We start from the raw sequence: 51878 nt of genomic DNA on the forward strand, positions 1-51878 counted from the left end.
GGTTGTGGTGACTGACTTCGCAATCACCACCGCACCCGGAGGCCTCACCCATGATCAAGCCGACACACCGTCACCAACGTATTGGCCAAGTACAACTAGTGGCGTGACTCGGCACGTCGGCGGCGCATCCACGGTCAGCAGGGTGCCTCGCGGCACCGCCCCCACGACCCCGTACAACCAGTACGAGGACGTGGGGGCGGCACCACGATGCACCCGTCTGACCGCGGATGCACCGGCAACGTGCCGAGCCACACCACTAGAGGTTGCCGCGTCGCTCCTGTTCGCGCTCGATCGCCTCGAAAAGTGCCTTGAAGTTGCCCTTGCCGAAGCCCAGGGAGCCGTGGCGCTCGATCAGTTCGTAGAAGACGGTCGGGCGGTCGCCGATCGGCTTCGTGAAGATCTGCAGCAGGTAGCCGTCCTCGTCGCGGTCGACGAGGATGCGGTGCTCCTTCAGCGTCTCGATGGGGACGCGGACCTCGCCGATGCGCGCACGCAGCGCCGGGTCGTCGTAGTAGGAGTCCGGCGTTTCGAGGAACTCGACGCCCGCGTCGCGCATGGCCGTGACGGTGGTGATGATGTCGTTGGTCGCCAGCGCGATGTGCTGGACGCCCGCGCCCTCGTAGAACTCGAGGTACTCGTCGATCTGCGACTTCTTCTTCGCGATCGCCGGCTCGTTCAGCGGGAACTTGACGCGGTGGTTGCCGTTGGAGACGACCTTCGACATCAGGGCGGAGTAGTCCGTGGCGATGTCGTCGCCGATGAACTCCGCCATGTTCACGAAGCCCATGACGCGGTTGTACCACTCGACCCAGTAGTCCATCTTGCCGAGCTCGACGTTGCCGACGCAGTGGTCGACGGCCTGGAAGAGGCGCTTCGGGGCGCCTTCCGGGCGCTTCACGGACGAGCTGCGCGCCACGTAACCGGGCAGGTAGGGGCCGGTGTACTTGGAGCGGTCGACGAGCGTGTGGCGGGTTTCGCCGTACGTCGCGATCGCGGCGAGACGGACGGTGCCGTGCTCGTCGGTGATGTCGTGCGGCTCCTCCAGCACGGTGGCGCCCTGCTCGCGGGCGTGCTTGATGCACTGGTCGACGTCGCCGACCTCCAGTGCCAGGTCGATCACGCCGTCGCCGTGGCGGCGGTGGTGGTCCAGGAGCTCGGAGCCGGGCGTGACGCCGCCGTGGATCACGAAGCGGGCCGAGCCCGACTTCAGCACGAACGACTTGTGGGTGCGCTGGCCGGTCTCGGGGCCCGCGTAGGCCACGAGCTCCATGCCGAACGCCACCTGGTAGAGCCACGCGGTCTGCGTGGCGTTGCCCGCGACGAACACCACAGCGTCCATGGAGCGCACGGGGAAGGGGTCCTTGGTCGCGTCGTAGTCGACCAACCCCACGAGCTGCCGGAGCTGGTCGTAGCTCACGTCGTCAAGCTGCTGCGTCATGCCCATCAGCATGAGTCGACCTGACAGGGTGAGCAACAGTCAGCGAATTCATAGGACAATTTGTATAGTGATCTATGCCTTTGGATCAGCAGAGTGAGCACTCTGACCAGCCTGTGGACGAACTCGACGCGAAGCTGCTGTTGCTCTTGACGGACGAACCCCGGCTGGGCGTCCTCGAATGCTCCCGCCGGCTGGGCGTCGCACGGGGAACCGTGCAGGCCCGGCTGGACAGGCTGGTCGAGCGAGGAGTGCTCACCGGATTCCCGCCGGCGCTCGACCTCGGCGCGATGGGATACGGGCTGACGGCGTTCGCGACGGTGGAGATCGCACAGGGACGCCGGGCCGAGGTGTGCGAAGGGCTGGCTGCGATCAGCGAGGTGTGCGAGGTGCATGCGACGACGGGACAAGGCGATCTGTTTGTGCGAATGGTCGCGAGATCGAATGCGGACCTGCAGCGCGTGGTAGATCACATCGTCGACGTCCCTCACGTCCGGAGGCTGTCGACCTCCATTGCGTTGTCGACGCCGGTGCCTCCACGTGTGCGGCCTTTGCTGGAACGCGTGAAAGGGCGGCCACCGAAGTGACCGCCCTTTCGCAGGTTTATGGCGTGACTACGACTGGTAAGGAACCGCCGAGATCAACGTGACCTTCTGCTGCTTGCCGTTCGGCAGCTCGTAGGACACGGTCTCGCCGTCCTTGGCGCCGTTCAGGGCCTTGCCGAGCGGCGAAAGCGGGGAGTAGACCTCCATCTCGCCGTGCGCGCCCTCTTCGCGGGTGGCGAGGAGGAAAGTCTCCGTCTCGTCGTCACCCTCGTAGCGGATCGTGAGCACTGTGCCCGGTGCCGCGACACCCTTGGTGGTGGGGGCCTCGCCGACCTTCGCGGCCTGGAGCAGCTCGTGCAGCTGGCGGATGCGCGCCTCCTGCTTGCCCTGCTCCTCGCGAGCCGCGTGATAGCCACCGTTCTCACGGAGGTCACCCTCCTCGCGGCGGGCGTTGATCTCGGCAGCCATGACCGGGCGGTACGCGATGAGTTCGTCCAGCTCAGCCTTGAGCCGGTCGTAGGCCTCCTGGGTCAGCCAGGTCACCTGGGTGTCGCTCACGGTCACCAACTCCTCGTCTTGCTCCGGCGCACGCGTGTGCCCCAGATAGTTCCCGGGCCGTGGGCCCGGAACGGAAAAACACGGCCCGCGCCGGGGCCGTGCTTGAGCGGCAATAGTAACACGTAGACAACGTTCAGCGACGGCGATTTGTTCCCCATCTCGCCGTTTAAACCGCAGATCACCCGCTTGGCCGCTAGCTCGTGGACAAGTAGGCGGGAACCTGGTAGGAGCACCCGAACACTTCGCCGGTGACCGGCGGCTTCGAGGTGCGGAGAACGGTTGTCTCGACGACGACGTCATTTCCCGGCGGAACCAGAACCTCACGTCTGCCTGCTTCGTCCCCGTCCTTGGACCGGGCCCGAATGATGCAGACAGCCGCACGCTCCGGTTGATCTCGGGAAACCTCGAAGCTGACCTTCACCTGGTCGTCGCCGAGGAGGATGAACGCGGTCTGCTTCGCCTCGATCGGCTTTGTGCCGAGATTTCGGTAACCGACGAAGGCGATGACGGCACCTACCGCGACGGCTACGGCGAGTAATGCCCATCGGGCCCACATGGCCAGCGGTTTGCGCCCCCGCTTGCTGTAGCGCCCCTCGGGGAGCACGCGTTGTGCCACTTCTCCGCGCCCTCCTCGGCCTCTGGGGAACAATGGTGCCCGGCGTTCAGTTGATGAGTGTCGCAGGACCATTCACACAGGAGGACCACGGGGGTCATGGCCGACAAGCTGCGCCTTATGGCAGTGCACGCACATCCCGACGACGAGTCGAGCAAGGGCGCGGCCTCGATGGCTCGCTACATCGCCGAAGGGCACGACGTGATGGTCGTGACCTGCACTGACGGCGGTGCGGGCAGCATCCTCAACCCGGCCATGGACAGGCCGGACGTGCTCGAGAACATCATCGAGGTTCGCCGGGAGGAGATGGCCCGCGCGGCCAAGATCCTCCGCATCCAGCACCGCTGGCTGGGCTTCAAGGACTCGGGCCTTCCCGAGGGCGACCCGCTGCCGCCACTGCCCGATGGGTGCTTCGCCCTCGTGCCGCTGGAGGAATCGGTGCCGTCCCTGGTGGAGGCCATCCGCGACTTCCGCCCGCACGTCGTGGTGACCTACGACGAGAACGGCGGCTACCCGCACCCGGACCACATCCGCACGCACGAGATCTCGATGGCCGCCCTGGACGTGGCCGCCGACCCGGCCTACCAGCCCGAACTGGGCGAGGCATGGGAGACGCGGAAGGTCTACTACGGACACGGCTTCTCGCGCGCCAAGATCCTCGCGTTCCACGAGGCGATGGAGGCTCGCGGCATGGAGTCGCCGTACACCGAGTGGCTCGCGAACTGGAGCACCGACCGTCCGGACGTGATGGACCGCGTGACCACCCAGGTCGAGTGCGCGGACTACTTCGACGTCCGCGACGAGGCGCTGAAGGCCCACGCCACCCAGATCGACCCGACCAGCCGCTGGTTCGGCATCCCGATGGAGCTGCAGCGCGAGATCTGGCCGACCGAGGAGTACGAGCTCGTCCGCTCCCTGGTCGACTCGACGCTGCCGGAGAACGACCTGTTCGCCGGAGTTAAGGTCTAGGGGTGCTCTCCCCAGACTTCTCCGTCGGCAGCACGGTGGCGTTGGTCGCCGTGCAGCCGTCGAAAACGAACGACGACGACAAGGGCGGCCAGGGCGAGGACTTCGGCAAGTCCTCCCCGGTCGGCCTTGTCCTGCTGATCGTCTTCTTCATCGCGGTGTTCTTCCTCGTCAAGTCGATGAACAAGCACATCAAGGGTTTGCCGGCATCGTTCGACGAGCCGGCCGAGGCGTCTGAGGACGCACCGGCCGAGCCTTCTTCGCAGCCTTCTTCTTCTCAGCCTTCTTCTTCGGAGCCCTCTTCTTCGAAGAAGAAGGCTCCGAAGAAGAAGGACTGACCTCGCGTACCGCTGCCCTCGCGTACCGCTGCCCTCGCGTACCGCTGCCCTCGCGTACCGCTGCCCTCTGCCCTCCCGTGCCCCCGGCGGTGAAACGACTCGCCGGATTGTCATGATCGCGAGTTGTCCACAGGTTGTAGCTCGCTGACCTGCTGGGATGTTGGAGCGCGGTAGGTTGTGGATAGGCGGGAACGCAAATCGCGTTTCCTTCGTTCCGCAGGAGGAGGAAGCGCGGGGGCGAGGGTCAGGACAGGCCGGGGTGAGCCCGGCCAGGCCAGATCAGATGAAGAAGACGAGCAGTGTCACGGCAGCCGAGCCGTGGGCCACTGCCGAGCCAGGCGAGCCGGACACGTCCGGCCCGAGGTCAGCCGGGCACGTCCGGCCCGAGGTCAGGTCAGCCGGGCACGTCCGGCCCGAGGTCAGGTCAGCCGCGTCGAGACCACGAAGTCGTGGACCTCCTCGAAGGCCGGCGGTTCCAACGGCAGATCGCTGGTCTCCCGCGCCTGCCGCAGCTCCTCGTGCCAGTGCGCGAGGTCCGCCTCCAGCCGTTCGGGAGCGGGCCTGTCCGGCACCCCGGCCAGCGCCCGGTGCTCGCCGAGGATCTTGGCCTCGATGAGACCCGGCAGGTAGTCCGGGCCGTCGAGCTCCTCGAGCAAAGTCGGCAGGTGCGCGTTCACCTCACCGGTGCGCAGCAGGTGCACGCCGGTCAGCAGCGCGCGGAACGTGTAGAGCAGCGGCTTGATCTCCGCGGTCTTCTCGAACAGCCGCCACTGGGTGGCGGCGAACCCGCGGTAGTGGTGCCCGTGCCGTGAGGTCAGGCACCCCGCGGCCAGGGCGGCGAGCTTGCGGTGCGCCTCCGTGGTGTGCACGACCAACGGCGAGAGCAGCTGCTCCAGCACGTAGCCGTTCGGGCGGGTCAGGAGCCGGCAGAACTTCTGCACGTCGTGCGTGACCAGGTCGATCTCGACGCCGTCACGCACCCACATCCGTTCCTTGGTCTCCGGACCGTGCCGCAACCCGAGGACCTCGGCGAGCGGCAGCACGTGCACGCCGCGCAGGTCCACGTCCGAGTCGCGCGACGGGAAGCCGTACAGGTGTGCGCCGGACACGGTCGCGAACAGCAGGTTGTGCGACTGCTCGGCGACCACCGCACTCAGGTCGGGTACCTCGTAGCTCACAACATCCTCCTGCGCACCGACACCAGCCAGTCCTCGACCCTTGCCCGATCAGGGTCCTCGGGCAGTGGGCCTTCAGCGTGCGTGATCTCGTCACCGAGCCGATGCGCCCACGCGACCGCGTCGTCCCAGGCCATCGAGCCGTCGCGGATCTTCAGCAACGAGCGGTCCGCCGTGATGTCGTAACGGCCCGTGCGCAGCAGGTTCAACCCCACCAGCCGCAACCGCACGACGTGCATGAGCTGCTTCGGCTTGAGGTTCCGGCCCGCGCGCGACAGCTGCATCTCCGTCGCGCGCGTGAAAGCTCGCACGGCGTACCGGGAGAGGAACGCGGGCAACAGGTCCCGCAGCTCCTCTCCCAACGGTGTGCTGATCTCGACCAGCGGGCTCACCAGCGTTTCGAGCACCGTCGGGTTCGACTTGAGGCCCAGCCTGCAGAAGTGCTCGACCTCCCAGCTGAGCTGCTCTGGATCTGGTCCCTCGACCGAAGTCGGGGGTTTCTCCAGGCGCCAGAACGCTTCCGTGGGCGCGACGAACACCCCGCGTCTGTCCACATCAGACTCCGCGCTCGCGAGCCCGTAGGCGTGCGAGCCGATCACCGCTTCGAGGATCACAGTCGTGGGTCCACCGGTTCCGACTCCAGCGCGAGCACGCCGAAGACGCACTCGTGCACCCGCCACAGGGGTTCGCCGCGCACGAGGCGTTCCAAGGCCTCGATGCCCAGCGCGTACTCACGCAGGGCGAGTCCGCGCTTGCGGCCGAGCGAACGCTTGCGCAGCCGCGAGAGGTTCTCGGGCGACGTGTAGTCCGGGCCGTAGATGATCCGCAGGTACTCGCGCCCGCGCACCTTCACGCCCGGCTGCACGCGTCCGCCGAGGTTCGCCAGCGGCTTCACGACCATGCCCTCACCGCCGTCCGCGGTCAGTTCCTCCCACCACTTCACGCCGGCGGCCACCTGCGAAGGGTCGTTCACGTCGACCACGAGGTGCCGGGTCCGCTGGAACAACGGTCCTTCGAGCTTGCCCAGCGTCTCCAGGTGCCACAGGTGCGAACGGTCGTGGAACGTCCGGCCCTCCGCCGCGAGCAGCTGGAACGGTGCGATCCGCACGCCCTCCAACCCGTCGGTGGGCCAGCAGTACTGCTCGTACGCCGCGCTGTAGGCAGCGGCGTTCGAGGCGCGCTGTGTCGTGCGCGCCAACAGTTCCGTTACGTCGACACCGCGTGCCGCCGCCGCTGCCAGTGCGTCGACCGCGACCGGAAGCGCGCCGTTCGCCGCCGCGCCGACCGCCGCGTACTGCTCGCGGATCAGGCCGGAAGCCTTGGCGTTCCATGGCATCAGCTCGGCGTCGATCAGCAGCCAGTCCGTGGCGAACTCGTCGAACAACGGCTTGGCCGCTTCGCGCACGCCGTCCAGCAGTTCGGTGCCCAGCGCGCCGTCGAAGAACGCACGGCCGGTGCGCGTGTAGATCGCGCCACCTTCCTTGCGTACCAGCAACACCGCCCGGGAGCCCATGTGCTTCTCCTCGCAGATCACCTGCCCGGCCTGGGCGGCCCGGTACTCCGCGAAGGCGTCCTCCGGGTGCTCCAGCACGTCGTCGCGCTGTGAGGTCGCGGTGGGCGCCATCGTCGGCGGCAGGTACATCAGGTCGTGCGGGTCGATCGCGAACCGGCTCATGACCTCCAACGCCGAAGCGGACTGCTCCGCGCGGATCGTCACGGCACCGATCAGCGACGTGTCGATCCGGCGCAGGCCGGTGACGTCGGTGAGCGCCAGCACGTCCGGCGCGCGTTCGACGGCCTTCGGCGGGAACGGCGCGTCGTTCTCGTACCAGGTCTGATGTGCCTTGACGGAGACGAGCTCCTTCTCCGGGTAGCGCAACGCGGTCAGCTTGCCGCCGAACACCACGCCCGTTTCGAGGCACATGGTGTTGTTGATCCACTCGGCCTCGGGCGTCAGGACGTGCCCGTACAACACCATCGCCGAGCCGCGGTAGTCGTTCGCCCACGGCAGGCGCACCGGCAGTCCGTGCGCGTCGGTCTCACCCGTCGTGTCGCCGTACAGGGCGAAACTACGGACCTTCGCGGACGCACGGCCGTGGTAACGCTCGGGCAGTCCGGCGTGCGCGACGACGAGGTTCCCGCCGTCCAGCACGTAATGCGCGACCAGGCTGTCGCAGAACTTCGTCGCGGCCAGGCGGAACTCCTCCGGCTCGTGCGCGAACTGCTCCAACGACTTCTCCAGCCCGTGCCGGACCGTCACCTTGTGGCCGCGCATCGCCCGCACGAGCTTTTCCTCGTGGTTTCCGCGCACGCTGATGGCGTGCTCGTTGGAGACCATGCCCATCACGAGACGCAGCACGCCCGGAGTGTCCGGGCCGCGATCCACGAGGTCGCCGACGAACACGGCCTTGCGCCCGCCCGGCGGAACGGCGTCGACCGCTCGATCCTCGTCGTCACGCACCAGGGTGTAGCCGAGTTCGCTGAGCAGCTCCTCCAGCTCCGCGCGGCAGCCATGCACGTCACCGAACACGTCGAACGGGCCGGTCTCGTGCTTGAGGTCGTTGAGCAGGCGCTCGTACGCGATCGTCGAGTTGTCCACATCGGACTCGGAGCGCAGCACATGGACGCGCTTGAACCCCTCCTTGCCGAGGAACTTCAGCGAGCGGCGCAACGCCGACCGGTGCCGCTTCACGACGTGCGCGCCGAAATCGCGGTCGGGGCGCTGCGCGTTGCGCGCCAAGCACACCTCGGTCGGCGTGTCGAGCACGATCGCGACCGGCAGCACGTTCGCCTTGCGCGCCACCGCGACCAGCTGGGCGCGGTCCTGCGGCTGCACGTTGGTCGCGTCGACCACGGTGACGCGCCCGGCCTCCAGCCGCTTGCCCGCCACATAGTGCAGCACGTCGAACGCGGACGCGGACGCCGACTGGTCGTTCTCGTCGTCGGCCACGAGCCCGCGGAAGTAGTCGCTCGACAACACCTGCGTGGGCAGGAAGTGCTTGCGCGCGAACGTGGACTTGCCGGAACCGGAGGCGCCGACGAGCACCACCAGACACAGGTCAGGGATCTTCAGTTCCATCAGTTCACGTCTCCCGAGCTGAACACGGCCATCTGGGTCGGCGCGCCGCGTTCGGCGTCCTCCGGCCCGATCGGCACGAAGCGCACTGCGTAGCCACGGCGTTCCGCGACGTCGTTCGCCCATTCCTGGAACTCTGCCCGGGTCCATTCGAAACGGTGGTCGGAGTGCCGCATCTGGCCTTCCGGCAACGTTTCGAACAGCACGTTGTACTCGACGTTCGGCGTCGTCACCAGCACGGTCGCCGGGCGTGCCACGGTGAAGACCGAGTGCTCCAGCGCGGGCAGGCGCGACGGGTCGACGTGCTCGACGACCTCCATCAGCACCGCCGCGTCGTAGCCGGCCAGTTCGGGGTCCGCGTACGTCAAAGCCGACTGCCGCAACGTGATCCGCTCGCGCTGCCGATCGCCCATGCGATCCAGATGCAGCTTGCGCGCGGCCTCCTGCAACGCCTTCGCGGACACGTCGACACCGTGGATCTCGGTGAACTCGGGCTCGTTGACGAGCGCGCGCAGCAGCGCCCCGCCACCGCAGCCGAGGTCGAGCACGCGCTTGGCCCTGGCCTCCTTCAGTGCCTTGACCACCGCCTCCTTGCGCTGTGCGGCAAGGGAGATCTTCGGCTCGGCCAGCGCGTTGTCCAGCTCCTCCGGCTCGACCTCGTCGACGTCCGCGAGGCGTTCCAGGGCCGAGGTGATCAACGGTCGCTTGCGCGCCAGGTACCGGGTGGTGATCAGCTCCTTGTCCGGGTGGGCCGCCAGCCAGCCGTCACCGGCCTTGAGCAGCTTGTCGACCTCGTCGGCCGCGACCCAGTAGTGCTTGCCGCCGTCGAGCACGGGCAGCAGCACGTAGAGGTGCTTCAGCGCGTCGCTGAGCCTGACGGTGCCGGTCAGCGTCACGTCGCCGAAGCGCGAGTCGCCGTGCCCGGTCGTCTCGACGGCCCAGCCGAGTGGCGTGAACAGCCGCGCCGCGAGCCGGTGTGGCAGCGCGGGAATGCGGATGACCAGCGGGATCGGCGTCGCGGCGAGTTCGGGGTAGCTCTCGCTGCGGCCGTTCATGGCCGTGCGGAACACGCTGCCGAGCGCGACCGTGAGCAACGACCCGGCCGCGTACGGCCTGTCGTTGACGTACTGGGTGAGCGTGCTGCCGGGACCTCGGACGAGCGCGATGGGGTCGACCTCCAGCAGGAGGGCGACCGTGCATTCCTCGTTCGTCGCCTTCGGGTAGAAGACGTGCGCGACGCCCGAGCTCGTCGTGAAGGACTGAGCCCGGTCGGGATGCTTGTGCAGCAGGTGGCCCAGGTCGGTCGCCGGCTGGTGCGTCGTGGTCATGGTGAGCAACACGAGCCTGAGTCTGATCGAGATTCGGCCTCTGCGCTGCTCATTTAGTGTGGTTCGCATGACTAACCGGCTTGCGGACGCGACCAGCCCTTACCTGCTGCAGCACGCGGACAACCCGGTCGACTGGTGGCCTTGGACCGAGGAGGCGTTCGACGAGGCACGACGGCGCAACGTGCCGGTGCTGCTGTCCGTCGGTTATGCGGCCTGTCACTGGTGCCACGTGATGGCGCACGAGTCGTTCGAGGACGCCGAGATTGCTTCGTTCCTGAACACGAACTTCGTGCCGGTGAAGGTGGATCGCGAGGAACGACCGGACGTCGACGCCGTGTACATGGAGGTCACGCAGGCCATGACCGGCCACGGCGGGTGGCCGATGACAGTGTTCCTGACGCCGGACGCGCGGCCGTTCCACGCCGGCACCTACTACCCGCCTGCTCCCCGTCCTGGCATGCCGTCGTTCCGGCAGCTCATCGAGGCCGTCTCGGCGACCTGGGCGGCGCAGCCCGGCGAGATCCTGGAGTCGGCTTCCGCTGTGGTGGAAGAGATCTCACGCCACGCCTCGCCCTTGCCTCCGTCTACTGTGGACGCAAATGTACTTGCTGGCGCGGTGGTGTCGCTGCTCGGCGAGTTCGACCGGCGCAACGGAGGGTTCGGTGGCGCGCCGAAGTTCCCGCCGTCGATGGCGCTGGAGTTCCTGGTGCGCCACCACGAACGCACCGGTTCGGTCGAGGCCGTGTCGATGGCGACCGCGACGGCCGACGCGATGGCCAACGGTGGGCTCTACGACCAGCTCGGCGGCGGGTTCGCGCGCTACAGCGTCGACGCCTCGTGGGTGGTGCCGCACTTCGAGAAGATGTTGTACGACAACGCTTTGCTGCTCCGCTTCTACACGCACCTGACTCGGGTGACGGGTTCCGCGCGCTACGAGCGGGTCGCCAGGGACACGGCTTCGTTCCTGCTGAGGGACCTGCGGACGGCTGAAGGTGGGTTCGCGGCTTCGCTGGACGCGGACACTGCCGGTGTCGAAGGCCTGACGTACGTGTGGTCGTTCGAGGAGCTTGGTTCGGCGGCCGCTGCCTTCGGCGTGACCGCCGAACCGAACTTCGAGGACGGCAAGTCCACGTTGCGGTTCGTGTCGGAGCCGGGGGAGGAGGTGCGGGCCGCGCTGCTGGCGAAGCGCGCTCTGCGGCCACAGCCCGGCCGTGACGACAAGGTGATCGCCTCCTGGAACGGCATGGCGATCGCCGCGCTGGCCGAGGCGGGCGCGTTCTTCGGTGAGCAGTCGTGGATCTCGGCGGCTTCGGAGGCGGCGTCGCTGCTGGCCTCGGTGCACCTGGTCGAGGGCAGGCTGCTGCGGACCTCGCGTGACGGCGTCGCCGGGCCGTCGTTCGGCGTGCTGGAGGACTACGGCTGTCTCGCCGACGGCCTGCTGGCGTTGCACCAGGTCACCGGCTCGATCCGGTGGCTCGATCTCGCGTGCGGCCTGCTGGACACCGCTCTCGCGCGGTTCGCCGTGCCGGACTCCCCCGGCGCCTACTACGACACCGCTGACGATGCCGAGGCGTTGGTCAGGCGTCCTGCGGACTCGACCGACAACGCGTCGCCCTCCGGTGCGTCGTCGCTGGCCTCAGCCTTGCTGACGGCTTCCCTGCTGTGCGGCGCAGATCGTTCTTCGCGCTACTTCACCGCGGCTTCGGAGGCGGTGACGCGGGCCGGTCTGCTGGCCGCGCGTGCACCTCGGTTCGCCGGCCACTGGCTCACCGTCGCCGAGGCGCTGGTCGCAGGCCCGTTGCAGGTGGCGGTGGTGGGTGCCGACGACATGCGCCGTGCGTCGCTGTGGGCGGCGGCGGTCGCCCATGTGCCCGGAGGCAGCGTCGTTGTGGCCGGAGAGCCGGCGTCCGTGCCGTTGCTCGAAGACCGTCCGCTGGTCGACGAAGGTCCTGCGGCGTACGTGTGCCGCGGCTACGTGTGCGACCGGCCCGTCGTGTCGGTAGATGCCCTGGTCACTTCGCTGACGGCGAACACTCCCTGACCGATTGCAGGCGTAACGTCGGTTACAACGTAATCATGTAATCAGGGTGGTTGTAATGGGACGTGGATGGCGAGGAAGAGGCGGGTGGCAGCAGGCTGACCTGCCCTCGGCCGACGACGCGGCGGCGTGGTTCGCGGGCAGGCTCCCGGACGGCTGGTTCACCGGCGCCGCGGAGGTGATCGTCGACCGCGAGGAGATCACGGTCATCGGCACGCTCACGCCGTTGGAGGGCGAGTTCGACGACGCCTCACGCTCCGCGGCCGAGTCGGGCCGCATCTCGCGCTGGCGCGAGGAGACACGCGACGAACGCATCGAGATCGCCCGCCAGGCCGAGCACCGCTACGGCCGCAAGGTCGCCTGGGGTGCCTCTCTGGGCAGCACGCGCGAACTGTTCACGCACTTGGCCGTGCCGGTCATGACGCGCCTGCGTCAGCCAGAACGCCAGGTGCTCGACACGCTGGTCGCCGCCGGCGTGGCCCGCTCACGCGCAGACGCGTTGGCATGGGCCGTGCGCCTGGTAGGCGAGCACGCGGACACGTGGCTCGGCGAACTGCGCGATGCCATGTCGAAGGTGGACGATCTCCGTTCGCAGGGGCCGGATCTGGCCTAGCGTCCTGCGCGTGGATCTGACGTCGGTCGCGGCAGCGGTCGTCCGGGGCGGGCCGGGCGCGTTCGAGACGTTCGTCAACGAGGCCCAGGGTCGTTCGCCCGACGAGATGTCGGCGGCGGCACTGGGTCTTTCTTCGTTTCGCCGGCTCTGCAAGGAAGGCCCTCGACACCTCGCTGCCGCTGGGCCATCGCGTCAACGCTCTGTGCAAATGCCTGGAGCACTACAGCCCAGTCGGCTACGAGGCGTCGTTCAGCTTCCTCAGGTTCGTGGCGGGCCATCGTCCGGCAGATGGCGGTCGCGGTCGACAACTCCTGACACCCTTACGGCGCAACAACTTCCGCAGGAGTGTCAGACCCGTTCGCTATTGTTGATTTTGGGGGTACCCGGCCCGCGTCGTGTGTGTGGTGTGTTCCCGTTGGTTCGTGCGTCCCTCGCCGGAGCCCGATGACGCACCCGAGTGCGACCGTGGTGACGCCGGCGACGGAGACGAGAGAGAGTTCCTGCGCGCCCAGCAGCACGGAGGTCGCCAGGCCGGACACCGGCATCAGGCCGATGAGCACGCCCGCGCGGTCGGAGCCCAAGCGGTTCACGGCGAAGTACCAGAGCCCGAAGGCCAGCGCGGTCACCACCACGGCCAGCAGCGCGAGCGAGAAGCCCTGCCGGGCGTTCGGCATCTGCCAGCCGCCGAAGAACGTGCCTAGCACGGCGCCGATCACCGTCGCCAAGATGCACGTCCAGGTTGCTACGCCGAGTACACCGAGGCGCCGTACGACTCCCACGGCGAACAAGGTGAAGCAGACCTCCCCGGCCATTGTGATCAATGCCAGCGCAAGGCCTGGGCCGTGCCACGAGCCGCCGCCGGACAACAGCACGATGCCTGCCGCCACCACCACGGCGCCCACCACGGCGGATGCGGTTCGTTGACGCGAGAGCAGCGCCAGTGCGATGGGTGCGCCGCCCATGACGGCGGCGACGAAGCCCGGTTCCGCGTACTGCTGGGCGGCGATGAGCACGGCGTTGAACCCGAGCATGCCCGTGACGACCACCCCGAGCAACGGTGGGATGTCGCGCCACGAAGGCATCGGCAAACGGCGTGCCACCAGCAGCAACACGGCCGCGCCGAGGGCGTAGCGCATGGCCTGACCGGTCAGGACCGGGTAGCCCTCCAGCATGCCGGTGATCGGCACCGACGCGCCGACGATCGTTGCCGCTGTCGCTCCCGCGGCCACCCCGAGTTTCATGCCTCAGAGCCTTGCGCCGAACTGGTCCAGGTTTAAGCTCCACTTCGATGACCACGAACTGGACCACTTTTCGCGAGCTGTTGTTGCCGGAGCACCAGCGGCGTCGCGGGGTGGAAGCGGAACTGCGCCGGGCTGTCCGGGACGGGCGGCTCCTGCCCGGCACGCGGCTGCCGTCGAGCCGCGACCTGGCGGCGCAGCTCGGGGTGGCGCGCGGCACGGTGACGTCGGCGTACACGCAGCTCGTCGCGGAGGGGTATCTCACGACGCGGCGCGGGTCGGGGACGACGGTCGCGAGCCTCGGGCCGGCCGGTGCGTGCGGCGTGCCCGAGCCGCCGCAGCGGTGGCGGTACAACCTGCGGCCCGGCCTGCCCGCGCTGGGCGCGTTCCCGCGCGCCGACTGGGTGGCGGCTCATCGGGCGGCTCTCGCCGAACTTCCCGACGACGACCTCGCCTATCCCGACCCCGCCGGTTTTCTGGGACTGCGCAAGGAGATCGTCGACTACCTCTCCCGCGTCCGGGCGGTGGTCGCGAAGGACGCGGTGATCACCAACGGCGCGGCGGACGGCCTGCAGCTCACCGCCCGGATCGTGAACGGCAGCATCGCGATCGAGGAACCCAGTCACTTCGGCGGCGAGAACATGCTGCGTTCGCACGGTCTCGTCACCGTGCCGGTTCCGGTGGACGACAAGGGTATCCGGGTCGACCTTCTGTCCAAAACGGACTGCAAAGCGGTGCTGGTCACTGCGGCGCACCAGTTTCCGCTGGGTATGGTGCTGCACCCGGAACGGCGGCGGGCGCTCGTCGAGTGGGCTCGCGAGCGGGACGCGTTGATCATCGAGGACGACTACGACGCCGAGCATCGGTACGACCGGCCGGCCTTGGGGGCGTTGCAGGCCCTCGCGCCCGAACATGTGGTGTACCAAGGCACGACGAGCAAGGTGCTGGCGCCCGCGTTGCGCCTCGGATGGCTTGTGGTGCCGGAACGTCTGCGCGAAGGCATCGTGCAACGCAAGCAGTACAACGACATGGGCACCGGCACGATCCCGCAGGCCGCGCTCGCGCACCTGTTGCGGACGGGCGGCTATGACCGGCATCTGCGCCGTACGCGCGCGCTCTACCGGAAGAGGCGGGACGCGCTGCTGGAGGCCGTGGCGGAGCATCTGCCCGCATGGCAGCCCATCGGCGTCGCGGCAGGGTTGCACGTCGTGCTGCGCATGCCCGACGGGACGGACGACCTCGCGTTGAAGAGCAGGCTTGCGGAGCGTGGCGTGCACGTCTGGGCGTTGGCGCAGTACACGCGCACGCCCATGTGGCCCGGTCTGGTGCTCGGTTACGCGGCGCTCACCCCTGACCGTCTGCGGGAGGCGGTCAGGGAAATCGCCGACGTCGCGGTCGCCTAGAGGATGTGCTCTCGCTTTGCGCTCACGTCGGCGTCAGCGCCGAGGATGTGTTCGCGATCTCCGGTGGCGGGACCGGCGAAGGAGGTGACGGCGACGGCCGCGAAGAGCAGCGCGGCAGCGATGAATGCACGCATAGTGCGGTAAACCCCCAGGTAGAACGGTTGTCCGGGTCAGCCTAGCCCGAGCCTCCAGAAATTGTCAGTGCTCGGGTGCACCATTGAACCGTGCTCCTTTCCGAAGTGGTCGACACGTCAGCCGCGGTGGCGGCGACCCGGTCACGCCTGGCCAAGGTCAAGGCGTTGTCCGCGTTGCTGCGCGCGGCGACGGCGGACGTGGTGGTCGCGGTGGTGTCGTTCCTCATAGGCACGCCGCGGCAGGGTCGCATCGGTGCGGGCTGGCGGACGGTCGTCGACCTGTCCGTGCCGCCCGCGGCCCGCGCCGAACTGACGATCGCCGAGGTCGACGCCGCGTTGGCGGAGGTGGCGGCGACGTCCGGCAAGGGTTCGGCGCAGCGCCGGGCCGGCCTGCTGACGGCGCTGTTCGCGCGGTCGACGGAGGCGGAGCAGGACTTCTTACGCCGCTTGCTCACCGGCGAGCTCCGCCAGGGCGCGCTGGAGGGCGTGATGCTGGACGCGATCGCCTCGGCCGCGGACGTGCCGGGCGAGACGGTGCGGCGGGCGTTCATGCTGTCCGGCCGGTTACCCGAGACCGCGGTGGCCGCGCTGGAGGGCGGCGCGCCCGTGCTGGAGGCGTTCCGGCTGGAGGTCGGGCGCCCCCTGCGGCCCATGCTGGCCTCGCCGGCGGAGTCGCTGGATGAGGCACTGGCCGAGCTCGGCAGCTGCGTGGTGGAGCACAAGCTCGACGGCGCGCGCATCCAGGTGCACCGCTCCGGCGACGAGGTCCACGTCTACACGCGCACGTTGCGCGAGATCACCAAGACGGTGCCGGAGCTGGTCGAACTCGTGCGCGGCCTGCCGTGCACGTCGGTGGTGCTCGACGGCGAGACGCTGGCGCTGACCGACGAGGGCAGACCCCGCCCGTTCCAGGAGACGATGAGCAGGTTCGGCGCGCAGGACGAACGTGAGCTGCTGCTGCACCCGTACTTCTTCGACTGCCTGCACCTCGACGGCAAGGACCTGCTCGACGAGCCGCTGCGCGATCGCCTGGCCGCACTGCGGCAGGTGGCGGGCGAGCACGTCATCCTGGGCGTGCTGGACCCATCGCCGGAAGAAGCGGCGAACGTCGTCACGGCAGCGCTCTCCGCAGGCCACGAGGGCGTGATGGTCAAGTCGCTGGCCTCGCCCTACGCGGCAGGCCGCCGTGGCAGCGCCTGGCAGAAGGTGAAGCCGGTGCACACGCTCGACCTGGTCGTGCTCGGCGTCGAGTGGGGCAGCGGCCGCCGCCGCGGCTGGCTGTCGAACCTGCACCTGGGCGCCCGCGACCCGGACGGCGGCCCGCCGGTGATGGTCGGCAAGACCTTCAAGGGCCTCACCGACGAGCTGCTGAGGTGGCAGACGAAAGCTCTGCGGGAGATCGCCACCGAGCAGAACGACTGGGTCGTCATGGTCCGCCCGGAACTGGTGATCGAGATCGAACTGGACGGCGTGCAGGTCTCGCCGCGCTACCCCGGCGGCGTGGCGCTGCGGTTCGCCCGCGTCGTCCGCTACCGCCCGGACAAGGACCCGTCGGAAGCGACCACGATCGAGGAGGTGAGGGCGCTCCTGCCCACCGCACAACCGAATCCCGAGGCCTGACCGCCGCCAGCGTGGTGGCATGGGGAGAACGAGGAGTTCAGCCGCGTCTACGAGTGGCTGCTCCGCATCACCGGCTCCGAGCACCCCGGCCTCCAGCGCGTGCTCACCGAGGAGTGGCCGGTCAGCGTGCTCGCGCTCGCGCGGTGCTGGTTCGAAAATCGAGTGCGGCCGTCAACGCCCGGCAATAGCGTCAAGCCAGTGACCGACGCTTCCGCACTGCTCAGCGCATTCGACACCCAGGCCCGCTCCGCCGAGTGGGAGGCGTATCCCGACGCCGTGCAGGACTCGGAGGTGTTCCGGGTCGCCTGGGACCACCGCCGCGGCTTCGTCGCGGGCCCGCCCGACCTCCACCTCGTCGGCGCCGAGCTGGACGCGGCGATCGCACGCCAGCGCGACTTCTTCGCCGCACGCGGACAGGCCTTCGAGTGGAAGACCTGGGGCCACGACAGGCCCGCTGACCTGCCGGAACGGCTGGAGGCGGCGGGGTTCGTCTCCGAGGGTCGCGAGACCGTGCTCATCGGGCTCGCCGAGGAGATGGCGGGGCCGGTCCGCCTCGAAGACGGCATCCTCCTGCGCGAGACCAAGGAGGAAGCCGACCTGCATCGGCTCGCCGCCACGGCCACGGAGGTGTTCGGCAGGAACAGCACCTGGCTCGCCGACTACCTGCTGGAGAAGCAGGACGACCCGAACACGGTCGTCGTGGTCGCCGAGGCGGACGGCCAGGTCGTGTCGTCGGCACGGCTGGAGATCGTGCCGGGCACGGAGTTCGGCGGACTCTGGGGCGGCGGCACGCTCGCCGCCTGGCGGGGCAAGGGCATCTACCGCGCGCTCGTGGCACACCGTGCGCGCGTCGCGATCGAACGAGGTCTGAAGTACTTGCAGGTCGACGCGACGGAAGACAGCAGGCCGATCCTGGAACGCCTCGGATTCGTCGTGGTGACGACGACCACCGGCTACGTCTGGAAGCCGTGACGTCCGAGCCGGGTGCCCAAGCGAGACGCTGCGGGTATCGTGGAAGCACGTGCGGTTCATCGAAGGGCATCGACCCTCTTACGACCTGACCTACGACGACGTGTTCCTCGTCCCCGGCCGTAGCGCCGTGGAGTCGCGGTTCGGCGTCGACCTCTCCACTTCGGACGGTACCGGGGCCACGATCCCGATCGTCGTCGCCAACATGACGGCCGTGGCCGGGCGGCGGATGGCGGAGACCATCGCGCGGCGTGGCGGGCTTGTCGTCATCCCGCAGGACGTGCCCACCGAGGCCGTCGCCGAGATCATCTCGTGGGTCAAGGAGCGGCATCCCGTCTGGGACACCCCGTTGACGCTCACCACGGGTGACGCGGTGGCGGACGCGTGGAACCTGTTGCACAAGCGGGCGCATGGGGCCGTTGTCGTGGTGGACGATGGCGGGCGGCCCCTTGGCGTCGTCGACGAGGCGGCGCTCACGGGCGTCGACCGGTTCGCGCGGCTCGGCGACGTGATGAACACCGACGTGTTGAAGCTGTCGCTCGACTCGCGGCCCCAGGACGTGTTCGACGAGCTTCACCACAGCGCGCACAAGATCGCGTTGGGTGTGGACGAGTCGATGAGGCTTCGCGGCGTGCTGACGGAGCTGACCGCGCTTCGGGCCGAGGTCTACAAGCCCGCCACCGACGACGACGGCAGGTTGCGGGTCGCGGCCGCGGTCGGGGTCAACGGGGACGTGCGGGCCAAGGCCGAGGCGTTGATCAAGGCCGGGGTCGACGTGCTGGTCGTGGACACGGCGCACGGGCACCAGGAGAAGATGATCGCGGCGCTCAAGGCCGTGAAGGAAGCGAACCCAAGCGTGCCGGTCGCGGCGGGCAACGTCGTCACCGCGGAGGGTGTCCGGGATCTGGTCGAGGCCGGCGCGGACATCATCAAGGTCGGTGTCGGCCCCGGCGCGATGTGCACCACGCGGATGATGACCGGGGTGGGGCGGCCGCAGTTCAGCGCCGTGGCGGAGTGCGCCGCGGAGGCTCGGAGGCTCGGCAAGCACGTGTGGGCCGATGGTGGTGTGCGGCATCCGCGGGACGTGGCGCTGGCGTTGGCCGCCGGTGCCAGCAGCGTGATGGTCGGGAGTTGGTTCGCGGGGACCTACGAGTCGCCCGGGGATCTGCAGCGGGACGAGCGCGGGAACCTCTACAAGGAATCCTTCGGAATGGCGTCGAAGCGTGCCGTGACGGCGCGGACGCGCAGTGACAACGCGTTCGACCGGGCCAAGAAGGGACTGTTCGAAGAGGGCATCTCCACTTCGAAGATGAGCCTGGACCCGGTGCGCCCGAGCGTGGAGGACCTGCTCGATGCGATCACGTCCGGCGTTCGCTCGGCCTGCACGTATGCCGGTGCGAACTCGCTGGAGGAGTTCCACGACAAGGCTGTGCTCGGCATCCAGTCCGCCGCCGGCTTCGCGGAAGGAAGGCCGTTGCCAGGGGGATGGTGAAAAGCGAAACCGGCCCCGCGCAACAAAAGTCGCGCGGGGCCGGTGCTCGTTCACGACACTACGAGGCGTAGTCCTCCAGCATCTCGGTGACGAGAGCCGCGATCGGCGAACGCTCCGAGCGCGTCAGGGTGACGTGGGCGAAGAGCGGGTGGCCCTTCAGCTTCTCGATCACCGCCGCCACGCCGTCGTGCCGGCCGACCCGCAGGTTGTCGCGCTGCGCCACGTCGTGCGTCAGCACCACCCGCGAGTTGCTGCCCAGTCGCGACAGCACGGTCAGCAACACGTTGCGCTCCAACGACTGCGCCTCGTCCACGATCACGAAGGAGTCGTGCAGCGAGCGGCCGCGGATGTGGGTGAGGGGCAGGACCTCGAGCATGCCCCGGTCCATCACCTCTTCCACGACCGCCTGGCTCACCAGCGCGCCGAGGGTGTCGAACACCGCCTGCGCCCACGGCCCCATCTTCTCGTTCTCGCTACCCGGCAGGTAGCCGAGCTCCTGGCCACCGACCGCGTACAACGGCCGGAACACCACGACCTTGCGGTGCTGCCTGCGTTCCATCACGGCCTCGAGACCGGCGCACAGCGCCAGTGCCGATTTTCCGGTGCCGGCACGCCCGCCCAGCGAGACGATGCCGACCTCCGAGTCCAGCAGCAGATCCAGGGCGATCCGCTGTTCGGCGGACCTCCCGTGCAGTCCGAACGCCTCCCGATCTCCGCGCACCAGCTTGATCTGCTTGTCCGCGGTCACCCGGCCCAGAGCGCTCGAGGTGCCCGCCAGCAACCGGATTCCGGTGTGGCAGGGCAGTTCCGCGATGTGCTCCAGGTCCTCGTACTGGGTGGGGTCGACGACGTTGTCCTTGAACAGGCTGTCCACCAGGGACTGTGGAACGTCCAGATCGGACATCCCGGTCCAGCCTGACAGGGTGACGTCGTGTGCCCGGTACTCCTCCGCCTGCAGGCCGACCGATCCGGCCTTGACCCGCAGGGGCATGTCCTTGGTCACCAGGGTGACGTTGCGTCCCTCAGCAGCGAGGTTGAGGGAGCAGGCGAGGATTCGGGCGTCGTTGGAGTCCGTTCGGAAACCTGATGGCAACACCTCCGGGTCGGAGTGGTTGAGCTCGACGTGCAAGGTGCCTCCCAGATCCCCGATGGGGATCGGCGAATCGAGGCGACCATGCCGCAAGCGCAGGTCGTCGAGCAGTCGCAGGGCTTCCCTCGCGAACCAGCCCAGTTCGGGGTGGTGGCGCTTGCCCTCCAACTCGCTGATCACCACGAGCGGGAGCACGACCTCGTGCTCCGCGAAACGGGTGGCGGCGAGAGGATCGGACAGCAGTACCGACGTGTCCAGCACATATGTCGTGATGGCTGGGGCGGCGGACTTGCGCCGGGAGGAAGAACTGCGCGATGAGCCTGAGGAACGGCTCGCGGGACGTCGTGCGTTCACGGCAACTCCCTCACGAACGCGGCACCCGCGTCCGCTCCTCGCTGGGCCAGGCACCACCCTGATCGATCGTCCCGCCTTCCGCCGGTGTGGCGTCAGGCTGGCCGACCACGAGGGCCGGGTGCCGGCCCCCTCGCGACGTTGTCTGCCACGATCAGAGCCTCCCTGCGCGGTCCGCAGTGGTCGCGTCCCGCCGCTTTCGAAGTTACCTGCGGGAGTGCCCCGTCTGCACGAAGCCACACAGGTGAATCCCGAGTTGTCATCTGCCCGACAACATCCCGAAACGTGACCGTAGCCGTGTTTCCGCTGGTCACATGCTGTTCTCGTGGGTGTTGCGCGCCAGCCACGACAAGCCGTCCCTTACCTGGGATTCGAGTGATTTCGGCACGAGGGGCTCGTCGAGAAGTCTCAGATAGCGGGAGTCGAGCGATTCGCCGGGCGCTCGGACGTCGAGCCAGGCCCGCACGAGGCGCACCCCTTCGACGTAAGTCGTGGTGTACGCGCGCCACAGCGGATCGGCCAGAAAGCGGACCATCTGCCGTGCGCGACGCTCGGGGACTAGCAGCCACCTGCGCAGATACGCAACGACGTCATCCTGATCCGCACCACGATCGTGTAGCAGCAGGGCGGCGTCCTGCCGCACCGTGAGCAGGCCCGATGCCGCCGACTCGACCTTTTCGGACAGTTCGCCGTCCATTCGCAACCCGAGGTCGCGGAAGATCTGCTCCGTCCACACGCCCCAGCCCGGCCCGACCGCGGCGTGCAGGCCGAGGTCCGCCATGCCCTCGGCCATCAGGCACTGCGGCGTGTTGATCAGGAAGATCGACTGCTCCGCGTGGCCGCGCTTGGCGACCAGGCCCGACTCCTTGCGGCAGTGCTCGGTGTGGTGGCCGGGATAGGACTCGTGGGCGACCAGATGGGGCAGGTTCGCCATCCGGTGACCCAGGTCGGCGTTGATCGCGACCCGGCTCCGGTAGCCGCCGAGGTAGTAGTTGAAGCCGCTCCACGGCTTGTTCGTGACGACCCGGTACTCCACAATCTCCTGCTCGGGCAGCGCGTACTTCTGGCGCACCCGGTCCCTCAGCGCGCTCGACAGGGCCTGTACGGCGCCCTGGAGCCTCCGCGTGGGCACCTCGTCGGCCGCGCGGAAGGCCGTGAGGCGGTCAGCCAGCGAACCGGGCCCGGCGAGCGCCACGTCGAGGTTGCGGTGGGCCTGCGCGTACGCGTCCTCGTCGCCGGGGCGGATGCGGACCTGGAAGTACCGCTCGACCTCGTCGACGAACGAGACGCGCTCGCCGTCGAGCGTGCGCGCCGTGCACTCCAACGCCCGCAGGTGCGCGTCGAGGAACTGTTTGCGCTGCTCAGCGAGGTCGCTGCCGGGGATCTCCCTGCGCAGCAACCGCGCGTGGTCGCCCAGTGCCCTCGGGTGCAGGCGCGGCTCGTTGTCGACGGCGCGGCTCAACGCCGGGTCGCCGGTGAACGAGTCGACGAACCCGGACACCAGGCGCCCGAGGCGCAGCCCCAGCACCAGATATCCGCGCACCAGCTCGTCGGCGTCCATGAGTCGGAGAGCTTAAGGCGTCTACCACAGCGCCTTACTCGCGACCGAATCGTGAAACGACGACCACCTGATCGGGGAATGTCGTTGATCTTGGCGTCACACAATGGGGTCACGCGGGCCGCCATTCGAGATCAGTACCTATAGCGTTTCCGCACGGAGACCCCACCGCTCCGGAGATCCCCGAAGACTCCGGAAATGACGGGGAAAACCCGACATGAAGGAGATTGACGTGAAGAAGGTTTGTGCCGCGGTCGTCGCCGCAGCCGCCCTGTCGCTCGCGTTCGCCCCGGCCGCCATGGCCGGCGAGGGCCACGGCCACGGCTGGCACGGTGGCCACGGCCACCACTGGTCGAACGGCCCCCTGCTGGTTCTGCTGAACGGCAACAACCTCAACGGCACCGTCGGTGCCTGTGGCAACAACGTCGGCGTGCTGGGTGCGGCTGTGCCGATCAACTCGCCGTCGATCACCGAGACCTGCGCCGCCGGCGGCATCGTCGACGAGGGCTGATCTCTCTCTTGGCCGTACGTCTGGGGGCGTCATTTCTGGCGCCCCCAGATGCGTTTTTCCCGTTCAAACCTTGATTAGGAGAAAAATCGTGCTGAAGAAGGTTGCGGCCGCCCTCGGTGTCGCTGCTGCGTTCGTTGCCGTCGGTTCCCCCGCGATGGCCGCTCCCGGCCACCACTGGGTCAACGAGCCGCTGCTGATCGTCGGCAACGCCAACAACCTGAACGGTGTTATCGGTGCCTGTGGCAACAACGTCGGCGTGCTCGGTGCTGCGGTTCCGGTGAACTCGCCCTCCATCACGGAGACCTGCGCCGCCGGCGGCATCGAGGACGGCGACGACTTCGGCCACTACCACGGCTGATCGTCATCAGGCTGAAAAAAGGGGCGCTCACCTTCGCGGTGGGCGCCCCTTTTGCTGCTCTCAGCCGCCGTACCTGCGGTGACGCTTGGCGTACTCGCGCATGGCCCGCAGGAAGTCGGTGCGCCGGAAGCCGGGCCAGTAGGCCTCGCAGAACCAGAACTCCGAGTGCGCCGACTGCCAGAGCATGAAGCCGGAAAGCCGCTGCTCACCGGACGTGCGGATGATCAGGTCGGGGTCGGGCTGCCCGGAGGTGTAGAGGTGCTCCGCGATGTGGTCGACATCGAGCACCTCGGCGAGCTCCTCGATGGTGCCGCCGCGCTCGGCGTGCGCCTGCAGGAGCTTCCGGACCGCGTCCGCGATCTCCTGCCGCCCGCCGTAGGCGACGGCGACGTTGACCTGGATGCCCGTGCGGTTCTTGGTGCGGGCCGCGGCGTTCGTGAGCCGCTCGGCGTGCTCCTTGGGCAGCATGTCGATGGCGCCGACGTGCCGGACCCGCCACGGCTTGCCGTCGCCGGCCAGTTCGTCGGTGATGTCCGCGATGATGTCGAGCAACGGCGCGAGCTCGTCGTTGTCCCGGTTGAGGTTGTCGGTGCTCAGCATCCAGAGGGTGACGACCTCCACATCGGCGTCACCGCACCAGTCGAGCAGTTCGAGGATCTTGCGCGCGCCGGCCCTGTGCCCGTGCGCGACATCGGTGAAGCCGGCTTCCCTGGCCCACCTGCGGTTGCCGTCGAGGACCACGCCGACGTGCTTGGGTGCCTGTGGCGTCGTGCTCAGTTCGCGGCGGAGAATCCACTCGTAGAGGTGGATAGCGACGTCTTTCACACGGGTGCGGAGTGCCACGTCCGAACAGCGTACGCCGTGCAAGGTTCATCACTGAGTACTGGTCGGAAACCTACGGTCGCGTAACCTTGGGTCCTGTGACCACTGCGACCGTTCCTCCCCAGCCCGGACTGCGGCCGCGCCTGCGTGGATGGCTGCACTTCTGGTCGTTCATCGCCTCAGTGGCGACAGGCGCGACGTTGATCGCCCTCGCGGCGTCCACCGTCTCCGCGCGCGCTGCCCTGGCAACCTCCGTCTACGGCCTGACAGTCCTGGGCCTCTTCGGCGTTTCGGCGCTGTACCACCGCGTGACGTGGAAGTCCGACCGCGTGCGCACGTGGATGAAGCGCATGGACCACTCGATGATCTTCGTGTTCATCGCCGGTACCTACACACCGTTCGCTCTGCTGGCCATGAATCCGGGGACCGGGAGCACCGTGCTCTGGGTCGTCTGGATCGGCGCTCTGCTGGGCGTGACCCTGAAGCTGGCCTGGCCGCACGCGCCGCGGTGGCTCGGGGTCCCCATCTACATCGCACTCGGGTGGGTCGCGGTGTTCGTGCTGCCCGAGCTGCTGCACCACGCCGGGGTTGCTGCCCTGGTGCTCCTGCTGGTGGGTGGGGCGCTTTACACCGTGGGCGCGGTTTTCTACGCGACCCGGTGGCCCAATCCCTGGCCGCAGGTGTTCGGGTACCACGAGTTCTTCCACGCCGCGACCGTGGTGGCGGCGATCTGCCACTACATCGCCATCTGGCTCGCGATGTACTCCTGACCTGGTGTTTTCTAGCTAGCTGATCTTGTCAGGCCGTCTCCAGGCCGTCAGCCCGCTTCTTTGGTTTGAAGAGCGCGTTGACGGCCCACGCTCAACTGCCCGGCTACGAGCTGTCCTCAACGTGTTCGGCGTCATCCTCGGCCGAGGTGTAGCCGACTTCGAGGAGAGCAGTCAGGCAGCGGATCCCGAACGTGGTGATCTGCCACTTGCCCAAGGCTCCCCACGAGGTTGCTTCATCCGTGATCAGGCCGAGCGTTGCGAGGCGAGCGACCACGGTGTCCACGACATCATCCACGCCGGGGTCAGCGTCGACAATTACGAGCGAGTCCGCGTCCTCCTTGGATCTCTTGATCCAATACTCGCCGCCGCGCAGCAGGTGAAGCACCCGGACGTCCATGGGGTCGAGCGAGCCAAGCGTGGATGCGACTCGTGATTGCTCGTCAACCTTCGCATCGTCCGTGCTGAGCACACCACGTGCGTATGCGCGGCCAAGTGCACGAACAGTCGCCTCGTCTTGTGCAACGGCTGCGGCTTGCAACGCTGTCGTCAGCAACGCTGCCCGCCGGTCATCTGCGAGGGACCGACGAATCAGTTCTTCAAGAGGGCAGCCGCCTTCGGTAACCGCCTCTCCAACTGCCGACTCCACGCGCTTTGCCTGGCGGGACAAGATCTGTCGAGTTGCGTACGACAGCTCCTCGATCAGAGGACCTGATGCGTTGCCGATGACCCCTGCTACCTCAGGACCCAACGCAAGCGCGACGAGAATGCCGAGCCCAGCGCCGCTGGCCGCCCCAACGACCCGGTCAAAGGCGGGGCCTCGCCGCCGTTCCATTTCGCTCATCGCGACCTCCACCGACTGTGTCCATAGTTTGCCGCCACCACCGAACCTCTCGCAGTGCTGGCACTTCCAGTTGTTCCGCAACTTCCACCCGACCGAACTACCACTTCCACTTGACGCACCGCATGAGTGTGGCGATAGGCTTGCATGACTCGAATCTCTTGTGTCCTAACAAACTCAGGGTCGTTCGAGTCGGCATGTCGCCGGGAAGCATTCGAGGCCCGCCAAGACTTCCGACTGTTTCCCGCGCGACACACCAACGGGTTGTTCAGTTGTCGATCAGTACTCAGCGAGCTTTTGGCGAGCGCCCTGCACCAGGAGCAGAGCGGCCGCTTCTCCGTCTTCCGGAACCAGCCGCCACCGAGGCAGCGCGAGCAGCCCCGCCACTCCATCCGGACCCGACCGGTCACCGGATGCTTTGCGGTCAGGTTCATCGCGTACATCAACCGAGCCAGCGGACGCGGGACCACCGGCATCACCGCCTTGCGCCGGACGTCAGCCCATCCAGCCCGACTTGTCCTGTGTCGGCAGGTTCCCGACCCACCCGGCGCCGTGTTGCGGGTCGAGCACCGCAGCCAACAGGCCGGCGTGCTGCGAAAGTTTCCGGAGAAACGCCGCCAGCTCTTCGCGGCCATTCGGCCCGTCCGGCATGTGGATAGCGATCTGTGCGGGGTCCAGGTTCAGCCGCAGGCAGTAAGCCGAGGCCGTCAGGTCAGGCCACGGAACGATGTCCGCAGAGGCCTCAGGACCAGGCGAAACGAGCAGCTTGAGCATCACGATTCCCCCTGGTCAATCCGCGCCTGAGCCTGTGCGACCAGCTCAGCCAGACGATCCAACTCGGAGGCGACAAACCCGGACGGCCACCCGAGCAGCCGCACCGCCACCACCGAACACAAAGGTGGCCGCACTCCGCTCCGGCCAAGGCCCGTTGTCCCCGAGCCCCATCACGCCACCTTTGTGGACAGTGATCTGAACGTTGATCTCGGTGAGACCCCGAGTGCGCGCTGGTGGCACCAGACGCCTGTCACGCCGCCGCCGACTTCGTGCCCACCTCACCCGGATCAGGCTTGGCCCGCCCAACGTGCGGCGCATGCATCCCGGACGCCCGGAAGCTGTAGGCGATCCGCCCGTTGCGCCCCGCGTACGGGGTAATCGTCAGGTCCTCGAACTCGGCCGCCGGGTACGGGAAGCCGCTCGCCTTCATGGGCGGCACGGGCTGCACCTCAGCCGCGACCTTGACCTTGAACTCCGCGCCGAACCTCGCGGCTTCCTCGTTCGCGTCGAGCGCGCGGACCGTCCAGACCAGGGCGTTCGACGGTTCGCCGCCGAGTACGAAGCAGCCGAGCGGGAACACGTCGCCGAAGCGAACCGGGAAACGCGTAGGGATGACCGGCATGAACCTTCATCTCTTCCTGTCTTCAACTCCTCATTAGGAGCTACCTCCTGGGGTTAAGCTAGGCCGTTGCCTGCCTGTCGTCAAGTCCTCATGAGGAGTAGGGTCGCTTTGCGCCCCTTTGTAGGCGCTTTGTAGGCACGTCGTAGGCGCACCTAGTCGGTGACCTGCACGGGAAGGCGTAGGAAGGGGAAGTTGATGACCGAGGGGCTTGGCGCACGAGCGCCTAAGTACCACCGCGTTGCGGATGCCCTTCGACGAGAGATCCGCGACGGCGAGCTTGCGCCTGGTCAGCGGCTCCCAGCAGAGACGACGCTGGTCGAGCGCTTCCGGATGAGCCTGCCGACGATCAGGCAAGCGCTAGGAGTGCTGCGAGCCGAGGGACTCATCGAGTCCCGCCACGGCATCGGCACGTTCGTGAAGGAGCAGCGCCGGCTGCAACGCCGTTCGCGAGGCCGCTACGGCAGTGCCCGCGACCATCAGAAGCTTCTGACGCACCACCTACGCCACGACATCGTGTTCGCCGGACGTGGTCCTGTGCCCGGTCACATCGCCGAGGTGATGGGTATCGAGCCCGGTACCGAGGTCGTCATCCGCCGACGCCACCTGTTCGACAAGGACACCAACCAGCCTGAGGAGATCGGCGCGAGTTACCTGCCTGTCGAGGTCGCGGGCGGCACGTTCCTGGAACAGCCGAAGGTCGTGCCTACGGCATTGTTCTTGTGCGTAGAGGACCTGACAGGCCGTCGCTACACTCGCGCCCACGACCAGTGGATTGCGCGGATGCCGACCGCCGAGGAGAGCGGAATCCTTGAGCTGCCAACAGGTGCGTCCGTGATGCACGTAGTGCACGTGGCCCGTGACGAGGACGGCGATGTGCTAGAGGTGTCAGAGTCGATCTGGCCTGCCGACCGCGTGATCGTCATCGACGACTACCTCATCGAGCAGGAAGCCGAGCAGCCGACAGCCGCTAGTGAGGTGTGACTCAGTGGGTGAACACAGTCGCACTCAGAATGCTGACCAACTCGTCGACCATTGGTACTGGCGCCCCGGTTGGCGTCCTGGTCGCGAGTTCTTCACTTGGCACCTGACCTTTGAAGACGATGCATCTCTCCATGACCTGGTCTTGTCTCACCAGGGGGGCTTGCCGGCCTGCCCGGATTGGACTTGGTGCCACGGCCTTGGCTGCATGTCACGATGCAAGGTGTTGGGTTTGTTGACGAAGTTTCCACGGCTGATACCACCGCGATCAGTGAATCGGTACGTCGTCGTCTAGCGGGTGTTCCGTGGCAAGTTGTCAAATTTCACCGCCTAACGGCACGACAGCAGGCGATTGCACTTTGTCCGACGCCAACATCGGCGGTATGTTCAATCCGTGATGCGGTCCGCGAAGGTATTTCGGACGTATGGGGTGTATGTCAAGTTCCCGAGCGCTCAGAGTCCTACTCTCCGCACTTGACCGTCGCGTACGTCAATACACCTATGTCTTCGGTTCCGGTCGTCAAACTCATGGAGACTGTCGACCCATCTCCGGTGGAGATCGCAATTAGGTCAGTTTCGCTGATTCGGCTTAGACGTGTCGAGCGCAGTTATACGTGGGATGGTGCGGAGCAATTCAACTTGGGCAGTAATGGGTCGGGTTAGATCCTCTGTGTGCGGCTATTTTCCCTAGCTTGCCAGCAGGGCCTTCAAATACTGATCAGTGAAGTCGCGAGTGCGTCCAAAGTCGCGCGTGATCTCTCGCCCCTCAGCCAGGTCTCGTAGCACCTTCTCGCATCGAGCAATCGCCTTCAGGTATTCCTGGTCATTCCAGATCAGCTTGTTGAAGCTGCTGCACGCGGTTTCAGCCTTCTTCTCATTTGACTCGACCGAATCTGGCTTGATGGACTTAGTGTGCAGCGTTCGCAAGCCGGCCAGAAGATGGTATCTGGTTGGCTTGAGTTCCCGATCAACTGCGCCGCTCCGGAAGAAGTGATCGAGCTTGCAGAACGCGTACGCGGCGGAATAGTAATACGCGGGGTGGTGGCGTTCGGCGAAGACTTCTGATCCGACACGACCTCTTAGGTCGCCATAGTATCGGGCGGCAGTGTGAGGTATGCGCAGGTATAGGGAAGCGAACGACTGCATGAGGTTTCGAAGGGTGATAACACGCCACGTTCCTCTAACCTGTGTAGAGCCGAACCACTGCTTTGAACGACGTTCGTAGTAGATGCGATGCCCGTCGCTGTCGTCAAACGAATCGAAGTAGTTCTCGATCCGCCTTTGAAGTAGTGATAGGGCCATCAGGTTTTCGGGCGTGACTGGGCTCTGGTTGTTGGTTGCCCGAGCGATGCTGTTGGCGACGTCCTCGTCTGAAGCGATGATCAGCCTGAAGGGGACGAATACGCCGTCGAGCGAAGCCGTGTTCCTGTGGAGGATGTAGCTGGTTTGGCAACCGTTGACGATCTGAAAGTCCTTGAGAGTAAATCTATTTCCAGTGGGCTTTAGGTCCCGAGCGACGACGGTAACCCCGTTGTTGAGTACGCAGAACTTGTCCGCAGCGTCCGAGTTCAATGTGTTCAAGATGTCGCGATTGACGTCATTGTCACCTTGAAAGTCGCGAACATTGTCGAAGAACAGTGTCCGACGAATGTCGCCGTCCTCGTCCGTTACGAGCTTCACGAACTCGACCCCGGGCAGAACGCCCAGGTAGGCCTCTTGGATTCCTTGCATGTCTGGCAGTGTCGTTCTCTGGTCAAACTGGATAGTCACCTCGGTTGCGCTATCAATAGCCCTCCAGTTGGACTGGATCTCCTTAGTGCCCCAAGAGTGGATGTCAATCCGGGAAAACAGATTGCTCTGCTCAAGTCGTTCGATCGTGTCGCTAATCTTGCTTGCAAACGGTGCAGGATTGGTCCAAGTGCCCGTCGTTACGTAGTACATGCGACATATTGGATTTGCGACGAACCGTGCTGACTCATCGAATAGGCGCTTCAGCATCTCGTGCTGAGCCTTAAGCTTGCCATGAGGTGGTGTGGCTTTAGTCAGTAGCCAGTGTGCTGCGTCAACGAATGTGCCGAAGTCGCCAAGGTCAAATGACGGAGAACGCTTGGACTGCACGATTGTTATGGCTGACTCGATAGAGTGCGTACCCTTCAGTGCATCTTCGAGTTCTTCTATATTCGCGATCAACTCGTTGTTGATGGACAGGGCGAATCCATCTATACCTTGCGTTCCGCCTGAACCGCATGAGTAGTCGTCGACTGTGAACTGCTGATTGTGGTGGCGGGACAGCACGATAAAGTTCACGAAGTGCTCGAATTGCTCGCTTTCGTCCGCGAGCGTCACGCCGTGATTCCCTACCCAGGTCTTCAGGAGACCTTCCGTTACCCGGTCCATCCAGTCCACCCTCAGAGGTCGCTGACGAGCGTGTCGATACGTTGTCGCCCTGAACACCATCGGGCGTTACGGTCGCTCAGTTCTCCCAGGTCAAGCAGGGTTGGGTGTATCGCGATCAGGCTCGGTCATGGCGGAATGCAACGGCGAGCGTCAGCTTTGACTGCTGAATTCAGCTTTATGGGATCAAGGCGCCGCCGTCGGCGGCGCGCTGGTAGGCCAGTCGCCTACCAGCGTGGCCCGCATCCATCCGGGCACGTCGGGCTCCCGCTTCGCTCCGCCCGCCGGCCACGGCGGCGCGGCTCCACCTAGTGGCTGGCAGTGCGCCACCGACGGCGGGACCCGAAGCAGGAGCTAGGTGTGTCAGATTCGCGGCGTGGCACACCCCACGCTCGCCATGCCGTTAGGAGCTTTTTTTGAGAGGGTGTGCGTCAGCCGGATCGGTAAGGCGCCCAATCGACGGGTGCACACGGGCCTGGATCAACAGGTTGATCTCGCCCATGCCCCTCTCCCTCACCCGGAGTGACTGATACCGAATGCAGGGAGCATAGACCGGGTTCGTCGTTGGACCAACAGCTCTAGCTAGCACTGACTTAGCTGGGACGATCGCGCAGGCGAGCATCTGACAGCACGAAGGGCACCACCCCGACACGCCATGATCAGTCACGGCCCAGCGGCACCGCGTCAAGACGGGAAAGCGTGTCTTGACCCGCCACCACTGTCCGCGAGATCGGCTCAGTATCGGGATGGTGCCCAAGGCGGGTCGATCAACTCCCAGGCCGTCTCCAGGCCGTGAGACGTCTCAAAGCGTCGAAAACCAGTGAGAACTGTTAATCACCAAAACCGCAGTTCAACGGCCATTCAAGCCAACATCCACGCCTAGCAAAAATCCCGGCGGTCACAACATCGCGATCTGGCTCGCGATGTACTCGTGATTCACTCCTGACATGGGTGCATCTGGCTGGATCCGCTATGCGGAGTACGACCCGGATCCGGTCGTCGTGCTGAACGCGCTGCACGCCCAGGAGCTCGCCGGCGGCGAGTACCACTGGGCGGAGCCCGGCGTTCCCAGGCCGGCCTCGGTCCAGGAACTGCAGGAGCTCTACGGGGTGCACGAGTGCCTTCCACTGGAGTGCACGCATTCCGTGCTCGACATCTTCGACATCCACTACGGCGCCGCGGACGTGGCGTGGGCGATGCGTCCGCTGGACGAAGCGACGATCCAGGAGAAGTTCGGCACGCTCACGCCGACGCGCGAACAGTTCGACGCGGTCTACGAGGCGGATGAACTGTTCTGCGAGCGGGCGAGCGGGTGTTTCACCACCCTCTACGTGGATGGTGTGCCCGCCACGACGGCCGTGTGGGGCGTCACGGGCGATTAGGAAGTGGGAGCTGCCCGGTGGACAGCTCCCCTCTGAGCGTCAACGGCCGCCGCGGGCCATGTGCAGCACGTCCAGAGCAGCGTCGAGCTGTTCCTCGGTGAGCTTGCCCGGCACGTGGCCGCGTTCCAGCACCACCTCGCGGATGGTCTTGCGCTCCTTCAGTGACTGCTTGGCGATCGACGCCGCCTCCTCGTAGCCGATGTAGCGGTTCAGCGGCGTGACGATGGACGGGGACGACTCGGCGTACTCGCTCATCCGCGCCACCTGCGGTTCGGTGCCGACCAGGACCTTGTCGGCGAGCAGGCGGGCGACGGCGGCGAGCAGGCGGGACGACTCCAGGACGTTGCGGGCGATGACCGGCAGCATCACGTTCAGCTGGAAGTTGCCCTGCGAGCCGGCGAACGCGACGGTGGCGTCGTTGCCGATGACCTGCGCGACGACCATCATCGTGGCTTCGGAGATCACCGGGTTGACCTTGCCCGGCATGATCGAGCTGCCCGGCTGGAGGTCGGGCAGCGCCAGTTCGCCGAGGCCGGTGCGGGGGCCCGAGCCCAGCCAGCGGAGGTCGTTGGCGATCTTGAACAGTGCCACGGCCGACGCGCGGAGCTGGCCGGAGATCTCGACGACGCCGTCCTGGGTGGCCTGGGCCTCGAAGTGATCGCGGGCCTCCACCAGCGGCAGGTCGGTGGCCTTGGCCAGTTCTGCCGCCACCGCCGCGCCGAAGCCCTCGGGGGCGTTCAGGCCGCTGCCCACCGCGGTGCCGCCGATCGGCAGTTCCGCGAGGCGCGGGATGGAGGCCTGCAGGCGTTCGACGGAGTAGCGGACCTGGGCCGCCCAGGCCCCGGCTTCCTGGCCCAGGGTGATCGGGACGGCGTCCATGAGGTGCGTGCGGCCCGACTTGACCAGGTCGGACCATTCGGCGGCGCGTGACTCCAGGACGCCCAGGAGGTGTTCGAGCGACGGGATCACGTCGGTCATCACGGCCTCGGTGGCGGCCACGCGCAACGTCGTCGGGAACGTGTCGTTGGACGACTGCGAGGCGTTGACGTGGTCGTTCGGGTGCACGTCGCGGCCCAGTGCGCGAGTGGCGAGGGTGGCGATGACCTCGTTGGCGTTCATGTTCGAGGACGTGCCGGAACCCGTCTGGAAGACGTCGACCGGGAAGTGGGCGTCCCACTGGCCGCCGGCGACCTCGTCGGCTGCCGTGGCGATGGCGGAGGCCAGGTCCGCGTCGAGTACGCCGAGCCGGGCGTTCACCCTGGCCGTCGCTGCCTTGAGCAGGCCCAGTGCCCTGATCTGGGCGCGTTCCAGGCCTCGACCGGAAATCGGGAAGTTCTCGACCGCGCGTTGTGTTTGGGCGCGCCACAATGCGTCGATCGGCACGCGGACCTCACCCATCGTGTCGTGCTCGACGCGGTACTCCTGTTCAGACATACCTCCGAGTCTCTATCGTCGATCACAGCACTGCCACCCACCACTGGCAGAAGGGCACCACTCATGGAGCGTGACGTCGACCTCCTCGTCGTGGGAGCTGGTCCCACGGGGTTGTTCGCCGCTTACTACGCGGGCTTCCGGGAAATGAACGTCGCAGTGGTCGACGCTCTGCCGGAACCGGGCGGCCAGATCACGGCGATGTATCCGGAGAAGATGATTTTCGACGTGGCCGGGTTCCCCGCCGTGCGGGGACGTGACCTCGTCAACGGCCTGGTGGAGCAGGCCGCGCAGTTCAAGCCGACCTACCTGCTCGGCCGGCAGGCGCGTACCTGCGAGTCCATTGAGGACGGTCTGCGGGTCGGGCTCGCGGACGGTTCCTCCATCAACACCAAGGCCGTGCTGATCACGGCGGGCATGGGCGAGTTCAACCCGCGTCCGTTGCCCGCAGGCGACGGCCGGCTGGGACGCGGCATGGTCCACTTCGTGCCGGTGCTGGCCGAACACGCCGGGCAGCACGTGGTGATCGTGGGCGGTGGCGACTCGGCGTTCGACTGGGCGCTGGCGCTGCACCCGATCGCCGCGAGTGTCAAGATCGTGCACCGCAGGGCCAGCTTCCGCGCGCACGCGGCCACCGTGCGGCAGGTGCGGGAGCTCGGCGTGGAGATCATCACCGACGCCGAGGTGCTGGCGTTGCGCGGCGAGCCACTGTCCGAAGTGGACGTCAAGGTCAAGGGCGGCGACGCGCGGACGTTGCCTGCGCAGACGGTCGTGGCCGCCCTCGGGTTCACCGCGGACCTCGGGCCGATCGAGTCGTGGGGGCTCGAGCTCGACCACCGCGCGGTGCTCGTCGACTCCACCATGAAGACCAAGCTGGACAGGATCTACGCGGCGGGCGACGTCGCGCAGTACCCCGGCAAGGTCAAGCTCATCGCGACGGGGTTCGGGGAGGCGGCGACCGCGGTCAACAACATCGCCGTGGCGCTCAACCCGTCGGCGCACCTGTTCCCGGGGCATTCGAGCGACGGCAGCTGACGCGCGCGCCGGGGGTCTGTCAGGCCCCCGGCAGCGGCGCCGGGTCGTGCTTCGCCAGGTGCTGGAAGATGATCGACGTGCGGAAGCCGACGATCTCCTTGCGCTGACTCAGCTTGTCGACCAGGAACGCGTGCAGGCGGTCGTTGTCCTGGGCGCTCACGTGGATCACGAAGTCGTCGCTGCCCGCCATCATGAACACCGCCGTAACCTCGGGAAGGCCTGCGGCGAAGGCCTTGAAGGCGTCGATCACGGTGCGGCTCAGCGGGCAGACCTGCACCGACGCCGGCGCCTGCACGCCCCGGTTCAGCGCGGACGGCGCGATGTCCGCGTGGTAGCCGCGGATCACACCACGCTCGCGCAGCAGGCGGGTGCGCTCCAGGCACGTCGACGGCGCGACGCCCACCTTGCGCGCGATGATGGGTGCCGGTGGGCGGCTATTCAGTTGAGGAGAGCGGTATGACTCGGTGGAAGACGGTCGCGGTGCTCGCCGCGGTCACCGTGCTCGGGGGCTGCTCCTCGGAACAGACGTGGGCCGCGAAACTCACGCCGACCGGGCTCCCGCAGTTCGTCGACGCCGCCTGCGGTGGGCCGGGCGTCACGGCCATGTGGGTTCAGGCGGGCGAGAAGGAGATCTGGCGGATCGGGTTCGTCCAGCCGGCCGAGGTCCGCGAGCTCACCGTCGGCCAGAAACCAGGGGGCGCCGAGGAGAAGGTCGCCTGGCAGCGGCCGAACGGTGCCGAGCCGCTGCGGTTGTCCGTGCAGCGGGACGACGGCAGTACACCCGTCGTGGAGTTCACGCTCGACGGCCTGAAGGACGGCAAGGTCAAGTACGACGGCGACTACCTCACCGCGGACGACTTCACGAAGAAACGCGCGAAGTGCTAGAAGGCCCGGCCGGGGAAATCCGGTCAGGCCTTCCAACGGCGAACTAAGGCAGTACCTGCACCTGCTCGCCGATCATCAGGTTGTCGTAGAACACGAGCGACGCATCCATGGTCATCCGGATGCACCCGTGGGACTGCACGGCAGTGTCACCCTGGTGGAACGCGATACCGTTCGTGGTGAAGTACACCGCGTTCGGCATCGGGCCGTTGTAGGGGACGCTCCAGTCGTTCTTCACCTTGCGCAGCACCGAGAACGTGCCCACCGGGGTCTCGTACCCCGGCTTGCCGTGGCTGATGGCCACCGGCCCGTAGCTCGTTTTGCCGTTGAAGACCAGCCACGCCTGGTTCGTGTGCTTCTGCAGGCACGCTCCGTTGTGGACGGTGCATCCCGCCTGAGCCTGTGCGGGAACCGCGAAGCCGAGGATCAGGAGCACCGTCGCGATCAGAACTCGCATCTCGCATCACCTCTCGGTAGTGGAGTAGCCACTATCGGGTGATTTCAATCATCGCCTCATGGAAGGACCTGGACGCGCTCGCCGGGGAACAGGTTGTTGTAGAAGACCTCGGAGTCGTTCCAGGTGAGGCGCACGCAGCCGTGCGACTGGGAGTTCAGGTCGCCCTGGTGGAACGCGATGCCGTCGGTGGTGAAGTAGACGGCGTTGGGCATCGGGCCGTTGTAGGGGACGCTCCAGTCGTTCTTCACCTTGCGCAGCACCGGGAAGTTGCCCACGGGCGTGCCGAAGCCCGGCTTGCCGTGGCTGATCCGGACCGGGCCGTAGCTCGTCACGCCGTTGAAGACCAGCCACGCCAGGTTCGTGTGCTTCTGCACGCAGGCTCCGTTGTGGACGGTGCAGCCGGAAGCCTGCGCGGGCAACGCGAAGCTAAGCAGGAACAGGGCCGTGATGGCCAGAACTCTCATAGTTGATGATCATGAGACCACCTGGACGGTGTCGCCAATCGAAAGGTTGTTGAAGTAGTACTTCGCCGACGGCGGGTCCAGGTGGATGCAGCCGTGCGACGGTTCGGTCAGTGAGCCCTCGTGGAACGCGATGCCGCTCTCGGTGAAGTACGTCGACCACGGCATCGGCGCGTTGTACGGCCGGCTCCACTCGTCCTTCACCTTGCGCAGCACCGGGAAGTCGCCGAGCGGCGTCTCGAAGCCCTTACGGCCGTGGGTGATCGGCGTCGGACCGTAGACGATCTTGTCACCCCGGACGACCCAAGTCTGGTTCGTGGAGAGCTGGATGCACGCGCCGTCGCTGATGGTGCACGGCGTCGGCTTCACGACGGGAGGCGGCGGCGGGGGCGGCGGCGGGGCGGGCGTCGACGAAGGCGTGGAAGGCGGTGTCTCGGAAGAAGGCGCCGAAGACGCCGACGAATGCGGTGGCGCCGCTGGAGTCTCGGCCCTGACGGCCCCCTGCGCGCATCCCGCCACCGACATCAACGCGACCGCCACGAGCAGCATCCTCATCGCGTACCCCCCTGGTTGTTCCATCCCTTGCCGAAATAGACGATGAGAGGTCTGCCCAGGTTGCAACGCGAAGGTCCGCCTCCCGTAACAGTTGGGAGACGGACCTCGGAATGCGTTTACCGATCTACCGAGTCAGTTCACACGGTGCCGGCGTACTGGCTGATCCACGAGCGGAAGTACGGGACGTCCACGTAGATCGACGGAGCGGTCGCGCAGGTCGCGCCGCCACCGGAGCGGCTGGTCGCGCCGATGAGCTCCCAGCGGCCACCCACGGACTTCACCTGCGGGCCACCCGAGTCGCCGTAGCAGGCGCCCTTGTTGCCACCGGTGTTGTTGGTGCAGATCTCCGAGGCGCCGCTGATGCCGGCGCAACGGCTGTCCGTCACGATCGAGGTGTTGAGCTCCTGCAGGGTGATCGGAGCACCACCACAGCCACGGGTCGGGCAGGTCTGGCCCCAGCCGATGATGCGGGTCGCGGTGCCGACCGGGCCGGACGCGGCCGACACGGCCGCGGGAGCCTGGCTGACCGAGGTGTTGAGCTGCACGAGCGCCAGGTCGGCGGACGGGTGGTTGATGATCCGCGACGCGCCGGTGGTGGTGCCGCCGCTCGTGCGGTTGGTCGTGCCGATCCGGGTGCGGACCGTCGACGCGGACCGGCCCTGGACGCAGTGCTTCGCCGTCACGACCCAGTTGGCCTTGATCAGCGTGCCGCCGCAGAAGTGGCTGCCGGAGGTGCTCTGCAGGGAGACCATCCAGGAGTAGACCTGCGTGGCGTTGGTGCCGCCGACGATCATCGGCGAGACGTCGCCGTCAGCGGTGGGAGCCGGAGCCGCGGTGGCCGCAGCGGCCGAGGCGAGCAGAGCGCCCGCGGCCACGACGACTGCGGAGAACAACGAACGTGCCCTCATCGTTGAGTTCCTTTCCTGAACCCGGCGCAGGGTTGCCGGGGTCAGGTCGGAAACTAAGGACGAAAGTCACTTCGTCACTAGGGTCACTCGGAGGGTGACTGTCCGTTGACGGTTCACAGATTCACAGAACTACGGCAGCGGCTGCTGCACGTGCTCGGGCAGGTCGAAGTCCACCGAGGCGTATTCGCGCAGCTTGTGCAGGCTGTGGAAGCCGTCGATCATGCGTACGGTGCCGGACTTGGAGCGCATGACGATCGACTGGGTGGTGCAGCCACCCGCGCGGTAGTGCACGCCGCGCAGGAGGTCGCCGTCGGTCACGCCCGTGGCGCAGAAGAAGACGTTGTCGCCCGAAACAAGATCGTTCGTGGTGAGCACGCGGGACAGGTCGTGGCCCGCGCCGATCGCCTTCTCGCGCTCCTCGTCGTCCTTCGGCCACAACCGGCCCTGGATGGCGCCACCGACGCACTTGAGGGCCGCCGCGGCGATGATGCCCTCGGGAGTGCCGCCGATGCCGACGAGCATGTCCACGCCCGACGTGGGGCGCGCGGCCGCGATCGCACCGGCCACGTCACCGTCGGAGATGAAGTGGATGCGGGCGCCGGCCTGGCGCACCTCCTGCACGATCTGCTCGTGCCGGGGCCGGTCGAGGATGCAGACGTTCACGTCGGACACGTCGCTGTGCTTGGCCTTCGCGACGCGGCGGATGTTCTCGGCGAGCGGCGCGGTGATGTCGATGACGTCGGCCGCCTCCGGGCCCACGGCGAGCTTCTCCATGTAGAACACGGCGGACGGGTCGAACATCGCCCCGCGCTCGGCCACCGCCAGCACGGCCAGCGCGTTCGGCATGCCCTTGGCCATCAGCGTGGTGCCGTCGATCGGGTCGACCGCGACGTCGCAGTCGGGGCCCTCGCCGTTGCCCACTTCCTCACCGTTGAACAGCATGGGCGCCTCGTCCTTCTCGCCCTCGCCGATCACCACGACGCCCCGCATCGAGACGGTGTGGATGAGCTTGCGCATCGCGTCGACGGCCGCCCCGTCGCCGCCGTTCTTGTCGCCGCGTCCCACCCACCGGCCCGCGGCCATCGCCGCCGCCTCGGTGACGCGCACGAGCTCCAATGCCAGGTTCCGGTCGGGGGCTTCGCGACGTCGTTCCGCGGGGGTGTTCACCATTGCGCGCCTCCATGCGACTACTCAGCGTGCCGGATTTTGTGATCGGCAACTGAATCCTTGCATGGGATCACGCTTCGGAAACGTCCTCCTCGACCACAGCGAGAGCTGCATCGATTCGCTCGCGCGCGCCGGCGAGATGCTGCTCACAAGTCTTGGCGAGCGCTTCACCGCGTTCCCACAACGCCAGGGAGTCCTCCAGCGACAGGCCGCCGGCCTCCAGCTTGCGGACCACCTCGACGAGTTCGTCGCGGGCGGCTTCGTAACCCGGTGAAGTGTCCCGGGTGGTTTCCGAACTCACGCGGATTGACTCCTCAGACGACTCAGCACGGTCGCGACGGCCAGGTCGTAACCGACCAGGGCCTCCGCGAACTCCTCGCCGTCACCCTCTCGCACCGCCTCGTCGATGAGCGCCTCGGCCTCCGCGACGCGCCGGTACTGGACCATGCCGCCAATCGCCGCGCGACCGGAAATCACGGTGGCCTCGCTCAGGTCGTGCAACGTCAGGATCAGCGTGCGGCGGTCCGTGGTGTCGCAGTCGCCCACCATGGCCGTCCAGCAGTCCGCCGCGGCGCGGTTCGCCGCCTCCGCCTTCGTGTGCAGGCCCGAGCCGCAGGAACCCGCCGCCTCCATGGTGAGGGGCAGGAACACGGCATCACGCATCATCGGTACCTCCCCCTTCCCCGTCGGTTTCCGGACCGACGACCGCGGCCCGCACTGCTCCGTCAACGACGCGTACCCGCAGCTGTGTTCCGCTCGGCGCATCTGAGACAGAACGCAACACGCCGTCGAGCCCGTCAGGTGTGACGAGTTGCACAACGGCGTAGCCGCGGGCCAGCGTGGCGGCTGGTCCGAGGGTCGTCAAGCGCGCTTTCGTCCCCGAGAGGTGGACGTCCTCCCGATCGAGTCGTTGCGTGACGGCCCGGCGACCTTGCTCGCGAAAACGCCGCACTTCCTCGGAACGGCGCTCCAGCGGGCCGTAAGGATCCGAAAGTACTGGTCGGGAGCGCAGTGAGTCGAGCAGTTTGCGCTCTCGATCGACCCAGCCGTGCAGCGCGCGGCGGCCCCGATCGCGCATCTGCCGGACGCGTTCACTCTCTTCAGCGACATCGGGAACCACCCGTTTGCCAGCATCGGTCGGCGTCGAACAACGCACGTCAGCAACGTGGTCGAGCAGCGGGGTGTCCGGTTCGTGGCCGATCGCCGACATGACCGGCGTGCGGCACGAGGAGACCGCGCGGCACAGCGCCTCGTCGGAGAACGGCAGCAGGTCCTCCACGCTGCCGCCGCCGCGGGCGATGATGATCACATCGCACTCGGGGTCGCGTTCCAGAGTGGACAGTGCGGTCATCACCTGGGTCACGGCGGTCGGGCCCTGCACGGCGACGTTGATGACGCGGAAGTGCGCGCCGGGCCAACGGTTCCGCGCGTTCGTGAGCACGTCGCGCTCCGCCGCGGACGCCCGGCCGGTGATGAGGCCGATCTTGTTCGGCAGGAACGGGGGACGGCGCTTGCGGCGCGGGTCGAACAGGCCCTCGGCGTGCAGCAGCTTGCGCAGCCGTTCCATCCGGGCCAGCAACTCGCCGATGCCGACGGCGCGGATGTCGTCCGCCCTGAGGCTGAGCGTGCCGCGGTTCGGGTAGAAGCTGATCTTCCCGTGCGCGATGACCCTGCTGCCCTCGGTGAGCTGCAGCTCGCGGATCATCGAGGCGTTGCAGGTGATCGACATGGACATGTCGACGCTCGGGTCGCGCAACGTCAGGAACGCCGTGGAACTGCGCGCGTTGAGCTGCGTGACCTGACCCTCTACCCACACGTCGCCGAGCCGGTTGATCCAGTCGAGCAGCTTGCGGGCGACCGTCCGCACCGGCCACGGGTTCTCCGGCGTGGATTTCGCTTCACTCACGACTGCGTTTGACCCCCCTCTGGGGCACTCACCGTTCGGATCCTGCGATTGAGCATGCCCACGAACTCAGGCCGCGACTCGTGCGCCTTCTCGTAGCGCAGCAACTCCTCGAGCTGCTCGGCGTCGAGGTTGCGCAGCCGGGCGCGCAGCTGGGCGATCGACAGTTCGTCGTACATCGGAAGGAACTCGGGAACCTCGGCGATCGCGCGCACTTCCTCCTCCCACGGGTCGTCCGCGGGAGTTTCCTGAGAAGTCGTGACGGGCGTCTCCTCGTCGTCGAAGGTCGCCCACTCCGGTTCATCCTCCACCGGCCTCAGTCCGGAGAGGACGTCGTCGCCCTTGATGGCGAGTTCGGTCACATGCTGCTGCACGCGCATGGACAACTGCATCGCCTCGCTGACCACCGTCAACGGGAGTCCGGCGAGCTGCTGTGGCAGCTTGCGGGCCTGTTCGAGGGCGGTCACCGCCAGGCCGGCGGCGATGCGGACACCCAGTGGCAGTGGCTTCATGCGTACTAGCCTGCCGCAACCGCGTCTGAAATGCCTAGGACCGGGCCTGGGTACCCTGGGGCCATGCCCAAGCGAGTCCTGTTGGCGAAGCCGCGTGGTTACTGCGCGGGCGTTGATCGTGCCGTCGAGACGGTCGAGCTCGCCCTCGAGAAGTACGGCGCTCCCGTCTACGTGCGCAAGGAGATCGTCCACAACAAGTACGTCGTGGAGACGCTGTCCGACCGCGGCGCCATCTTCGTCAACGAAACGGACGAGGTTCCTGAGGGCGCACTCGTCGTGTTCTCAGCACACGGCGTGTCGCCGGCCGTGCACGCCGAGGCCGAGCAGCGGTCGTTGCGCACCATCGACGCCACCTGCCCGCTCGTGACGAAGGTCCACAAAGAAGCGGTGCGGTTCGCCAAGGAGGACTACGACATCCTCCTGATCGGCCACGAGGGACACGAGGAGGTCGAGGGCACCGCCGGTGAGGCGCCGGACCACGTCCAGCTCGTCGACACCGCCGAGGACGCCGCGACCGTCGAGGTGCGCGACCCCTCCAAGGTGATCTGGCTGTCGCAGACGACGCTCTCGGTCGACGAGACCATGGTGCGCGTCCGTCAGCTCAAGGACCGCTTCCCGGATCTGCAGGACCCGCCGTCCGACGACATCTGCTACGCCACCTCGAACCGCCAGACCGCGGTGAAGACGATGGCGCCGTCGTGCGACCTGGTGCTCGTCGTGGGCTCGAAGAACTCCTCCAACTCGGTCCGGCTGGTCGAGGTCGCGCTGCAGCACGGCGCCAAGGCCTCCTACCTGATCGACTACGCCAAGGAGGTCGACCCGGCGTGGCTCGAGGGCGTCGAGACCGTCGGCGTCACGTCGGGCGCGTCGGTGCCGGACCTGCTGGTGATGGAGCTGCTGAAGTTCCTCGAGTCCCACGGCTACGGCGAGGTCGAGGAGATCACCACGGCGAACGAGCGCATCACGTTCTCGCTGCCGCGGGAGCTCCGCAAGGACCTGGTTCGCTAAGCCAGCGAGGTCAGGGCCTTCTCGACGTCGAGCGGCCAGACGGTCATCGCGTCCGCGCCAGCGGACACCACAGCGGTGCCGTCCGGCCGCCACGCCAGGTGCGTGATCGGCTGGCTGTGCCCGCGCAGCGCGGCCCACATCGACCGGTCGCCGACGGCCCACACGACCACGTTGCTGTCCCGGCCACCGCTCGCGAGCCGGGTCGAGTCAGGGCTGAACTCCAGCGCGGTCACCGCCTGGGTGTGCCCCCGCAGTTCGCCGGCCTGCTGCCACGTCGTGGCGTCCCAAAGCACGATCACGCCGTTGTCGTCCGCCGTGGCGAGGAGCTTGCGGTCCGGTGACATCGCCAGCGCGCGCACGGGACGCTTGTGCGGGCTGCGCAACGCCATCTCGCTCCATGTCTTGGTGTCGCGCACGCTGACGCCACCGTCCTCACGGCCCAGCACGATCTCGTGATCAGAACGACCGAACGTGGCCGAGGTGCGCTGCCCCCAGGGCAGTCCGCCGATCAGCGTCGGCTCCGTCTCGTCCACGGGCCACAGGCCGTCGGGCACCTCGCCGCCGATCGCGAGCACCGAACGGCCGTCGAACTCGAGGGCCACCGGCAGGTGGCTCTCGGTCCGGTACCCGAGCCCCCTCGGCGGTGACACCGGCTTGCCCGTCGCCACGTCCCGCACCGAGAACGGCGCGCTCGTCGCGACGAGCCTGCGGTCGGGGCTGAAGCGCCCCATCCAGTTCTGGGCCATCCCCGTTTCCTGCCGGTGCACCGGGCGCAGTGCCTCGTCGCGCCGTTCGATCACGCCGGCGCCGTCGACCGTGAGCACCGTCCCGTCGGAGTCGACCGCGAGCGCGCGCACCGCCTGGCCGGAGGCCTTGGGCATGTTGCCCGGCGGCCAGAACATCAACTCGTTCTCGGTGAGGATCGCGAGCGAGCCGTCCGGGGCGTAGGTCAGGTTGACCACCGCCCTGCCGATCGTGAGCGTCGCGAGTGTGGTGCCGCGCGCCAGGTCCCACAGGTGCAGCCGGCCGTCCTGGCCGGCCGAGACGAGGACCGTCTTGTCGGGGCTGGGGGTGAGGGACGTGACCGGGCCGCCGGTGTGCCCCGGTGGTGTCGCGACGATCACGCCGGTGGCGAGGTCGCGCACCTGGACGAGGCCCTCGTCGTTCGAGACCGCCGCCTGCTTGCCGCCGGGCAGCAGGACGATCCGGTGGATGAAGCCGGAGCCCAGCGCGAAGCCTCCCGTCCGCTGCCGGGTGGTCAGGTCCCACACGGTGACCGAGCTGCCGGAGGCGACCGCGAGGACCTTGTCGTCCTGGATCGCGTACGGGCCGGTGATCTGACCGACGGGCAGCTCGTTCCGCTTCTGCCTGGTGGCGACGTCGTAGACCGTGCCGCCCACCAGGAGCGACCGGTCGTTGTCGGTGAAATGCACACCGACGGGCAATGGGGTCGTCACGAACGGCACGGACGTGGCCTCCGGCCCTGTGCGCAAGGTGATCCGCCCGTTGCCCTCGGACACGGCCAGCGTGCCGTCGCCGGCCATCGCCCAACCGAAGATGTAGGTCGACTTGTCCTCGTGCGGCACCGATCTGAGCTGCTTGAAGCTCGTGGCGTCGTACGTGTCGATGCCGCGGGATCCCACCAGCGTGATGGTGCCGTTGCGGATGGCCGTGCTCCACGCGCCGTTGTGGCGCAGTGAGCGGCCCATGCCGGCGTGGTCGAGGCTGATCTCGCGGCCACTGGACGCCTCGGCGGCCGCGCCGAGCACCCGGCCACGCGCCTCGACGGTCGGATACGTGCGGTACGCCTCGACGGCCGTTCGCGCGGCTCGGTCCGGGTCGCTGTTCGCGAGCGCCGCCGACGTCTCGGCCAGCTCCTGCGACCTGCGCACGAGTTCGAGGCGGTCGACCTCGCGGCGTTGCTGCACGGCGACCACAGCGGTCGCCGTGGTGGCCAGCAGCAGGCCGGACAGGCCCGCCGCGACCCAGCGCAGGCGGCGGGAACGGCGGCGTTCGAGGGTCCTGGACGCACCGATGAACTCGCGTTCGGTGCCGGTCAGCTCCGGCCGGGCGCGGGTGAGCCACTCGGTCGTCTCCGCGAGCCTGGTGGCGCGGTAGAGCGAGCCGGCGTCACGGCCCAGCTCCTGCCACGTGCGGGCGGCGTCGGTGAGCCTGCGGTGCGTACGGAGGCCCTCGTGGTCCTCGTCGAGCCACGCCCGCAGCCGCGGCCAGGCCTGGAACAGCGCCTCGTGGGTGACCGCGACGGTGTGCTCGTCGACGGTGACCAGCCGGGTGTCGGCGAGGACGTCCAGCACCTCCTCGCCGACGACGTCCTGCCGCGGGACGAGACGTCTCGTCCCGTCGGCGCTGAGCCGCAGCAGGAGGTGTTTGGCGAGGCGCTGCTGTTCGTCGTCCAGCGTGGCGAACGCGGCCTCGGCGCTCTGCGCGAGCGCGCCCTGGATACCTCCCGCGGCCTGGTAGCCGCTGAGCGTGAGGGTGTTGCCACGCCTGCGGTGCCACGTTTCGAGCAGTGCGTGCGACACGAGGGGGAGCACTCCGCTGCGACCCGCAGCCTCGGCGACGAGAGTGGTCAACAGGGCTGTTTCGACCGTGCAACCGACAGACGCGGCCGGTTGGGTGATCGCGCGTCGCAACTCGTCCGGCGTCATCGTGCCGAGGAGCACCTGTGCGTCCGTGAGCGCTTCCGCGAGCTTTGGGTACTGCGCGCACTGCGGGTAGAAGTCGGACCTCACGGCGATGACCCGCCGGCAGTCGGCGGCCAGCAGCGCGTCGAGGAACGCCGTGCGCTGCACCTCGTCCTCGCAGAGCGTGAAGAGCTCCTCGAACTGGTCGACGACCAGCAGGTCCGGGCCGTGCGCGAGGGCGTCGGCGAGGGCCGCGTCCGGGTCGGGGCCGGGAGTGCACACCACCGCGTTCGGGAACTTCGCCGCGATGCCCGCCCTGAGCAGCGACGACTTGCCCTCGCCGGAAGCGCCGAACACCGCGAGGAACGGCTGCCGCTCGAGCCTGTCGAGCAATGTGTGCGTGAGCGCCTCACGGCCGAAGAAGCGGTCGGCGTCCAGCGTCGTGAACGGGTTGAGGCCGACGTACGGCGAAGGCCCGTCGCTGACCTTGCTCTGCGCCATCACGACGGCGAGGTCGTGCCACCGCCGTTCCCACGCGGGCTCGTCGCCGTGGCACGCGCGGACGTACGCGAGCGTGGCGTCGAGACCCGGCAGCTTCCGGCCACCCGCCGCGTCGGACAGCGTGCTCGCCGAAAAGTGCGCGCGCCGGGACAGCTCCCGGTAGCTCGGTTTCCCCGCGTTGGTGCGCAGTTGTCGCAAGTCCGCGGCGAACCGCAGCAGCGGGCTGTCACCCTCGTCCAGTGGACGTTCTCCCCTAGGCATCGAACTCATGCTCGCAGAGTGCGTGCTGGTCAGGGGGGTTGTTGTCCGTGATCCGTTGTACGACGTTCGCGGGGCCGATCACGAACAACGGATCAGCCGAGTGTGCGTTTGCCGGGCTAGCGGTCTTCGCGCGGCGGGCGGGGCTTGCGCTGGCCCGCGGGACGTTCGGCGCGGGCACCTTCCGGGCGTGGACGGCGCGCGGGAGCGCCTTCGGGACGCGGGCGGCGGGCCGGGGCGCCCTCGGGGCGGGGACGGCGCGGACGCTCGTCCTCCTCGGGCTGCGCGCGAGGCCTGCGGACGGGCTTGGCGCGGTCCTTGATCTCCGCCTTGGCCTCGCGGACCTCGTCCTTGGTCGGCCGGTTCGGGTTCTTCTGCAGCATGATCCGCAGGATGCCCAGGCCGACCGTCACGGCGGTGGTGAGGGCCATGACCGGGAAGCTGTCGATCAGCGGTTTGCCCAGGCCCAGGGCCATGGCGGACAGGCCGCCCTTGCCGGACTCACCGGTCAGCAGCACGAGCGTGGGCACCGTCGCGGCCAGGACCAGCGGCGGCTGCACCATCGGCCCGAACAGGCTCCGGCGCTGCACGAGCAGGATCGCGGCCAGCGCGCCGACGAAGAACACGACGTAGAACGTCCAGCCGACGGTCTTGCTGGAGTTGATGTCGATGAAAGCGCCGATGAACGCCGGGATCAGGGCAGCGAGGATCGCCGCCCACCACGGGATGCCCTTGAACTCCCCGAAGATGGCCCGGTAGTTCCACGGAACCGCGTCGTAGCCGTCGACGTCGTCGTCATCGAAAGCTGCTGAACGCTCGCGCAACTCACTCACGACGCACACGGTAGCCGTTCGGCCATTCGGTGTTCGTCAGTCCGCTGCTTTCTCACCCAGAAGCAACCTGCGGGCACACTGCGTGCGTTTTATGCGGACTGTTCGTCCGCCCTTCGGACGAGTGGCAGGGGCGTGGGGGTGGCGGAGGCGTCCGTCAGCGGCTCCACGCTCGCCCGGAAACCCTCCAGCGCGTCGAGTTCCCTGCGCCTGGCGCTCAGGAAGCGCTGCAGGTGCGTGGTGGAGAGGTTGACGGCGTCGATGGCGGCGTCGGCGGCCCTGTTCGCGCGGCCGGCCTGCAGCCTGACCTGCTCGACGTCGTCGGCCAGCGCGCGTTCGGTGACCGCGAACATCGCGCTCGACGCGATCACGGCGAACCCGGTCGGGCCGCACAGGAAGACGCGGCGGTCGAGCAGCCAGCGCAGCAGTTCGGGATCGGTGTCCAGCGCCGCGACGACCGCGCCGTCGTTGGGGACGAACATGATCGTGCCGTAGATGGCGTCGGCCCAGCGCTGGTAGCCCTTGCCGGCCAGTTCGGCGGCGCGGGAGCGGATGTTGCGGACGTGCACCCGCAGCGCGTCCTGCCGTTCCCGCGGATCGTCCGTCTCGACGGCTTCGGCCCAGGTGGCCATGGACATCTTCGAGTCGACCGGGACCGCGCGGCCGCCGCCGACGTTCAGCACCATGTCGGGCCGGACCGCGCCGCCGCCTGCCACGTCCGTCTGGAGCGTGTAGTGGAGGTTTTCCCTCAGGCCGAGTGCGCGCGCTGTTTCGACGAGCACCTGTTCGCCCAGTTCACCGCGTCCGCTGACGCTGGAGAACGCCACTTCGTAGCGTTGCAGGGCTTGCTGCTGGGCGTCGTAGCGCGCGCGTTCCGAGCCGATGGCATGGAGTGCTTCGTCGGTGCGCCGGACGCTGTCCTGGTAGAGCCGGTAGACGAACACCAGCGCCCCGGCGCAGACGAGCGCCAGGACGAGCGAGGCGGTGATGATCACTGCGGTCACGGCACCGATGATGCTCCCCCAGAGATGTTGAACTCGATCGGGTGACACGCCGGGAACCCTCCCGGAGTTTTGTCGGACCCCGTCTCTACGGTTGGGGCCATGCGGATCCTGCACACCTCCGACTGGCACGTGGGGCGCACTTTCCACGGCCGCGACCTGCTCGTGGAGCAGGAGTCGGTGCTGGGCGGCCTCGCTGACCTGGTGTCGTCCGAGAAGGTCGACGTCGTGGTCATCTCGGGCGACCTGTACGACCGCGCGGTGCCGTCCGCCGACGCGGTGGCGCTGTGCGCGCGGGTGCTGATGAGGATCCGCGCGGCCGGGGCGAAGATCGTGATCACGCCGGGCAACCACGACTCGGCGGCGCGGATCGGGGTGTTCGGGGAGTTCGCGGCGGCGGGCGGGCTGTACCTGCGCACGCAGATCTCGTTGCTGGACAAGCCTGTCGAGCTGGAGGACGAGCACGGACCCGTCGCGGTGTACGGGATCCCGTTCCTGGAGCCGGAGCCCGCGCGGCACGTGCTCGGGGTGCCGGAGAAGGGGCACGCGCCCGTGCTCGGTGAGGCGATGCGGCGCATTCGCGCCGATCTGGCATCCAGGGATTCGCGTTCCGTGGTGCTGGCACACGCCTTCGTGACGGGCGGGGCACCGTCGGAGTCCGAGCGCACCATCGCGGTGGGTGGCGTTCAGGACGTGTCGATGCAGGTGTTCTCGGGCGTCGACTACGTGGCCCTCGGGCACCTGCACGGGCCGCAGATCCTGGCGGAGAACCTGAGGTACTCGGGAAGTCCGCTGGCGTACTCGTTCTCCGAGGCGCGGCACCGCAAGTCGGTGTGGCTGGTCGAGCTGGACGCGGGCGGGCTCGTCGGCGTGGAAAGGCGTGATCTGCCGGTGCCGCGGGAGCTGGCCGTGGTGAGCGGGACGCTGGCCGAGGTGCTGGAGGATCCGGCGCACACACCGCTGGAAGCCCACTTCCTGTCGGTCGTGCTGACGGACCACGTGCGGCCGATGGACGCGTTGCGGCAGTTGCAGAAGCGGTTCGAGCACGCGGTGCACGTCGAGTGGCGGCCGGAGCAGGGCCTGCAGCACAACATGACCTACGCGGACCGGGTGCGCGGCCGTTCCGACGAGGAAGTGGCCTGCTGCTTCGTGTCGGACGCCCGCGGCTCCGAGCCTTCCGAAGCGGAGAAGGCGTTGCTGCGCGAGGCGTTCGCGTCCGTGGCGAGGGAGCAGGAGCAATGAGACTGCACCGCCTGGAACTGACGGCGTTCGGGCCCTACCCGAAGCCCGAGGCCGTCGACTTCGACGAGCTGGGCGCGGACGGGCTGTTCCTGCTGCACGGAGACACGGGCGCGGGCAAGACGACGTTGCTCGACGCGGTGGCGTTCGCGTTGTTCGGCCGGGTGCCGGGCGCGCGTGGCGACGTGAAGAAGCTCCGGTGCGAGTACGCCGATCCCCAGGTGCCGACGGAGGTGTCGCTGGAGCTCACGGTGCAGTCGCGGCGCTTTCGGATCGTGCGCTCGCCGGAGTTCGACCGCCCGAAGAAACGCGGCGGCGGCTTCACCACGCAGCCCGCGAAGTGCACGCTGACCTGGCTCGAGGGCTGGGACGGCGAGGGCATCACCCGCATCGACGACGTGGCGCGCGCGGTCGAGGACATGCTGGGCATGTCGTACGAGCAGTTCTTCCAGGTCGTGCTGCTGCCGCAGGGCGAGTTCGCGCGGTTCCTGCGCTCGGACACGGCCGAACGAGAGGTGTTGCTGGAGAAGCTCTTCGGCACCGAGCGGTTCCTCGACGTGGAGAAGTGGTTCCGCGACAGGCGCGTCGCCGCCGGCCGGGTGCTGGAGGAACGCCGCAAGGGCGCCGACGAGCTCATGCACCGCGTGGCGGAAGCCGCCGGCGGCGAGCCGTCGTGCGAGCCGGGCTGGCTGGAATCCGTGCTGGAGCGCCTTTGCGCCGCCGTGACCGAGGCCGGTGCGCTGTCGGAGGAGACGGCGGGCGTGGCCGACGGCGCGGACGCGTTGCTGGCCCAGGCCCGCGTGCAGGCCGACCAGATCCGCCGCGTGCGCGAGGCCCGCGAGCTGCTGGCCCGCGTGGAGGCCGCCGACTCGGCGTCGTGGTTCGCCGAACGCGACGCCGCCCGCCGAGCGATCCCTGTGGTGCCGGCGTTCCACGAGATCGCGAAGCTGCAGGAGACCTACAAGTTCGCCGTCCGCGACGAGGCCCAGGCGCGCGAGTCGCTGGAGCGCCTGGGTTACACCGGCTCGTCGTTGCGCGAGGACGCCGAGCGCTACCGCGAGGAGGCGGGCGGCCTGGGCGAACTGGCCGCCGAAGCCGAACGCCAGCAGTCCGACGTGCGCAGGCTGTCGGTGCTGAAGAACTCCTCCTACCAGGTCGAACGCCGTCTGCTGGCTCTCGGCGCCGAACTGGACGTGCTGCCCGAACGCCTCGCCCAATGCCGTCTCCAGCTGGACGCGGCGGCAGAAGCCTCGGCCCGCCTGGAGTCGCTGAAGTCCCGCGCGGATGCCGCCCTCGCTCTGCCGGAGGCGGGGGAAGCGTTGGAGCGCACCAAAAAGCAGCTGCACGAGGCCATCGACGTCCACCAGAAGGCCAAGGACGTCCTCCAGCAGGTGCGCCACCAGCGCCTGGAGAACATGGCCATCGAACTCGCGGCGGCGTTGAAGCGAGGCAAGCCCTGCGCCGTCTGCGGCTCACCGTCACACCCCGCGCCCGCGCAGCCGATGCTCGGCGGTGTCGGCGCGACCGACGAGGAAGACGCGGCGCAGGAGGAACAGACCGCTCTGGACCGCCGCAACGAGGCGGAGCGCGCCGCGCACGCCGCCGAACTGCGCATCCAGGCCTGCTGGGAAGCACTGGGCTCGGACGAGCCCGCCGTCGCCATCGCGGAGTACCGCGCGGCCCTGGAGCTCGCCCGCACGCGTTCGCAGCGGCAGAACGAGTTCGTCGGCCTGGAGGCCAAGACCCGCCAGCTGGGCGAGGAGAAGGCTCAGGTCGAGCGGGAACTGGTGGGCCTGCGCACCGAGCACGCGTCGCTGGTGACCGCGGTCGAGGAGCGTGGCGCCCGGCTGGACAAGGCGCGCGGCGAGCACGACGACGTCCTGACCCGCCGCGACCACCTGCTCAGGTTGTCGAAGGCCCTGGTGGAACTGGCAGATCGTCGTGCGGCCCGAGACGGCGCCTCCGCTCGCATCGAGGAACAGCAGAACCTGGTCGCGAGCCAGGCCGCTGCCGCGGGCTTCGCCGACGTCGACGCAGCCCTGGCCGCCGCCCGGCCCGCGATCAAGTTGCAGGCGCTGGACGACAGGATCGCCGCCTGGGAGCGCGCGCGTGCTTCCGCCTCGGCGACACTGGAAGAACTGGCCGAGGTCGACCCGGCCGCCGAGGTGGACCTCGCCGAGGTGACAGCGGCGGCGTCCTCTGCCCGGTCCGCGGCCTCGTCGGCCGCCACCGGACTGGCTCGTGCCCGTGCGGCGTTCGAGCGGGTCGGTGAGCTGGCCGCGCGGCTGCGCGCCGAGTGGAAGTCCCTGGAGCCGCTGGAGGCCACCTACGCCGAGCTGGACGCGCTGACCGACGTGATCAACGGGCGCGGGCAGAACTCCAAGAAGATGACCCTGAGGTCGTACGTGCTGGCGGCGCGGCTGGAGGAGGTCGCGGTCGCCGCCTCCGCCCGGCTGCACCGGATGAGTCAGGGGCGGTACAGCTTCGTGCACTCCGACACGGCCGGGGCGCGCGGGACCCGCGGTGGGTTGAACCTCGACGTGCTGGACGACTACTCGGGGCGGGCCCGGCCGGCCAAGACGCTGTCCGGGGGGGAGTCGTTCCTCGCCTCGCTGTCGCTCGCCCTCGGGTTGGCTGACGTGGTGGCCAACGAGACCGGTGGGGCGTTGCTGGACACCCTGTTCGTCGACGAGGGGTTCGGGACGTTGGACTCGGACACGCTGGACATCGTCATGAACACGTTGGACGAGTTGCGTGCTGGGGGGCGGGTGGTGGGGCTGGTGTCGCATGTTGAGGAGTTGCGGCAGCGGATTCCTACGCGGTTGAGGGTTCGGAAGGCTCGGACTGGGTCGACGTTGGAGATGTCGCTGGGGTGATGGGTGCCTGGGTGCCGTGCGGGTCGGCTTGCGTGGGCATGTCACGTTCCAGCGGGGCGGTCACCAATGCGGTCAGGTCACCTTGCGAGGGTGGTCCCTCGGGCAGTACCGGGCCGGTGCGGGTCATCGCCGCTTCGCGTCGATAGCGATTGGGGCTTGACCTTGAGCCTCTGGCGGGATGCTTGACGGCCGGAAAAGGCCGGGCTGAAAAGCGCCCGGC

Annotated in this window: 50 protein-coding genes; 20 read left to right on the top strand and 30 right to left on the bottom strand. The window is 67.9% G+C overall.

The genetic code is table 11. The features are described from left to right. Window positions 1–256: 256 nt before the first annotated feature. Entirely contained in the window at window positions 257–1438 is a 1182-nt protein-coding gene (gene hppD / locus IG04_RS0140225) for a 4-hydroxyphenylpyruvate dioxygenase (RefSeq protein ID WP_030482005.1), read from the bottom strand. A 74-nt stretch (window positions 1439–1512) separates the two neighbouring features. Between hppD and IG04_RS0140230 the strand changes: the two genes are divergently transcribed. Beyond that, a complete protein-coding gene (locus IG04_RS0140230; RefSeq protein ID WP_030482006.1) occupies window positions 1513–2022 on the top strand; it encodes an Lrp/AsnC family transcriptional regulator in 510 nt (169 codons plus the stop codon). Between the two features lie 27 nt (window positions 2023–2049). On the opposite strand, the gene greA is transcribed toward IG04_RS0140230, so the two are convergent. Further along, on the bottom strand, window positions 2050–2547 hold the full coding sequence (gene greA / locus IG04_RS0140235; protein WP_090007240.1) for a transcription elongation factor GreA: 498 nt from the start codon (window positions 2545–2547) through the stop codon (window positions 2050–2052). 184 nt (window positions 2548–2731) lie between these two features. After that, window positions 2732–3154: a DUF4307 domain-containing protein gene (locus IG04_RS0140240; RefSeq protein WP_030482008.1), complete on the bottom strand. Its 423-nt coding sequence runs from the start codon at window positions 3152–3154 to the stop codon at window positions 2732–2734. A gap of 96 nt (window positions 3155–3250) precedes the next feature. On the opposite strand from IG04_RS0140240, the gene mca reads away from it, so the two are divergent. Both mca and IG04_RS0140250 read left to right on the top strand, forming a co-directional pair. Then, a complete protein-coding gene (gene mca, locus IG04_RS0140245) occupies window positions 3251–4120 on the top strand; it encodes a mycothiol conjugate amidase Mca (protein WP_030482009.1) in 870 nt (289 codons plus the stop codon). A gap of 35 nt (window positions 4121–4155) precedes the next feature. Continuing rightward, window positions 4156–4455, top strand: a complete 300-nt coding sequence (locus IG04_RS0140250; protein ID WP_051771902.1) for a hypothetical protein — start codon at window positions 4156–4158, stop codon at window positions 4453–4455. A gap of 419 nt (window positions 4456–4874) precedes the next feature. On the opposite strand, the gene IG04_RS0140255 is transcribed toward IG04_RS0140250, so the two are convergent. Genes IG04_RS0140255 through IG04_RS0140270 form a run of 4 tightly spaced genes read right to left on the bottom strand, consistent with a single transcriptional unit; the run spans window position 4875 to window position 10046 of the window. Further along, window positions 4875–5633, bottom strand: coding sequence for a nucleotidyltransferase domain-containing protein (locus IG04_RS0140255; protein WP_030482011.1), 759 nt, complete (start codon window positions 5631–5633; stop codon window positions 4875–4877). Continuing rightward, window positions 5630–6244, bottom strand: a complete 615-nt coding sequence (locus tag IG04_RS0140260; protein ID WP_030482012.1) for a nucleotidyltransferase domain-containing protein — start codon at window positions 6242–6244, stop codon at window positions 5630–5632. The genes IG04_RS0140255 and IG04_RS0140260 overlap by 4 nt, the downstream gene beginning before the upstream one ends. Then, window positions 6241–8709 carry a polynucleotide kinase-phosphatase gene (locus IG04_RS0140265; protein ID WP_030482013.1) on the bottom strand — a complete coding sequence of 823 codons (2469 nt, stop codon included), beginning with the start codon at window positions 8707–8709 and terminating at the stop codon, window positions 6241–6243. Before IG04_RS0140265 ends, IG04_RS0140260 begins: the two co-directional genes overlap by 4 nt. Next, window positions 8709–10046, bottom strand: a complete 1338-nt coding sequence (locus tag IG04_RS0140270; RefSeq protein ID WP_030482014.1) for a 3' terminal RNA ribose 2'-O-methyltransferase Hen1 — start codon at window positions 10044–10046, stop codon at window positions 8709–8711. The genes IG04_RS0140265 and IG04_RS0140270 overlap by 1 nt, the downstream gene beginning before the upstream one ends. Before the next feature lie 55 nt (window positions 10047–10101). On the opposite strand from IG04_RS0140270, the gene IG04_RS0140275 reads away from it, so the two are divergent. Continuing rightward, window positions 10102–12075, top strand: coding sequence for a thioredoxin domain-containing protein (locus tag IG04_RS0140275; protein ID WP_030482015.1), 1974 nt, complete (start codon window positions 10102–10104; stop codon window positions 12073–12075). Between the two features lie 55 nt (window positions 12076–12130). Continuing rightward, on the top strand, window positions 12131–12685 hold the full coding sequence (locus IG04_RS0140280; RefSeq protein WP_030482016.1) for a hypothetical protein: 555 nt from the start codon (window positions 12131–12133) through the stop codon (window positions 12683–12685). Window positions 12686–13005: 320 nt separating this feature from the next. Here IG04_RS0140280 and IG04_RS0140285 read toward each other — a convergent pair whose 3' ends face one another. Further along, window positions 13006–13926 carry a DMT family transporter gene (locus IG04_RS0140285; RefSeq protein WP_084402075.1) on the bottom strand — a complete coding sequence of 307 codons (921 nt, stop codon included), beginning with the start codon at window positions 13924–13926 and terminating at the stop codon, window positions 13006–13008. 47 nt (window positions 13927–13973) lie between these two features. Between IG04_RS0140285 and pdxR the strand changes: the two genes are divergently transcribed. Further along, the gene (pdxR, locus tag IG04_RS0140290) at window positions 13974–15326 is read left to right on the top strand and encodes a MocR-like pyridoxine biosynthesis transcription factor PdxR (protein ID WP_030482018.1); all 1353 of its coding nucleotides are present in this window, start codon (window positions 13974–13976) and stop codon (window positions 15324–15326) included. On the opposite strand, the gene IG04_RS47010 is transcribed toward pdxR, so the two are convergent. Next, on the bottom strand, window positions 15323–15460 hold the full coding sequence (locus tag IG04_RS47010; RefSeq protein ID WP_157513124.1) for a hypothetical protein: 138 nt from the start codon (window positions 15458–15460) through the stop codon (window positions 15323–15325). The two genes, pdxR and IG04_RS47010, sit on opposite strands and share 4 nt — an antisense overlap. A gap of 90 nt (window positions 15461–15550) precedes the next feature. On the opposite strand from IG04_RS47010, the gene IG04_RS0140300 reads away from it, so the two are divergent. The 3 genes from IG04_RS0140300 (at window position 15551) to IG04_RS0140310 (ending at window position 19541) form a co-directional block, all read left to right on the top strand. Further along, entirely contained in the window at window positions 15551–17080 is a 1530-nt protein-coding gene (locus tag IG04_RS0140300; RefSeq protein ID WP_030482019.1) for an ATP-dependent DNA ligase, read from the top strand. 198 nt (window positions 17081–17278) lie between these two features. Next, a complete protein-coding gene (locus IG04_RS0140305) occupies window positions 17279–18052 on the top strand; it encodes a GNAT family N-acetyltransferase (protein ID WP_030482020.1) in 774 nt (257 codons plus the stop codon). Between the two features lie 49 nt (window positions 18053–18101). Continuing rightward, window positions 18102–19541, top strand: a complete 1440-nt coding sequence (locus tag IG04_RS0140310) for a GuaB1 family IMP dehydrogenase-related protein (protein ID WP_030482021.1) — start codon at window positions 18102–18104, stop codon at window positions 19539–19541. 58 nt (window positions 19542–19599) lie between these two features. On the opposite strand, the gene IG04_RS0140315 is transcribed toward IG04_RS0140310, so the two are convergent. Next, the gene (locus IG04_RS0140315) at window positions 19600–20904 is read right to left on the bottom strand and encodes a PhoH family protein (protein WP_420843990.1); all 1305 of its coding nucleotides are present in this window, start codon (window positions 20902–20904) and stop codon (window positions 19600–19602) included. Window positions 20905–21292: 388 nt separating this feature from the next. Then, entirely contained in the window at window positions 21293–22543 is a 1251-nt protein-coding gene (locus IG04_RS0140320; RefSeq protein ID WP_030482023.1) for a DUF885 domain-containing protein, read from the bottom strand. 229 nt (window positions 22544–22772) lie between these two features. Between IG04_RS0140320 and IG04_RS0140325 the strand changes: the two genes are divergently transcribed. Both IG04_RS0140325 and IG04_RS0140330 read left to right on the top strand, forming a co-directional pair. Next, the gene (locus tag IG04_RS0140325) at window positions 22773–23051 is read left to right on the top strand and encodes a hypothetical protein (RefSeq protein ID WP_245816661.1); all 279 of its coding nucleotides are present in this window, start codon (window positions 22773–22775) and stop codon (window positions 23049–23051) included. 88 nt (window positions 23052–23139) lie between these two features. Continuing rightward, window positions 23140–23409: a hypothetical protein gene (locus IG04_RS0140330; protein WP_030482025.1), complete on the top strand. Its 270-nt coding sequence runs from the start codon at window positions 23140–23142 to the stop codon at window positions 23407–23409. A gap of 60 nt (window positions 23410–23469) precedes the next feature. Here the strand turns inward: IG04_RS0140330 and IG04_RS0140335 are convergent, their stop codons facing one another. Further along, window positions 23470–24252, bottom strand: a complete 783-nt coding sequence (locus IG04_RS0140335) for an isoprenyl transferase (RefSeq protein ID WP_030482026.1) — start codon at window positions 24250–24252, stop codon at window positions 23470–23472. Between the two features lie 77 nt (window positions 24253–24329). On the opposite strand from IG04_RS0140335, the gene trhA reads away from it, so the two are divergent. Next, a complete protein-coding gene (gene trhA / locus IG04_RS0140340; protein WP_030482027.1) occupies window positions 24330–25001 on the top strand; it encodes a PAQR family membrane homeostasis protein TrhA in 672 nt (223 codons plus the stop codon). 103 nt (window positions 25002–25104) lie between these two features. On the opposite strand, the gene IG04_RS47015 is transcribed toward trhA, so the two are convergent. The 3 genes from IG04_RS47015 to IG04_RS0140360 form a co-directional block, all read right to left on the bottom strand. Further along, window positions 25105–25842: a hypothetical protein gene (locus IG04_RS47015; RefSeq protein ID WP_144065645.1), complete on the bottom strand. Its 738-nt coding sequence runs from the start codon at window positions 25840–25842 to the stop codon at window positions 25105–25107. Window positions 25843–26334: 492 nt separating this feature from the next. Further along, on the bottom strand, window positions 26335–26613 hold the full coding sequence (locus IG04_RS0140350) for a hypothetical protein (RefSeq protein ID WP_144065644.1): 279 nt from the start codon (window positions 26611–26613) through the stop codon (window positions 26335–26337). Window positions 26614–26863: 250 nt separating this feature from the next. Beyond that, the gene (locus IG04_RS0140360; RefSeq protein ID WP_051771882.1) at window positions 26864–27235 is read right to left on the bottom strand and encodes a hypothetical protein; all 372 of its coding nucleotides are present in this window, start codon (window positions 27233–27235) and stop codon (window positions 26864–26866) included. Window positions 27236–27430: 195 nt separating this feature from the next. Between IG04_RS0140360 and IG04_RS0140365 the strand changes: the two genes are divergently transcribed. Together IG04_RS0140365 and IG04_RS49050 are read left to right on the top strand one after the other, a co-directional pair. Further along, the gene (locus tag IG04_RS0140365; RefSeq protein ID WP_084402073.1) at window positions 27431–28216 is read left to right on the top strand and encodes a GntR family transcriptional regulator; all 786 of its coding nucleotides are present in this window, start codon (window positions 27431–27433) and stop codon (window positions 28214–28216) included. 186 nt (window positions 28217–28402) lie between these two features. Then, window positions 28403–28876 (top strand): 2'-5' RNA ligase family protein, encoded by a 474-nt coding sequence (locus IG04_RS49050; RefSeq protein WP_420843989.1) that lies wholly within the window; start codon window positions 28403–28405, stop codon window positions 28874–28876. A 24-nt stretch (window positions 28877–28900) separates the two neighbouring features. Here IG04_RS49050 and IG04_RS0140370 read toward each other — a convergent pair whose 3' ends face one another. Then, window positions 28901–30610 (bottom strand): AIPR family protein, encoded by a 1710-nt coding sequence (locus IG04_RS0140370; protein WP_248782545.1) that lies wholly within the window; start codon window positions 30608–30610, stop codon window positions 28901–28903. A gap of 944 nt (window positions 30611–31554) precedes the next feature. On the opposite strand from IG04_RS0140370, the gene IG04_RS44670 reads away from it, so the two are divergent. Further along, the gene (locus IG04_RS44670) at window positions 31555–31989 is read left to right on the top strand and encodes a hypothetical protein (protein WP_051771887.1); all 435 of its coding nucleotides are present in this window, start codon (window positions 31555–31557) and stop codon (window positions 31987–31989) included. A gap of 39 nt (window positions 31990–32028) precedes the next feature. Here the strand turns inward: IG04_RS44670 and IG04_RS0140380 are convergent, their stop codons facing one another. Beyond that, window positions 32029–33423, bottom strand: coding sequence for a class II fumarate hydratase (locus IG04_RS0140380; RefSeq protein ID WP_030482034.1), 1395 nt, complete (start codon window positions 33421–33423; stop codon window positions 32029–32031). Between the two features lie 63 nt (window positions 33424–33486). Here IG04_RS0140380 and IG04_RS0140385 point away from each other — a divergent pair, with 63 nt between their 5' ends. Continuing rightward, window positions 33487–34455 carry an NAD(P)/FAD-dependent oxidoreductase gene (locus IG04_RS0140385; RefSeq protein WP_030482035.1) on the top strand — a complete coding sequence of 323 codons (969 nt, stop codon included), beginning with the start codon at window positions 33487–33489 and terminating at the stop codon, window positions 34453–34455. A 19-nt stretch (window positions 34456–34474) separates the two neighbouring features. On the opposite strand, the gene IG04_RS0140390 is transcribed toward IG04_RS0140385, so the two are convergent. Beyond that, window positions 34475–34897: an Lrp/AsnC ligand binding domain-containing protein gene (locus IG04_RS0140390; RefSeq protein WP_051771889.1), complete on the bottom strand. Its 423-nt coding sequence runs from the start codon at window positions 34895–34897 to the stop codon at window positions 34475–34477. A 14-nt stretch (window positions 34898–34911) separates the two neighbouring features. On the opposite strand from IG04_RS0140390, the gene IG04_RS0140395 reads away from it, so the two are divergent. Continuing rightward, entirely contained in the window at window positions 34912–35340 is a 429-nt protein-coding gene (locus IG04_RS0140395; protein ID WP_030482037.1) for a hypothetical protein, read from the top strand. Between the two features lie 43 nt (window positions 35341–35383). Here IG04_RS0140395 and IG04_RS0140400 read toward each other — a convergent pair whose 3' ends face one another. The 9 genes from IG04_RS0140400 to IG04_RS0140440 form a co-directional block, all read right to left on the bottom strand. Continuing rightward, entirely contained in the window at window positions 35384–35794 is a 411-nt protein-coding gene (locus tag IG04_RS0140400) for a L,D-transpeptidase (RefSeq protein WP_030482038.1), read from the bottom strand. Between the two features lie 56 nt (window positions 35795–35850). Continuing rightward, complete coding sequence (locus IG04_RS0140405; protein ID WP_030482039.1) at window positions 35851–36258, bottom strand: L,D-transpeptidase; 408 nt, start codon at window positions 36256–36258, stop codon at window positions 35851–35853. A gap of 9 nt (window positions 36259–36267) precedes the next feature. Next, window positions 36268–36810, bottom strand: coding sequence for a L,D-transpeptidase (locus tag IG04_RS0140410; RefSeq protein WP_245816659.1), 543 nt, complete (start codon window positions 36808–36810; stop codon window positions 36268–36270). Window positions 36811–36947: 137 nt separating this feature from the next. Continuing rightward, a complete protein-coding gene (locus IG04_RS0140415) occupies window positions 36948–37718 on the bottom strand; it encodes a S1 family peptidase (RefSeq protein WP_030482041.1) in 771 nt (256 codons plus the stop codon). Window positions 37719–37847: 129 nt separating this feature from the next. Next, a complete protein-coding gene (gene glpX / locus IG04_RS0140420) occupies window positions 37848–38888 on the bottom strand; it encodes a class II fructose-bisphosphatase (RefSeq protein ID WP_030482042.1) in 1041 nt (346 codons plus the stop codon). Window positions 38889–38955: 67 nt separating this feature from the next. Further along, entirely contained in the window at window positions 38956–39186 is a 231-nt protein-coding gene (locus IG04_RS0140425) for an exodeoxyribonuclease VII small subunit (protein WP_030482043.1), read from the bottom strand. Beyond that, window positions 39183–39551: a hypothetical protein gene (locus IG04_RS0140430; protein ID WP_030482044.1), complete on the bottom strand. Its 369-nt coding sequence runs from the start codon at window positions 39549–39551 to the stop codon at window positions 39183–39185. Before IG04_RS0140430 ends, IG04_RS0140425 begins: the two co-directional genes overlap by 4 nt. Beyond that, window positions 39541–40791, bottom strand: coding sequence for an exodeoxyribonuclease VII large subunit (gene xseA, locus IG04_RS0140435; protein WP_030482045.1), 1251 nt, complete (start codon window positions 40789–40791; stop codon window positions 39541–39543). The genes IG04_RS0140430 and xseA overlap by 11 nt, the downstream gene beginning before the upstream one ends. Beyond that, entirely contained in the window at window positions 40788–41300 is a 513-nt protein-coding gene (locus tag IG04_RS0140440; protein ID WP_030482046.1) for a lipid droplet-associated protein, read from the bottom strand. Before IG04_RS0140440 ends, xseA begins: the two co-directional genes overlap by 4 nt. A 63-nt stretch (window positions 41301–41363) precedes the next feature. Here IG04_RS0140440 and IG04_RS0140445 point away from each other — a divergent pair, with 63 nt between their 5' ends. Continuing rightward, a complete protein-coding gene (locus IG04_RS0140445; protein ID WP_030482047.1) occupies window positions 41364–42308 on the top strand; it encodes a 4-hydroxy-3-methylbut-2-enyl diphosphate reductase in 945 nt (314 codons plus the stop codon). On the opposite strand, the gene IG04_RS0140450 is transcribed toward IG04_RS0140445, so the two are convergent. The 3 genes from IG04_RS0140450 to IG04_RS0140460 form a co-directional block, all read right to left on the bottom strand. Then, window positions 42305–45724, bottom strand: a complete 3420-nt coding sequence (locus IG04_RS0140450) for an nSTAND1 domain-containing NTPase (protein ID WP_084402070.1) — start codon at window positions 45722–45724, stop codon at window positions 42305–42307. The two genes, IG04_RS0140445 and IG04_RS0140450, sit on opposite strands and share 4 nt — an antisense overlap. A 107-nt stretch (window positions 45725–45831) precedes the next feature. Next, window positions 45832–46545, bottom strand: coding sequence for a DUF6542 domain-containing protein (locus tag IG04_RS0140455; protein ID WP_030482049.1), 714 nt, complete (start codon window positions 46543–46545; stop codon window positions 45832–45834). An 89-nt stretch (window positions 46546–46634) separates the two neighbouring features. Beyond that, window positions 46635–47546: a DNA recombination protein RmuC gene (locus IG04_RS0140460; RefSeq protein ID WP_030482050.1), complete on the bottom strand. Its 912-nt coding sequence runs from the start codon at window positions 47544–47546 to the stop codon at window positions 46635–46637. A gap of 99 nt (window positions 47547–47645) precedes the next feature. Between IG04_RS0140460 and IG04_RS0140465 the strand changes: the two genes are divergently transcribed. Together IG04_RS0140465 and IG04_RS0140470 are read left to right on the top strand one after the other, a co-directional pair. Continuing rightward, window positions 47646–48785 (top strand): exonuclease SbcCD subunit D, encoded by a 1140-nt coding sequence (locus tag IG04_RS0140465; RefSeq protein WP_030482051.1) that lies wholly within the window; start codon window positions 47646–47648, stop codon window positions 48783–48785. Continuing rightward, window positions 48782–51658, top strand: coding sequence for an AAA family ATPase (locus tag IG04_RS0140470; RefSeq protein WP_030482052.1), 2877 nt, complete (start codon window positions 48782–48784; stop codon window positions 51656–51658). Before IG04_RS0140465 ends, IG04_RS0140470 begins: the two co-directional genes overlap by 4 nt. Window positions 51659–51878: the final 220 nt, after the last annotated feature.

This window comes from Lentzea albidocapillata (assembly GCF_000719115.1).
Classification (GTDB): Bacteria; Actinomycetota; Actinomycetes; order Mycobacteriales; family Pseudonocardiaceae; genus Lentzea; species Lentzea albidocapillata.

What these genes read in the sequence shown, in the direction of transcription:
- IG04_RS0140400 (WP_030482038.1), bottom strand. Translation starts at nt 35,794, where the DNA reads ATGCGAGTTCTGATCGCGACGGTGCTCCTGATCCTCGGCTTCGCGGTT.
- IG04_RS0140415 (WP_030482041.1), bottom strand. Translation starts at nt 37,718, where the DNA reads ATGAGGGCACGTTCGTTGTTCTCCGCAGTCGTCGTGGCCGCGGGCGCT.
- IG04_RS0140275 (WP_030482015.1), top strand. Translation starts at nt 10,102, where the DNA reads ATGACTAACCGGCTTGCGGACGCGACCAGCCCTTACCTGCTGCAGCAC.
- IG04_RS0140285 (WP_084402075.1), bottom strand. Translation starts at nt 13,926, where the DNA reads ATGAAACTCGGGGTGGCCGCGGGAGCGACAGCGGCAACGATCGTCGGC.
- IG04_RS47015 (WP_144065645.1), bottom strand. Translation starts at nt 25,842, where the DNA reads ATGAGCGAAATGGAACGGCGGCGAGGCCCCGCCTTTGACCGGGTCGTT.
- IG04_RS0140405 (WP_030482039.1), bottom strand. Translation starts at nt 36,258, where the DNA reads ATGAGAGTTCTGGCCATCACGGCCCTGTTCCTGCTTAGCTTCGCGTTG.
- IG04_RS0140320 (WP_030482023.1), bottom strand. Translation starts at nt 22,543, where the DNA reads ATGGACGCCGACGAGCTGGTGCGCGGATATCTGGTGCTGGGGCTGCGC.
- IG04_RS0140365 (WP_084402073.1), top strand. Translation starts at nt 27,431, where the DNA reads ATGACCGAGGGGCTTGGCGCACGAGCGCCTAAGTACCACCGCGTTGCG.
- IG04_RS0140230 (WP_030482006.1), top strand. Translation starts at nt 1,513, where the DNA reads ATGCCTTTGGATCAGCAGAGTGAGCACTCTGACCAGCCTGTGGACGAA.
- IG04_RS0140380 (WP_030482034.1), bottom strand. Translation starts at nt 33,423, where the DNA reads ATGTCTGAACAGGAGTACCGCGTCGAGCACGACACGATGGGTGAGGTC.
- IG04_RS0140350 (WP_144065644.1), bottom strand. Translation starts at nt 26,613, where the DNA reads ATGCTCAAGCTGCTCGTTTCGCCTGGTCCTGAGGCCTCTGCGGACATC.
- IG04_RS0140280 (WP_030482016.1), top strand. Translation starts at nt 12,131, where the DNA reads ATGGGACGTGGATGGCGAGGAAGAGGCGGGTGGCAGCAGGCTGACCTG.
- IG04_RS0140450 (WP_084402070.1), bottom strand. Translation starts at nt 45,724, where the DNA reads ATGAGTTCGATGCCTAGGGGAGAACGTCCACTGGACGAGGGTGACAGC.
- IG04_RS44670 (WP_051771887.1), top strand. Translation starts at nt 31,555, where the DNA reads ATGGGTGCATCTGGCTGGATCCGCTATGCGGAGTACGACCCGGATCCG.
- IG04_RS0140385 (WP_030482035.1), top strand. Translation starts at nt 33,487, where the DNA reads ATGGAGCGTGACGTCGACCTCCTCGTCGTGGGAGCTGGTCCCACGGGG.
- mca (WP_030482009.1), top strand. Translation starts at nt 3,251, where the DNA reads ATGGCCGACAAGCTGCGCCTTATGGCAGTGCACGCACATCCCGACGAC.
- IG04_RS0140440 (WP_030482046.1), bottom strand. Translation starts at nt 41,300, where the DNA reads ATGAAGCCACTGCCACTGGGTGTCCGCATCGCCGCCGGCCTGGCGGTG.
- IG04_RS0140360 (WP_051771882.1), bottom strand. Translation starts at nt 27,235, where the DNA reads ATGCCGGTCATCCCTACGCGTTTCCCGGTTCGCTTCGGCGACGTGTTC.
- IG04_RS0140370 (WP_248782545.1), bottom strand. Translation starts at nt 30,610, where the DNA reads ATGGACCGGGTAACGGAAGGTCTCCTGAAGACCTGGGTAGGGAATCAC.
- IG04_RS0140465 (WP_030482051.1), top strand. Translation starts at nt 47,646, where the DNA reads ATGCGGATCCTGCACACCTCCGACTGGCACGTGGGGCGCACTTTCCAC.
- IG04_RS0140395 (WP_030482037.1), top strand. Translation starts at nt 34,912, where the DNA reads ATGACTCGGTGGAAGACGGTCGCGGTGCTCGCCGCGGTCACCGTGCTC.
- IG04_RS0140410 (WP_245816659.1), bottom strand. Translation starts at nt 36,810, where the DNA reads ATGAGGATGCTGCTCGTGGCGGTCGCGTTGATGTCGGTGGCGGGATGC.
- glpX (WP_030482042.1), bottom strand. Translation starts at nt 38,888, where the DNA reads ATGGTGAACACCCCCGCGGAACGACGTCGCGAAGCCCCCGACCGGAAC.
- IG04_RS0140445 (WP_030482047.1), top strand. Translation starts at nt 41,364, where the DNA reads ATGCCCAAGCGAGTCCTGTTGGCGAAGCCGCGTGGTTACTGCGCGGGC.
- IG04_RS47010 (WP_157513124.1), bottom strand. Translation starts at nt 15,460, where the DNA reads ATGCGTGCATTCATCGCTGCCGCGCTGCTCTTCGCGGCCGTCGCCGTC.
- IG04_RS0140430 (WP_030482044.1), bottom strand. Translation starts at nt 39,551, where the DNA reads ATGATGCGTGATGCCGTGTTCCTGCCCCTCACCATGGAGGCGGCGGGT.
- hppD (WP_030482005.1), bottom strand. Translation starts at nt 1,438, where the DNA reads ATGACGCAGCAGCTTGACGACGTGAGCTACGACCAGCTCCGGCAGCTC.
- pdxR (WP_030482018.1), top strand. Translation starts at nt 13,974, where the DNA reads ATGACCACGAACTGGACCACTTTTCGCGAGCTGTTGTTGCCGGAGCAC.
- IG04_RS0140265 (WP_030482013.1), bottom strand. Translation starts at nt 8,709, where the DNA reads ATGGAACTGAAGATCCCTGACCTGTGTCTGGTGGTGCTCGTCGGCGCC.
- IG04_RS0140470 (WP_030482052.1), top strand. Translation starts at nt 48,782, where the DNA reads ATGAGACTGCACCGCCTGGAACTGACGGCGTTCGGGCCCTACCCGAAG.